The sequence below is a fragment of the Paenibacillus sp. FSL L8-0340 genome (assembly GCF_038593145.1).
GTDB lineage: Bacteria > Bacillota > Bacilli > Paenibacillales > Paenibacillaceae > Paenibacillus_AQ.
Window position 1 is genome coordinate 5,295,866 of sequence record NZ_CP151967.1, and the last position, 57,671, is coordinate 5,353,536.

The 57,671-nt window shown below is 47.1% G+C and carries 53 protein-coding genes and 2 pseudogenes (2 of these 55 running past the window's edge); 21 read left to right on the forward strand and 34 right to left on the reverse strand.

The window, feature by feature from the left end; all coding sequences use genetic code 11:
* Together NST07_RS24235 and NST07_RS24240 are read left to right on the forward strand one after the other, a co-directional pair.
* Nucleotides 1–1,012, forward strand: partial view of an ATP-binding protein gene (locus NST07_RS24235; protein WP_342480298.1) — the 3' end only. The gene continues 1,313 nt to the left of window position 1, outside the view; the window shows 1,012 of its 2,325 coding nt (coding positions 1,314–2,325); its start codon lies beyond the left edge, outside the window; it ends in the stop codon at nucleotides 1,010–1,012.
* The gene (locus NST07_RS24240) at nucleotides 1,005–1,631 is read left to right on the forward strand and encodes a response regulator transcription factor (protein ID WP_341094939.1); all 627 of its coding nucleotides are present in this window, start codon (nucleotides 1,005–1,007) and stop codon (nucleotides 1,629–1,631) included. The genes NST07_RS24235 and NST07_RS24240 overlap by 8 nt, the downstream gene beginning before the upstream one ends.
* Nucleotides 1,632–1,786: 155 nt before the next feature.
* Here the strand turns inward: NST07_RS24240 and NST07_RS24245 are convergent, their stop codons facing one another.
* From NST07_RS24245 to NST07_RS24265, 5 genes are all read right to left on the reverse strand, one after another.
* Complete coding sequence (locus NST07_RS24245) at nucleotides 1,787–3,835, reverse strand: methyl-accepting chemotaxis protein (protein ID WP_341094941.1); 2,049 nt, start codon at nucleotides 3,833–3,835, stop codon at nucleotides 1,787–1,789.
* Between the two features lie 279 nt (nucleotides 3,836–4,114).
* Nucleotides 4,115–6,529, reverse strand: a complete 2,415-nt coding sequence (locus NST07_RS24250) for a TIM-barrel domain-containing protein (protein ID WP_341094942.1) — start codon at nucleotides 6,527–6,529, stop codon at nucleotides 4,115–4,117.
* A gap of 35 nt (nucleotides 6,530–6,564) precedes the next feature.
* Complete coding sequence (locus tag NST07_RS24255; RefSeq protein WP_341094944.1) at nucleotides 6,565–7,488, reverse strand: carbohydrate ABC transporter permease; 924 nt, start codon at nucleotides 7,486–7,488, stop codon at nucleotides 6,565–6,567.
* Between the two features lie 17 nt (nucleotides 7,489–7,505).
* Nucleotides 7,506–8,429, reverse strand: a complete 924-nt coding sequence (locus NST07_RS24260) for an ABC transporter permease subunit (protein ID WP_341094945.1) — start codon at nucleotides 8,427–8,429, stop codon at nucleotides 7,506–7,508.
* A gap of 240 nt (nucleotides 8,430–8,669) precedes the next feature.
* Nucleotides 8,670–10,277, reverse strand: a complete 1,608-nt coding sequence (locus tag NST07_RS24265) for an extracellular solute-binding protein (RefSeq protein ID WP_341379263.1) — start codon at nucleotides 10,275–10,277, stop codon at nucleotides 8,670–8,672.
* A gap of 316 nt (nucleotides 10,278–10,593) precedes the next feature.
* Between NST07_RS24265 and NST07_RS24270 the strand changes: the two genes are divergently transcribed.
* Nucleotides 10,594–12,345: a histidine kinase gene (locus NST07_RS24270; RefSeq protein WP_342480299.1), complete on the forward strand. Its 1,752-nt coding sequence runs from the start codon at nucleotides 10,594–10,596 to the stop codon at nucleotides 12,343–12,345.
* Nucleotides 12,342–13,952, forward strand: a complete 1,611-nt coding sequence (locus NST07_RS24275) for a helix-turn-helix domain-containing protein (RefSeq protein WP_341094948.1) — start codon at nucleotides 12,342–12,344, stop codon at nucleotides 13,950–13,952. Before NST07_RS24270 ends, NST07_RS24275 begins: the two co-directional genes overlap by 4 nt.
* A gap of 184 nt (nucleotides 13,953–14,136) precedes the next feature.
* Here the strand turns inward: NST07_RS24275 and fabZ are convergent, their stop codons facing one another.
* The 3 genes from fabZ to NST07_RS24290 all read right to left on the reverse strand — a co-directional run bounded on the left by fabZ (nucleotide 14,137) and on the right by NST07_RS24290 (nucleotide 17,819).
* Complete coding sequence (fabZ, locus tag NST07_RS24280; protein WP_341094949.1) at nucleotides 14,137–14,565, reverse strand: 3-hydroxyacyl-ACP dehydratase FabZ; 429 nt, start codon at nucleotides 14,563–14,565, stop codon at nucleotides 14,137–14,139.
* A gap of 260 nt (nucleotides 14,566–14,825) precedes the next feature.
* On the reverse strand, nucleotides 14,826–15,968 hold the full coding sequence (locus NST07_RS24285; protein ID WP_341379265.1) for a glycoside hydrolase family 88 protein: 1,143 nt from the start codon (nucleotides 15,966–15,968) through the stop codon (nucleotides 14,826–14,828).
* A gap of 15 nt (nucleotides 15,969–15,983) precedes the next feature.
* Entirely contained in the window at nucleotides 15,984–17,819 is a 1,836-nt protein-coding gene (locus NST07_RS24290; RefSeq protein WP_341094952.1) for a heparinase II/III family protein, read from the reverse strand.
* Nucleotides 17,820–17,981: 162 nt separating this feature from the next.
* Between NST07_RS24290 and NST07_RS24295 the strand changes: the two genes are divergently transcribed.
* The gene (locus NST07_RS24295) at nucleotides 17,982–18,818 is read left to right on the forward strand and encodes an AraC family transcriptional regulator (protein WP_341094953.1); all 837 of its coding nucleotides are present in this window, start codon (nucleotides 17,982–17,984) and stop codon (nucleotides 18,816–18,818) included.
* A 432-nt stretch (nucleotides 18,819–19,250) separates the two neighbouring features.
* Here the strand turns inward: NST07_RS24295 and NST07_RS24300 are convergent, their stop codons facing one another.
* Complete coding sequence (locus tag NST07_RS24300) at nucleotides 19,251–19,682, reverse strand: hypothetical protein (RefSeq protein ID WP_341094957.1); 432 nt, start codon at nucleotides 19,680–19,682, stop codon at nucleotides 19,251–19,253.
* 298 nt (nucleotides 19,683–19,980) lie between these two features.
* Complete coding sequence (locus tag NST07_RS24305; protein WP_341094959.1) at nucleotides 19,981–20,292, reverse strand: hypothetical protein; 312 nt, start codon at nucleotides 20,290–20,292, stop codon at nucleotides 19,981–19,983.
* 345 nt (nucleotides 20,293–20,637) lie between these two features.
* Here NST07_RS24305 and NST07_RS24310 point away from each other — a divergent pair, with 345 nt between their 5' ends.
* The 5 genes from NST07_RS24310 (at nucleotide 20,638) to NST07_RS24330 (ending at nucleotide 23,316) form a co-directional block, all read left to right on the forward strand.
* Nucleotides 20,638–21,051, forward strand: coding sequence for a hypothetical protein (locus NST07_RS24310; RefSeq protein WP_341094960.1), 414 nt, complete (start codon nucleotides 20,638–20,640; stop codon nucleotides 21,049–21,051).
* Between the two features lie 112 nt (nucleotides 21,052–21,163).
* The gene (locus NST07_RS24315; protein WP_341380397.1) at nucleotides 21,164–21,346 is read left to right on the forward strand and encodes an SMI1/KNR4 family protein; all 183 of its coding nucleotides are present in this window, start codon (nucleotides 21,164–21,166) and stop codon (nucleotides 21,344–21,346) included.
* A 352-nt stretch (nucleotides 21,347–21,698) separates the two neighbouring features.
* Nucleotides 21,699–22,175 carry an SMI1/KNR4 family protein gene (locus NST07_RS24320; protein ID WP_342480300.1) on the forward strand — a complete coding sequence of 159 codons (477 nt, stop codon included), beginning with the start codon at nucleotides 21,699–21,701 and terminating at the stop codon, nucleotides 22,173–22,175.
* Between the two features lie 60 nt (nucleotides 22,176–22,235).
* Nucleotides 22,236–22,838 (forward strand): pentapeptide repeat-containing protein, encoded by a 603-nt coding sequence (locus NST07_RS24325; RefSeq protein ID WP_341379268.1) that lies wholly within the window; start codon nucleotides 22,236–22,238, stop codon nucleotides 22,836–22,838.
* Between the two features lie 91 nt (nucleotides 22,839–22,929).
* Nucleotides 22,930–23,316 (forward strand): immunity 22 family protein, encoded by a 387-nt coding sequence (locus NST07_RS24330; RefSeq protein ID WP_342480301.1) that lies wholly within the window; start codon nucleotides 22,930–22,932, stop codon nucleotides 23,314–23,316.
* A gap of 81 nt (nucleotides 23,317–23,397) precedes the next feature.
* Here NST07_RS24330 and NST07_RS24335 read toward each other — a convergent pair whose 3' ends face one another.
* From NST07_RS24335 to NST07_RS24360, 6 genes and pseudogenes are all read right to left on the reverse strand, one after another.
* Complete coding sequence (locus NST07_RS24335) at nucleotides 23,398–24,030, reverse strand: suppressor of fused domain protein (RefSeq protein WP_342480302.1); 633 nt, start codon at nucleotides 24,028–24,030, stop codon at nucleotides 23,398–23,400.
* Nucleotides 24,031–24,058: 28 nt separating this feature from the next.
* Complete coding sequence (locus NST07_RS24340) at nucleotides 24,059–24,550, reverse strand: hypothetical protein (protein ID WP_342480303.1); 492 nt, start codon at nucleotides 24,548–24,550, stop codon at nucleotides 24,059–24,061.
* Nucleotides 24,547–24,774 (reverse strand): annotated as a pseudogene (locus NST07_RS24345) (hypothetical protein); the annotation flags it as partial. The pseudogene NST07_RS24345 and the gene NST07_RS24340, both read right to left, overlap by 4 nt.
* A gap of 98 nt (nucleotides 24,775–24,872) precedes the next feature.
* Nucleotides 24,873–26,162 carry an arsenic transporter gene (locus NST07_RS24350; RefSeq protein WP_341094969.1) on the reverse strand — a complete coding sequence of 430 codons (1,290 nt, stop codon included), beginning with the start codon at nucleotides 26,160–26,162 and terminating at the stop codon, nucleotides 24,873–24,875.
* 32 nt (nucleotides 26,163–26,194) lie between these two features.
* Nucleotides 26,195–26,521: a metalloregulator ArsR/SmtB family transcription factor gene (locus NST07_RS24355; RefSeq protein ID WP_341379273.1), complete on the reverse strand. Its 327-nt coding sequence runs from the start codon at nucleotides 26,519–26,521 to the stop codon at nucleotides 26,195–26,197.
* A 288-nt stretch (nucleotides 26,522–26,809) separates the two neighbouring features.
* Nucleotides 26,810–27,100: a MazG nucleotide pyrophosphohydrolase domain-containing protein gene (locus tag NST07_RS24360; protein ID WP_341379274.1), complete on the reverse strand. Its 291-nt coding sequence runs from the start codon at nucleotides 27,098–27,100 to the stop codon at nucleotides 26,810–26,812.
* Between the two features lie 203 nt (nucleotides 27,101–27,303).
* Between NST07_RS24360 and NST07_RS24365 the strand changes: the two genes are divergently transcribed.
* The 3 genes from NST07_RS24365 to NST07_RS24375 all read left to right on the forward strand — a co-directional run bounded on the left by NST07_RS24365 (nucleotide 27,304) and on the right by NST07_RS24375 (nucleotide 29,619).
* Nucleotides 27,304–27,510, forward strand: coding sequence for a hypothetical protein (locus NST07_RS24365; protein ID WP_341094973.1), 207 nt, complete (start codon nucleotides 27,304–27,306; stop codon nucleotides 27,508–27,510).
* Nucleotides 27,511–27,607: 97 nt separating this feature from the next.
* A complete protein-coding gene (locus NST07_RS24370) occupies nucleotides 27,608–28,723 on the forward strand; it encodes a C45 family peptidase (RefSeq protein ID WP_341379276.1) in 1,116 nt (371 codons plus the stop codon).
* Nucleotides 28,724–28,755: 32 nt separating this feature from the next.
* Nucleotides 28,756–29,619, forward strand: a complete 864-nt coding sequence (locus NST07_RS24375; protein ID WP_341094976.1) for a GyrI-like domain-containing protein — start codon at nucleotides 28,756–28,758, stop codon at nucleotides 29,617–29,619.
* Here NST07_RS24375 and NST07_RS24380 read toward each other — a convergent pair.
* The 5 genes from NST07_RS24380 to uxuA form a co-directional block, all read right to left on the reverse strand.
* Nucleotides 29,601–30,611 (reverse strand): serine hydrolase, encoded by a 1,011-nt coding sequence (locus NST07_RS24380; RefSeq protein ID WP_341094978.1) that lies wholly within the window; start codon nucleotides 30,609–30,611, stop codon nucleotides 29,601–29,603. The genes NST07_RS24375 and NST07_RS24380 overlap by 19 nt on opposite strands.
* Nucleotides 30,612–30,637: 26 nt before the next feature.
* Entirely contained in the window at nucleotides 30,638–31,462 is an 825-nt protein-coding gene (locus NST07_RS24385; protein ID WP_341097741.1) for a MerR family transcriptional regulator, read from the reverse strand.
* Nucleotides 31,463–31,753: 291 nt separating this feature from the next.
* A complete protein-coding gene (gene uxaC / locus NST07_RS24390) occupies nucleotides 31,754–33,157 on the reverse strand; it encodes a glucuronate isomerase (RefSeq protein WP_341094980.1) in 1,404 nt (467 codons plus the stop codon).
* A gap of 18 nt (nucleotides 33,158–33,175) precedes the next feature.
* On the reverse strand, nucleotides 33,176–34,783 hold the full coding sequence (locus NST07_RS24395; RefSeq protein ID WP_341379280.1) for a mannitol dehydrogenase family protein: 1,608 nt from the start codon (nucleotides 34,781–34,783) through the stop codon (nucleotides 33,176–33,178).
* Nucleotides 34,784–35,860: a mannonate dehydratase gene (gene uxuA, locus NST07_RS24400; protein ID WP_341094983.1), complete on the reverse strand. Its 1,077-nt coding sequence runs from the start codon at nucleotides 35,858–35,860 to the stop codon at nucleotides 34,784–34,786.
* Between the two features lie 222 nt (nucleotides 35,861–36,082).
* On the opposite strand from uxuA, the gene NST07_RS24405 reads away from it, so the two are divergent.
* The gene (locus NST07_RS24405; RefSeq protein WP_341094985.1) at nucleotides 36,083–36,733 is read left to right on the forward strand and encodes a GntR family transcriptional regulator; all 651 of its coding nucleotides are present in this window, start codon (nucleotides 36,083–36,085) and stop codon (nucleotides 36,731–36,733) included.
* 249 nt (nucleotides 36,734–36,982) lie between these two features.
* Here NST07_RS24405 and NST07_RS24410 read toward each other — a convergent pair whose 3' ends face one another.
* The 5 genes from NST07_RS24410 to NST07_RS24430 form a co-directional block, all read right to left on the reverse strand.
* On the reverse strand, nucleotides 36,983–37,396 hold the full coding sequence (locus NST07_RS24410; RefSeq protein WP_341094986.1) for a hypothetical protein: 414 nt from the start codon (nucleotides 37,394–37,396) through the stop codon (nucleotides 36,983–36,985).
* 54 nt (nucleotides 37,397–37,450) lie between these two features.
* Nucleotides 37,451–38,281: a sugar phosphate isomerase/epimerase family protein gene (locus tag NST07_RS24415; RefSeq protein ID WP_342480304.1), complete on the reverse strand. Its 831-nt coding sequence runs from the start codon at nucleotides 38,279–38,281 to the stop codon at nucleotides 37,451–37,453.
* 69 nt (nucleotides 38,282–38,350) lie between these two features.
* On the reverse strand, nucleotides 38,351–39,670 hold the full coding sequence (locus NST07_RS24420) for an anaerobic C4-dicarboxylate transporter (RefSeq protein WP_341094988.1): 1,320 nt from the start codon (nucleotides 39,668–39,670) through the stop codon (nucleotides 38,351–38,353).
* 130 nt (nucleotides 39,671–39,800) lie between these two features.
* Nucleotides 39,801–40,667, reverse strand: coding sequence for a fructoselysine 6-kinase (locus NST07_RS24425; RefSeq protein WP_341379282.1), 867 nt, complete (start codon nucleotides 40,665–40,667; stop codon nucleotides 39,801–39,803).
* A gap of 39 nt (nucleotides 40,668–40,706) precedes the next feature.
* Nucleotides 40,707–41,681 (reverse strand): SIS domain-containing protein, encoded by a 975-nt coding sequence (locus tag NST07_RS24430; protein ID WP_342480305.1) that lies wholly within the window; start codon nucleotides 41,679–41,681, stop codon nucleotides 40,707–40,709.
* 363 nt (nucleotides 41,682–42,044) lie between these two features.
* Between NST07_RS24430 and NST07_RS24435 the strand changes: the two genes are divergently transcribed.
* Entirely contained in the window at nucleotides 42,045–42,755 is a 711-nt protein-coding gene (locus tag NST07_RS24435) for a GntR family transcriptional regulator (protein ID WP_341094993.1), read from the forward strand.
* A gap of 180 nt (nucleotides 42,756–42,935) precedes the next feature.
* On the opposite strand, the gene NST07_RS24440 is transcribed toward NST07_RS24435, so the two are convergent.
* From NST07_RS24440 to NST07_RS24450, 3 genes are all read right to left on the reverse strand, one after another.
* Nucleotides 42,936–44,015, reverse strand: a complete 1,080-nt coding sequence (locus NST07_RS24440) for an LCP family protein (protein WP_341094994.1) — start codon at nucleotides 44,013–44,015, stop codon at nucleotides 42,936–42,938.
* Nucleotides 44,016–44,242: 227 nt separating this feature from the next.
* Complete coding sequence (locus tag NST07_RS24445; protein WP_341094995.1) at nucleotides 44,243–45,262, reverse strand: Gfo/Idh/MocA family oxidoreductase; 1,020 nt, start codon at nucleotides 45,260–45,262, stop codon at nucleotides 44,243–44,245.
* Between the two features lie 29 nt (nucleotides 45,263–45,291).
* Nucleotides 45,292–46,065, reverse strand: coding sequence for a sugar phosphate isomerase/epimerase (locus NST07_RS24450; protein ID WP_341094997.1), 774 nt, complete (start codon nucleotides 46,063–46,065; stop codon nucleotides 45,292–45,294).
* 139 nt (nucleotides 46,066–46,204) lie between these two features.
* Here NST07_RS24450 and NST07_RS24455 point away from each other — a divergent pair, with 139 nt between their 5' ends.
* Entirely contained in the window at nucleotides 46,205–46,990 is a 786-nt protein-coding gene (locus NST07_RS24455) for an AraC family transcriptional regulator (protein WP_341094999.1), read from the forward strand.
* Nucleotides 46,991–47,055: 65 nt separating this feature from the next.
* Here NST07_RS24455 and NST07_RS24460 read toward each other — a convergent pair whose 3' ends face one another.
* On the reverse strand, nucleotides 47,056–47,811 hold the full coding sequence (locus NST07_RS24460; protein ID WP_341095000.1) for a YheC/YheD family protein: 756 nt from the start codon (nucleotides 47,809–47,811) through the stop codon (nucleotides 47,056–47,058).
* A 208-nt stretch (nucleotides 47,812–48,019) separates the two neighbouring features.
* Between NST07_RS24460 and NST07_RS24465 the strand changes: the two genes are divergently transcribed.
* On the forward strand, nucleotides 48,020–48,835 hold the full coding sequence (locus tag NST07_RS24465) for a DUF6492 family protein (protein WP_341095002.1): 816 nt from the start codon (nucleotides 48,020–48,022) through the stop codon (nucleotides 48,833–48,835).
* 14 nt (nucleotides 48,836–48,849) lie between these two features.
* Nucleotides 48,850–50,178: a sugar phosphate nucleotidyltransferase gene (locus NST07_RS24470; RefSeq protein ID WP_341095004.1), complete on the forward strand. Its 1,329-nt coding sequence runs from the start codon at nucleotides 48,850–48,852 to the stop codon at nucleotides 50,176–50,178.
* A gap of 58 nt (nucleotides 50,179–50,236) precedes the next feature.
* Here NST07_RS24470 and NST07_RS24475 read toward each other — a convergent pair.
* Nucleotides 50,237–50,350 (reverse strand): annotated as a pseudogene (locus NST07_RS24475) (DNA alkylation repair protein); the annotation flags it as partial.
* 84 nt (nucleotides 50,351–50,434) lie between these two features.
* Between NST07_RS24475 and NST07_RS24480 the strand changes: the two are divergent.
* The 3 genes from NST07_RS24480 (at nucleotide 50,435) to NST07_RS24490 (ending at nucleotide 52,493) form a co-directional block, all read left to right on the forward strand.
* Nucleotides 50,435–50,974, forward strand: coding sequence for a PadR family transcriptional regulator (locus NST07_RS24480; RefSeq protein ID WP_340897144.1), 540 nt, complete (start codon nucleotides 50,435–50,437; stop codon nucleotides 50,972–50,974).
* Nucleotides 50,975–51,060: 86 nt separating this feature from the next.
* Nucleotides 51,061–51,759 (forward strand): ABC transporter ATP-binding protein, encoded by a 699-nt coding sequence (locus NST07_RS24485; RefSeq protein WP_341095006.1) that lies wholly within the window; start codon nucleotides 51,061–51,063, stop codon nucleotides 51,757–51,759.
* A 17-nt stretch (nucleotides 51,760–51,776) separates the two neighbouring features.
* Entirely contained in the window at nucleotides 51,777–52,493 is a 717-nt protein-coding gene (locus tag NST07_RS24490) for an ABC transporter permease (RefSeq protein ID WP_341095009.1), read from the forward strand.
* A gap of 64 nt (nucleotides 52,494–52,557) precedes the next feature.
* Here the strand turns inward: NST07_RS24490 and NST07_RS24495 are convergent, their stop codons facing one another.
* From NST07_RS24495 to NST07_RS24505, 3 genes are all read right to left on the reverse strand, one after another.
* A complete protein-coding gene (locus tag NST07_RS24495; protein ID WP_341379290.1) occupies nucleotides 52,558–54,015 on the reverse strand; it encodes a hypothetical protein in 1,458 nt (485 codons plus the stop codon).
* A gap of 176 nt (nucleotides 54,016–54,191) precedes the next feature.
* Complete coding sequence (locus NST07_RS24500) at nucleotides 54,192–56,153, reverse strand: serine hydrolase (protein WP_341095012.1); 1,962 nt, start codon at nucleotides 56,151–56,153, stop codon at nucleotides 54,192–54,194.
* A gap of 333 nt (nucleotides 56,154–56,486) precedes the next feature.
* Nucleotides 56,487–57,671: the 3' portion of a serine hydrolase gene (locus tag NST07_RS24505; RefSeq protein WP_342480306.1), read on the reverse strand. The gene runs 777 nt beyond the window's last position; 1,185 of the gene's 1,962 nt are visible here — the last part of the coding sequence; its start codon lies beyond the right edge, outside the window; it ends in the stop codon at nucleotides 56,487–56,489.

The following is a 57,671-nucleotide window of genomic DNA, read 5'->3' on the forward strand; positions in this document are numbered from 1 at the left end:
CAGCTCCCTGCCGCTAGTACATAACACAGGGATTTACGAGGAGAAAGGGACAAAGGGTCCGGCTCCGTTACGGGACACCCCCGACCTTGAATGGTCCGCCGGCGGCGAATACGCTGCCGTATTCGAGCTGGTGCATGAACTGGAGGAGCAGCGGCTGGGCTACCTGTGCCTTGGACCGAAGCGCAATCAGACCTTGTTCTCTGCCGAAGAACAGCGGATCATCCAGAAATTCCGCAGTGAAGCTGTTCAGATGCTTATGAACGCCCGCCATCTGCTCCGCTTGAGGCGCGAATATGAGGACAATCAAAAGCAGATTGACCATTATGAGCGCCAGGTGCATGATTTCCGCAGCTATAGCCAGAGCTTGCTGGAGGCCCGAGAAGCAGAGAAGGTCCGCATCTCTTATTTCCTGCATGATGACCTGCTGCAGAACCTGATCTTCTTGTCCCGGGATCTGGAGGAGCTGCATGATACCGGGAGATACCAGCAGGAGCGCAATGCGAAATGGCTCAAATGTCTGGCCGATTCTCAGCGCAGCATCCGGGCGCTCAGCGATCATTTATATCCGCATATTCTCGATAAAGGCGATCTGCAGGAAGCACTGCACTGGCTGCTGCAAGACATGAATCGCCTGGAGGAGCTTAACGTGACCCTGCAGTTTGAGGCTCCATTGCCGGACGCCTTCCCTGTCTTTATCAAGGCGAGTCTCTTCCGGGCAGCCCGTGAGCTGGTCGTCAACGTTTTCAAGCATGCGATGGCTTCCGAACTGAAGGTCCGTGTCTGGATAGACGGTGACAGCATCTATTGCAGCGTGTCCGACAACGGCGTAGGCTTCAACAGAAATATTGCTGTGACCGCTCCTCCAGACGGCCGCCCCCGCTTCGGGCTGCTGTCGATCCGGGAACAGATGGAGCATCTGGGCGGAACGGCTCTGATTGACTCCGTGCCGGAACAGGGAACCTCGGTCACACTCAAAATCCCTCTTTATAAGGAGCAGTCTTCTCATGAATGATAATATAACCCTGTATATTCTTGATGATCACCCCCTTGTGCTGGACGGGCTTAAGAGCCGTCTGGACGAGGAGCCCGGCCTTGAAGTTCTGCGGACCTTCACAGATCCGGTAGAATTCCTGGCAGAGACGGCGCTGCTGCGCCCGGATGTAGTGCTGATGGATATCTCGCTGCCGCAGATGGACGGCTTCCAGGTAGCCCGGCTGTTGAAAGAGAACTACGGTAATGCGCTGAAGATTATTCTCTTATCCGGCTATACCTACGAAGAATTCTACTACAAAGCGTACCGAATCGGCGTTCATGCCTACCTCTCCAAACAAAGCTCATACAGCATCATTATCAACGCGATCAAACAAAGTGTGCTGGGCAATATTCTGGTCCCTGAGCATCTTCGGGCTTCCGCTTCTCCAGACGCGCTAACAGCAACCGAACGAAAAGTACTGCGCTGGCTGGCGAAGGAGAAAACCAACAAGGAAATTGCCACGGAGCTGGCCTTAAGCCAGCGGACTGTTGAATACCATCTGGCCGCAATCAATCAGAAGCTGGGGGTGAAGACAAGAATCGGGGCTGTGGTGAAGGGGTTTGAGTGTGGTTTATTAACTTTTGGGGATGAGGATTGAGGAAAAAGGAATACAGGCCTTCAGTGGATATCCTACAAAAAAAGGTTATCCTTATCCCCAGTGGGCTATGGATAACCTTCATGTATATTTACTGCTTTGTCAGCTTGCGGGTTGCTGTTTGTCTCTGGTTCTCGGGTTCTTCCATTGCTTCAAGTTTATTTAATCTTGAATTGCTCAAGCAAGTTTTGCAGTTCCTGAACCATGGAACTCAATGATTTAGCGGAGTGTGAAACCTCTTCCATGGAAGCCTGCTGTTGTTCACTGGCTGCGGCAACATTTTGGGTGGCATCTGATGCTTCTCCTGAAATACGGGCAAGTTCTTCCATAGTAGCGCTAATTTCCTGGGAGCCGGCAGACATTTGCTCAGAGACTGCAGATACCTCCTGAATTTGGTTAACCATTTGTTGAATTTCCACTACAATTCCGTTAAAGGCTTCCCCCGCGTGTTCCACGAGCACAGTGCTGGAATTGACCGCTTTCGTTCCGACTTCAACCGATTGTACCGCCGCTCGGGTCTCCCCTTGTATTTCTTCAATAATCTCCCGGACCTTCCCGGCAGAATCTTTGGTTTGTTCGGATAACTTACGAATTTCCGCAGCAACTACAGCAAATCCCTTACCATGCTCACCAGCGCGTGCTGCTTCAATCCCGGCATTCAGGGACAGCAGATTGGTTTGTGTACTTATTCCGCTAATCACATTGATTATATTGCCTATATCACTGGAACGTTCTCTGAGCTGCTCCATATGCGAAGCCGTGACCGAGACCGAACGATTGGCTTCGTTCATATCATGAACTGCCTGCTGAATGATCTTATTCCCTTGCGCCGCCTGCTGTGAGGTGTTTTGTGAAGCATCATGCAAAATGGATGAAGACTCAGAAATCCGTTGGATGCCGATGGCCAGCTCCTCAAGCGACCTGGCGCTTTCTTGTGTTCCCACAAGCTGCGTCTCGGCACCAGCAGCCACTTCTTGAATGGTGTTGGCTATATCCTCAGCCACTATAGTTGTCTGGTCTGCACTCGCCGTCAACTCTTCAGCTGTAGAGGCAACATGCAAGGAATGTTCGGTGACTTTACCCATCATTTTATTCAGAAGGTCACTTGTATAATTTAAATTCTCTGCCATCCTGCCAAATTCATCCTTCGTTTTCACCTCAATGGAATAGGTGAAGTCCCCTTGAGCCAGGTGCTCGGCCATTGCATTAACACGTGAAGTATGCGCTGTCAAGTTGCGGGCGTAGAGTAGAATAACCACTACAATCAGAGCCATACCAATGATTAGAAAGATCAAAGTTTGCAGCAACAGTGCATTCAACTTTTCTTTAAGTTCTTGATCCGGCAAGGCTACAGCGACGATCCAGTCTGTCTGCTCCAGCTTTGAGAAATACACATGGATGAGTCCTTCTGAGGAAGTGTAGGTTGCAGCGCCCTTTCCATCTTTCAAAATAGTTTTCGCTAAAGTGGACACGACGGGGTCCTGCTCCTCCTGAAGTTTTACCTTCATGATTTTATCCGTCTCGGGTCCTGCTAAATAAGTACCGTCTTTATCAAGCATAAACGCCCATCCGCTATCACCTACATTTGTCTCTGAGATGATATTTTGCACAGTATCCAAATTGATGTCTCCGGTAGCTACTGCAATGAAACGTTCTTGATCATCATACACAGGAACTGATGCGGTAACCATGGTTGACTTGGTTTTTTCATCATAGAATGGGGCTGTATATTGTATCTCTTTTTGATTGGCTGCAATTTTATACCATGCTTGCGCTGGATAATTGTAGCTGGGATCACTATAGTCATGTGTAACGGTAATTTGATTCTGATCGCGAAAGGCATAGGAAGAAACAAACTTTGTATCATCCTCATATACATTAGGTTCAAAATAAATGCCTACGCCGAAGGTATCTTTGTTGATATCCAGTGAGTTTTTGAGAGCCGCATCATAATCCTCCAGGCTCAGCTTACTGTAATGACCTTGAATAGATTTCGCTATCGTTTCCGGCACTCTACCGTGAGAGGTTATCCGGTTCTGAATGCTTTGATTGGTATTTGCCAGTTGCTCCTTCATGCTGTTCTCCGTCTGTTCAAGCAATAAACCATGGGATTTAAAGATAACAGCAGAAGATACTCCAATAACAATTACAAGTAAAAGCGGCATAATGAGAAGTAGTGTTTTTGCTTTGATGCTTCTAAGTTGCATTTCTAACAGCCTCATTTCCTGAATAAAATTAACAATATATCGTATATATCGGCATTATTCGACATTTTTTTCAGTGGTATTTGTTTACATTTTCCAGATATTAGAGGTATAAGATTCATCATTGAGCAACAAATTACTGCCTAGTGTAAGCAATTCTGAGCTTGCGACACAACAAACAAGCCCGACTTCCCGGGCTTGTTTGTTGTGTATGATAGCAGTCGTGTCCTATTCTCTGCACTGAAAACCGGCTTCATCTTTGCGGTAGACGGCGGCCGATCTCTATCTGGCAGTCAATATTTCGCATAACGCTCCATAGAGCGAATGCTCCAGATCCATCGAAGCAAGGGAAGCAAGGGCCGCTGCCGGACCTGAAGCTTCCTTCACCACACGGTAAATTTGTTCTTTCAATTGGAACAGGATCTGCGCATGGTTCAGCAGCTCAAATGCCTCCTCCTCCACCCGGTTTACGGAAATCCGGGCACTGGCGAACATCACTTCAAGTAATGAAGCTACCGGCAGCTCAGGGATGATAACCGTTAGCGTATGCGAAACTTCATCATATCCGGTTTCGGCGGCAATATCCCCGCCATCTGCCATCACCGTTACCCGGCTGTCGGCGAAGCCGATAAAGGACAGCTTCCAGGTCCGCCGCTCCGGCACAACTGCTGTATTTCCGCTGGCAGGGTGAATCTTAAAGGCTGCAGCCTCTCCCCAGCTCAGGAGCATTTCTGTGCTGCACCATTGCTCATCGCTGTCCTCTACAGCATCTCCGTTATCCTCCCACAGCTGAAAACAGCCGTTGCATCCGGCAAATACCATGATCTCCAGATGCTGCGGATTGGCCACCGATGAGGTATATTCCGTCAGGTCCGCCATAGGAAGAATGGCTCCGGCCTTGGCCAGCACCGGAATGCTCTCCAGGTTCCGGTAGAGCGACAGCTTTCTTCCGCCGTCATATACTCTTCCGCTGAAGTAATCCACCCAGATCCCTTCCGGCAGCCAAGCCTTGAATTCGGCAACGCCTGTCTGCTTGTCTACCGGTTGTGTGATCGGACAGGCTATCAGCTCCGTGCCAAAATAATATTGGTTCGGGACCTCATACGCCTCAAGGCGCTCCGCATGATGGTAATACATGGGGCGGATCAGCGGAAGACCTTCGCGGCTGGCATAGCGGTTCATCGTGTATAAATATGGAAGCAGACGGTGCCGCAGGCGCAGCGACTGCTTCATCACATTCTCCGCGACCTTGTTGAACCGCCAAGGCTCCTTGCTGTTGAACCGGCTCGCTGAGCTGTGCAGACGCAGAATAGGTGAGAATACACCGAACTGCACCCAGCGCATCACCAGCTCATCGTCCAGATAACCCAGCATATGACCGCCGATATCATGGCTCCACCAGCCATAACCTGCATTCGACGCGTTGGCCGTAAAGTAAGGCTGGAAATCCAGTGACTCCCAGGTGACAATGGTGTCCCCGGAGAATCCGACAGGATAACGGTGGCTTCCAAGTCCGGCATAGCGGGAGAAGGTCAACCGCCTGTTCCCCCGGCGTCCGCTGTCCAGGAAGTGGTAGTGGTTCAGCATCCACAGGGGATCAAGGCCCGGAACCTTGGTTACCCCGCCCTGCTGCCAGTCAATCCACCAGAAATCCACTCCCTCTTCTTCAAGCGGATGATGCAGATACTTGAAGTAGGCCTGCAGAAATTCCGGATCGGTGATATCAAATTCCACCGCATCGCCTTGTTCCGGATTCATGCCCAGCTCCGCCGCAATCGCCAGGTACGGACCTTCGAAGGCCCGCACACCATCCGCCGGATGGACATTAAGTGTTACGCGCAGCCCTGTGTCATGCAGCCAAGTCAGAAAACCCTTCGGGTCCGGGAACAGCTCCCTGTTCCAGGTGTAGCCTGTCCAGCCGCTGCCGTACTGCGGATCAATGTCGACCAGATGCCAATCCATATCCATAACTGCAACAGAGAATGGAATCTGCTCCAGTTCGAACCGCTCCATCAGCCCTTTATATTCATCTTCTGTATAGCGGTAATACCGGCTCCACCAGTTGCCGAGCGCATAACGCGGCAAAAGCGGTGTGGGACCGCACAATTGGTAGAAATCCTTAAGACAGTTCAAGTAATCGTGGCCGTAGCCGAAAAAATACAGGTCCTGGGCTTCTTGCCTCCGCGGCTCAACCTCACCACCTTCTTCCAACAGGAGCGAAGCACTATCATCCATGAGGGTGTAGCCGCTGCGTGACAATAGTCCGTGCTCCAGCGGAATGGCGCCGTCCGCCTGATCCAGTGTGCGTGCCGTACCACCCAAGTCCTGCGGCGTATCGCCGTAATTCCAGACGCTCATCAGGTGGCCCTGCCCGTTTCTTACCCGCACGCTGAGGCCATGGCGGGAGAAGGGCTGCTTGTCATAACTCAGATGCAGATACTCTGTAATGACTTCCAGCCTGTTCCCATGATCGATCAGCCGGAAGTCCGGAACGGCAAAGCTGCGGTTCAGCACAGTCTGGGTGGCCCGGTCTTCAAAACAGCCCGGCCCGCTGTATTCCATCCGGATCAGCTGTGGTGTCATTATCGTGAACCGGAAATGCCCGCCCTCAATTATCGCTTCAGGATGAGCATTTGGCTTGGAGTGGAGCTTGAAATGAGCAGGTATCTGCCGCTGCTTAAGAACTTTTTGTTCCATGGTCAACCTCTTTTCTGGTTATAGGCGAGAGAGGGCTATTCCTTCACGGCCCCGATCATAACCCCTTGATTAAAGTACTTCTGCACAAACGGATACACACACATAATTGGAACCGTGGCCACGATGATCACGGAATAGCGCATCATATTAGCCAAACGCAGTGCGATTTGGGCAGCTTCGCCAGTTCCCATGCCCGACTGCATCTGATTGGTGATCAGAATGTTGCGGAGAATCAGCTGCAGCGGATGCAGGTTCGGATTTTTCAAATAAATCAGCGCATTAAAATATGAATTCCAGTAGCCGACAGCAATCCATAATCCCAGTACCGCAATGATAGCTTTGGAGAGCGGCAGAACCACTTGGGCAAAATAACGCAGGTTCCCGCAGCCGTCGATCTGCGCTGCTTCCCACAAATCTCCGGGAATGCTGGTCTGGAAAAAGGTACGGGCAACAATAATGTTATAAACGCCCACTGAAAAAGGCAGCACCATGACCAGGAAGGTATCGTACATATGAAAATCGCGGATTGTCAGGAAGGTCGGAATCAGACCGCCGTTAAAAAACATCGTAAAGATGAAGAAGAGCGACAGAAACTTTCGTCCGGCAAGATCCTTCCGGGACAGTGCATAGGCTGCCGAGATATTGACCAACAGCCCAATGACTGTTCCCACCACCGTGTAGAGGATTGTATTCCGGTACCCGATCCAAATGTTTTCATGCCGCAGCAGCTCTTTGTAGCCGTCAAAGGTGAACCCTTTGGGGAACAGCCACACCTGTCCGCCCGCCACTGCAGAAGGATCACTGAACGAAGCGATAATGATAAAATACAGCGGGTACATCAGGATGATCAGAAAGACCGCCGCAATGGCATACATTACATATTCCATAACCGTGTCCGAGGAACGGTTGTTTTTTATTTTCCCCATGTTCTCCTTCACTACAGGTTCCAAGACTCCCATGTCTAAGTTCCTCCTTTCTACCACAAGCTGTTTTCGCTGAGTTTTTTGGAAATCTGATTGACGATAATGAGCAAGATAAAGTTAATGACCGTGTTGAACAGGTTGACCGCCGAGGAAAAGCTGTATTGGCTGCTGAGCAGACCAATTTTGTAGACATACGTTGAAAGAATTTCGCTTGAAGTGGCATTCAGATCGTTCTGCATGAGATAGACCTTTTCAAAGCCAACCCCCAACAGCCCTCCGACGCGCAGAATCAGCAGTGTAACCGCTGTTGGCATCAGCATCGGAATATCAATATAACGGACTTTATGCCAGCGGCTTGCTCCGTCCACGGTAGCCGCCTCGTACAGGCTGGGATCCACAGCAGACAGAGCAGCGATAAAGATAATACTGTCCCAGCCCACATGCTGCCACACATCTGACCAGACATAAACACTGCTGAACAGGCTGGAGGAGCCCATCAGATCTGGGGCTTCTTTGCCAAACAAACTATACAGATTACCGACAAGTCCGGTGCTTGGGGACAGCAAAATCATCATCAGCCCAACCATAACCACAGTTGAAATAAAATGCGGCATATAGGACACAGTCTGGAAAAAACGTCTAAACCGGTTTGGCCGCATCTGATTGACCATCAGTGCCAGCAGAATCGGGATTGGAAACGTAAGCAGGCTGTATAAGCTGATGATCACTGTATTCTTAATCGTCGATGAAAATTGATAGGAATTAAAAAACTTCTCGAAATACTTGAATCCCGCCCATGGACTGTCACTTATACCCATCGCCGGACTATAATCCTTAAAAGCAATGAGCACCCCATACATCGGTTTGTAGGCGAATAATAATGTAAGCACCACAGCGGGAAGCAGTAACAGGTACAGTCCCCAATTTCGTTTCATTTGTCCGAATGCCCGTGCCGGACTGGCTTGACCGGATTTCATGAAATCCCCCCTATAATTTTGTAAGCATCCGCTTCCTTATTCCGTTTATCTGTTTCTGTTTAATTGCTTTCAGTATATCGCCTCTGCTTCTGCGCCTACTGGACATATAGGGTGCGTTAACCGGACTTTTATGGCTCGCTTCTGCCGGTGAATATCCTCCAGCGCTTGTTTGCTGAGCCATGAATACAATGCGCCCCGCGCTAGTGAGCTGCGCAGGGCGGATTCGTGGAGTCAGAAGAGTTATTTTACGCTCATATAACGTTCGTAAGCTTCAGTACGGATCTTGATCAGCTTCTCAAGTCCCATGTCGTTCAGCTTCTTCACATATGCATCCCAGCCATCATCAATTCCGCCCTTGCTGATAAATTGGGCCCGCATGGTGTTCACGTAGGTATCGATATCAGTGGTCAAGGTAGGCAGCTCCTGGAATTCTTCCGCAGTGTACATTACGTTAGGGAAAGGCGTTGTTACATATTCGCTGCCCAGCTTATCAAGCTGCAGCTTCAAGCCGTCGCCGCTTTCGGAGCTCAGCACGATATCCTTTTCAAAAGACGGGCTTACATATTTCGGCCCGAAATCACGCAGCGACTGATCCCAGTACCAGGCATCCGCGCTGGTTCCGGCTGGCGGGTCCATGAGTGTATAGGTGCCATCATCGTTCTTCTGGATCACAGTGCCGATAGCTCCCCAGAAATTCTGAATGCTTGCTTCATTGGTGTAGAACTGGTCTGCCCAACGGGCAGCGATTTCCGGTGTTTTGCAGGAAGTGGTGATCAGCAGCTCATTGCGGGCCAAATTCATCCCGATTGGATTACCAATTGTGTAGCGTTTGCCCTCCGGTCCGGCAATCGGCGGAATGGTTTCATACTGATCTCCCCATTTGCCAAATACGGCATCGGGAGTCCATTGGTACGAGAAGCCTACAACCGGAGCATCCGGGTTCTGGAATTTGGCCGATCTCATGGTGTCGTCTTGTGTAAACAGCTCTTTATCCAGCAAGCCTTCGTTATAGAGTTTATTTTCCCACTTGAGGCCTTCCTTGTACTCTTCTGAAATAGGATAGTATTCTGCCTTACCGTCCTTGACCAGCATGTTGTTGTTATTCAAATCGGCGATTCCGAAAGGACTGATGAGATCATTGCTCACTTCAATATAAGGAATTTCATCCGCCTTGCCATTTCCATTCGGATCCTGCTCCTTGAACGCTTTCATCACATTGTACAAATCATCAAGGGTATCCGGCACTTCGAGGCCCAGTTTGTCGAGCCAGGTTTTGTTGATTATAGGCTGGCGCGAGCTTTTTGGACGCGAGGGCAGTCTTGTGGCCAGAGAGTAGATTTTCCCGTCTGGGAAGGTGCTGATTTTCTTCATCTCCGGCGTTTCTTCCATTGCCGCTTTCAGGTTAGGCATATACTGATCAATATAATCATCCAGCGGACGGAAGTAGCTTAAGTTGTTGACGATGTCGGAATCGGAGAAGGTCTGATCCCCCAGTACCACATCCGGAAGTGTGCCGCTTGCCAGCATAATGGACTTTTGCTCGGCCCAGTCGTTGGATGACATCACCTGCCAGTCAATCTTTACATTGGTGTTCTTCTCCAAATCCTTAAGCCACTGGTTCTGGGTAAAAGTGTCGCCCATGCTGCCCCAGCGGACGGTCAGAACCTTCAGGGTCACCGGCTCGCTTACAATCGGCAGACCCTCTTTATTGAACCCGCCCGTCTCGGTTGCCGCGCTATTATTCTCCTTGTTGTTACCGCCGCAGCCGGCAAGTCCCATGACCATTACAGCTGCCAGAAGACCGGTTATCCATTTCTTTGCCGATGATTTCTTGCTCTGTTCACCCATTTCATAATCCCCCATTTCGATATATACATCCTCTTTGCAGTTCTAATCATATCTGCTTGCTGCTCGGCATTCCGGACATTTTGAACCTCTTATTCGGACTTCTGCATCCGCTTACAAAATATTGAAGCTGCAAACTCATCCGCGCCCCTTTTTAATAACAGTTTCCAGACTTTTATTTGCGCTTTCCGGACTTTGCGCCGAAACGGCAGCATGTTCTTATGTTTTTTTAAACTAAAGGTTTTATAATGATTTTGTTACTCATAAAAACGCATTCATAGAAATGGCTGCGCAGGAAAGGATACTGGATTTGGGAACTATGGCCAATACAACGTCAGGTAAAGCAGCAACCAGACTGTACCCTGTTCGTCATTATGTGAAAGTTATGCTTCTGATTTCATTCTCCGTGCTTGTTCTGGATTTGGCAATCAGCATCGCTTCCATTTTTATCGTCAAACAGCAGTCCACAAGGTATTTGCAGGATACTGCTGACCTCTATATCAACCGGATCAATCATGATTTTGACTACATTAATCACTATATGGGCTGGACACTGGCCAATGATGAAACCCTCAATACGATGAACGCTTACCGGATCAACAGCATCGAGTTCTTAAAAGCAAATGAAAACCTGCATAAAAGGTTCACCGAGCTGCAGAAAAACTACGGACAGGAGTATAACTTCTTCTACTATTTAAAGAATCAGTCCTACTTTCTGAATTGCGCTCCGATCAGTGTGACCTATACCGACTACCGGGAGCTCAAGAAACAGATCATTTCCTTTATAGATGATAAAGAGTTGTATGAGAAGTTTTATTCCAAATGGACGCCTGTCCTCGTAAACGGCAAATATTATGTGATCAACATTGTCCCTTATTATAACCGCTATCTCATCGGTCTCATCTCGGCGGATCATCTGATCCGTCCGCTGCGCCAGATCAATCTGGGAGCCAACGGTTATGCATCCCTGGTGGATGAGCGCGGCATCAGCCTTACCAGCCCGGTCTCCAACAGCGGCAAAGTGCTTCAGAACAATAATGGCGTTTTCAATCGGCTTCAGCCCCGTACCACGATCAGCAGTGAGTTCACGAGTGCAACGTTCAGCGCCGAGATGGTCATTAAATTCGGAGCCTTTGAGAAAATCATGATCGCCCAGCTGCTCATTATGCTGCTGTTCTTCATAGTCACCTCAACGATATGTGTCGTTATGCTCTTTTTCAAGCGAAGGGTGCTTGGCCCGATCCAAAGCTTCTCCGAGAACCTGGCACGCATTAATGAAGACGGGCAGCCGGCAGATTTGAGGAGCAGCAAGCTTATTGAGCTGGAGCAGGCAAATGACCAGTTCAAAGACCTGGTGGAGCAGATCAAAACATTTAAAATTGCCATGTACGAGCAGGAACTGGAGAAACAGCAAATCCAGCTGGACTATATGAAGCAGCAGATTAAACCGCATTTTTTCCTTAACTGCCTGACCAGCATTTACAGCATGGCGCAGATCCAAATGTATCAGGAGATTGAGGATATGGCGATGTCAACCTCCAAGTATTTCCGCTATTTGTTCCAGAACGGCGAGGATTTTGTTCCGCTGGAGAATGAACTTGAGCATGTGCGGATGTACCTGGAAATTCAGCGTCAGCGTTACCGGGATGCCTTCATCTATCATATTGAACTGGCTGAACAGGCTGGCAGCGTGATGATTCCTCCGCTCGTGCTGCAAACCTTCATTGAGAACTCCATTAAATATGCGATTTCCAGAGATTCGGAAGTGCAGATTAAGCTTACCGTTGGACGTTGCATGGACGAGGAAGATACCCGGCTAACCGTTATCCAAATCTCTGACACCGGACCGGGTTTTCCGCCGGAGGTTCTGGAGAAACTTCATTCCGGATTGCCGCTGGATCAGACGAAAGGCACACATATCGGCATCATGAACACCCTTAAGCGCCTGGAATACCTTTATGCTAAAAAAGCGGCCGTCAGCTTCTCCAATTTGCCGGAAGGCGGCGCTGTTATCACCTTGACCCTGCCGGATCAGCAAGATCTATCATCAGGAATGGAGCGAAGCTTATGAACATATTACTTGTGGATGATGACTATTACGTAATTGCCGCCTTGCAGAAAAAGATAGATTGGAAGATGCTGAATATTGAAACCGTGTATACGGCCAATAACGTGGCGCAAGCGCGTGAAATTCTGGAGAAGCATGCGGTGCAAATTCTGATATCGGACATCGAAATGCCGCAAGGGAGCGGACTGGAGCTTCTGGCGTGGATTCGTGAACAGAATTACAGTATTCAAGCCATCCTGCTTACCAATTATGCTGATTTCAATTATGCGCAGAAGGCCATCGAATTGCAAAGCTTTGAGTATTTTCTCAAGCCGATCGAATTTGACAAGCTGATGCTAATCATTCAAAAAGCTGTCGTGCGGGCAGCGGAGCAGCAAAGTAACGAGCAGGCGATTCGGGGCGGTTACTTCTGGCAAAAGAATCAAGCGAAAAATCTTGAGCATTTCTGGCGCAAGCTGGTCAGCAGCAGTACCTCCTTCCCGCTTAAGCCGGGGGACATTGCCCATGCAATCGAAGAGCAGAACCTGTCCTATCAAATGAAAGATCTGCTGCAGCCCATATTGTTCAACGTATTTCCCCATAATGGAAGCATGGGCAAAGAAGAGAAAGGCCTGTTTGATTTTGCGCTGCTGAATGTGCTGTACGAACTGCTGAACCATCCGGGCTTCTCCATAGAAAGCATCCTGGAAGTTAAAGACTATAACTGGATCGCCATATTAAAATGGAACGAGACGCCGGAGGACGCCGGGGTGCTTAGGGCGTTCAGTGCCTCTTTTATCCAAAAAGCCAATCCCTACTTAAAATGCGATGTCTGCTGCAATATCGGCCTGCCTGGCACACTGAATAAGGCCGGGACAATTCTCAAACAACTGCTGAATATGGATGAAGAACTGACCAAATGCCGCAATCAGACCTTCTCCGTGGAAGAGCACTGCCGGCAAAATAAACCTGTCTACTTTCCGCCGGATCTGGCACATCTGGAGGAGCTGCTCAATCAGAACAAGCTTGCCGATTTTCTTGGGGAAACCGTCTCGCATCTGAACCATATGCTGAGCAACAAAGCTATCGACACCTCTGTCCTGGGCTTGTTCCGGCTGGATATTGTGCAGCTTGTGTATTCCTTTCTGAAGCTGAAGGGGATACAGGCGCATAAATTGTATACCGGCAAAACCAATGATCAGCTGCTGATGTATTCGCTGAGCTCCATTGAGGATATGGAGGAATATCTGAAGTATTTAGTCAATACCGCTATGGAATACCGTGACTTTGCCGCACAGCCCACTTCCATTGCCGAAGAGATCAAGGAGCATATCCATAAGCATTACGGGGATGATCTGACGCGCAATGACTTGGCGGAAATCGTCTATCTCAATCCGGATTATCTGGCCCGGCTGTTCAAGAGAGAGACTGGTGTCTCCCTCGGCAGCTATGTCATTCAAGTCCGGATCGCAGCCGCCAAGCATCTGCTGGAAACGACCCATATGTCCGTCTATACCATTGCCAATAAAACAGGCTATAACAACTACTCCTATTTCTCCAAGCTGTTCAAACAAGAGGTCGGCCTCTCACCCAACGAGTATAAAAAGGAACAGCAGGCCAGCACTACATAATTACAAAGCATAAAAGGCGAAGAGGGGATGTCTCCAAAAGCCATGAAATGGCTGCTTGGAGCGCCCCCTTTTTTAAAAGATAAGAATTTATATGCTTCACGCTATAATTTATCCTTCTATTTCTCGCTGAAACGGATACCGTCCTTTTGAGGACGGCGAAGCCGTTTCCACTTGTCACTCACAATTATTTGCTGCTAAAGGCAAACATGATCTCCGCCTGACAGACCAGTTCTCCGTCGACGGTGGCGGTTCCGTTGCCTTTGACAATCTGTCCCTTCACCCGGGTAACTTCGAATTCGAGCCGTAATTGGTCTCCCGGCTTTACTTGACGTTTGAAACGGCATTTGTCGATGCCCGTCAACAGTCCAATTCTATTGCTGTCTTCCTCAGAACTGGACATGGCAATGCCACTGGTCTGTGCCAAGGCCTCAACGATGAGCACCCCCGGCATAACCGGGTACTCGGGAAAATGTCCCGCGAAGAACGGCTCATTAACCGTCACATTTTTAATCGCTACCGCTCGTTTCCCCTCTTCAAGCTCGATGACTCTATCGACCAACAGAAATGGATATCGGTGCGGGATTAGCTCCTTGATTTTATTTATATTTAACATAGAACGACTCCTTCCGGTTCAAATCATTACCATTTTACCACATAATAAATGACCGATCCCGCATTAGCCAATATCATCGCCAGTGCAGCTCCCGCAACATGCCAATTCAGAACCATAATAACAGCGGATCAAAGATCAAGCTTAGAGCCGTACTGATGAATACTCCGTGAATCCCGTTTGTTGAAATAAAAAAGAGGAAGCAGCGAGTTAAACTCTCACTGTTTCCCATTTTTATAAAAGTTATAGGCTGAAGCCCAGTTCTACCAGATGAAAATATCTTTATCCAGCAATCTCAACACAGCTTCAATGAAGAAATAGTCTCCGTAAATAATCGGAATTTCTTTGATTTCACTGTGATATGCTCCCGTACCACCGCTGACAATCGAATCCTCCTCAGGATTCCAATTGCAGTATTTACGCTCGGTCGCCTGCAGGATCTTGATAGCGGAGCGGATATACAGCGGTTTCTCATATTCACTGACATGCCCGGCAATCTCAAGCAGACCGCAAGCCGCACATACCCCGGCAGTAGTGTCGTAACATACCGGTTCCGCCGGAGCGCGGAAATCCACGAGCGGGATGTAGCCGGTCTCTGCAACATTTGCGATAAAATAATGGGCTACCTGCTTTGCTGCATCGAGATATTCCGTTTTTCCAGTGTGTTTATAGCTGAGAGCCATCCCGTAGACCGCCCATGCCTGGCCTCTGCTCCACGAAGAACCGCTGTCAAAGCCCTGTCCTCCGGGATTATCAATAAACTCCCCGTTCTCGGGGTCCAACATGACAATATGATTCGAAGAACCGTCGCCACGGATTGTTGTCTTCAGCACAGTGTCCGCATGATGGACGGCAACCGCTTTAAATCTGGGATCATTAACTTCCTTGGAGGCCCAATAGAGCAGCGGAATATTCATCATGCAGTCAATAATAATCCAGCCTGTACACTCATTCCCGGAATGAGAATTCCAGGCACGGATAAATTGTCCCAGCGGATTGTAACGGCCAGCCAGCAGCGACGCGGCGTGCAATCCGCGGATTTTCGACTTTTCATTCCCGGTGATCCGGTAGTTCGCCACGGCGGAATGAAGCCACATGAAACCTACATCATGATGCAATCCCTCGAAGCCTTCCAGCGCCTCGTCCAGCCGGGCCTCCACGCCTTCCGCAGTGGTCCGGTAAAGCTCTTCTCCGGTGGCATGATACATTTGCCATAACATTCCCGGCCAGAAGCCGTTGGTCCACCAGTAAATGTTCTGCTTGCCCATATCTGTATATTTGCCGTTCTCGGCTTCGAATGGAATGTCTGTGCCGATTCTTTCACATTCCACAGCCATTTTCTTGCGGATATTTCCCCATATTTCCTCCAGCCATTGCCGGTCATCGGTTGTCAAATGATATTCCATCTTCTGATCCTCTCCCTATTCCAACTCAAAGCGCAGTGACAGCTTCATGTTCTGCTCCGTGCGGATGACCGCAAAATCAAGGGCATAAAAGGTTAGCAGGCGTCCACGATGAGCTTTATGCTGCAATTCCTGGATTTCCGGGGCCAGCAGCTTATTGTCAAAGACAATCCTTAACGCAGCTTGATCCGAAGAGAGGATGACTGCGTCTTCTTCAATCCGCGGCTTCAGCGGGGTAATAAATCTTTCCGTAACAGATTCCGGCAGAGAGGCAAACTGATAGCTGTCCTCCAGCATAAGTACAGGCTGACTTGTTTTGGTCCATGTGAACCGGCGTTTCAGCTGCAGCAAACTGTTATCCGCATAGACCTGGGCCAGGTCAAGCGAGAAGGTTTCCGTCTGCTCCCCGCTCTCCAGCTGAACATCGGCTGCCCGGTGCAACGCGCCCGGTGACTGAGCCATTCCGTTGATGATAGGAACAGAGTGGCCGAAACTTGCATTACACAGAATATTGTAGCGTTCCGGGCCGAAATATCCGCTGGTATATTGTCCAGACCCCATATCTGCTAACAATGTCGTCCCCTCGGCAAAAAGGATGAAATTGCCGACATCGTTATGATTATGCGGCTCATCGTTGTGCCCGCCCTTGGCGGCAAATACAAACCGCCGTCCCTGCGATTCATGCCGGGAAATTAGCCACTGCGCTTCCGGCAGGTAGTAGGAAGCCGGTCTCCAGGGCTGTCCCTCCGTTTCCCCATGCTGCCAGATCAGATTGCGCAACGACGAAGCCCAGCGGTAGCAATGATCCTCCATGTAAGCGGCCTCATAACTGCGCGAGGGTATATCAACCTCTTCAAACCGGGCGTGCAGATAATGGGACAAGCCCATAAACACGCCTGCTACTGTCCGGGTATCGGAGAAGCTCACGGTATGGCACCCATCTAGAAATGCTTTTTGCTGAAACATGGCAATTTGCCGGATTTTAGGTTCTGCCAGCAAATCGAGTGCTCCACCGGTCCGGGTCTTTAGCAGATCCGCAAAATAAACATAAAATCCGAATCCGTATTGCCAATAACCATACCCCTCCGTGCACGCGCCGTCCTCAGGGTAGCCTGACAGAAAGCTGTCCATCGCGGGAAGTACACGGGCCAGCACGACCGCCGTATCCTCGGCATTGTCCAGCATATACAAGGCTGCGGCTCCGACAGAACCTGCGCAGACGGCCGCCCAATTATGCTTGGATTCTTCCCAAAAGTAGCTGCGCTCGGTGAACGGAATCAGCACACGCTGAAGCACCTCAGAGATGACCCGTTTACGTACTAACTGCGGCAGATTATCCCCGTGCAGATGCAGTAATTCCGCGAGTGCAAAAGCGGTTTCAGCCGAGAATAGGTCTATAGCGGCTGCCGGAACTTCTTTGCCCGCTGCAACCGAACCTTCGGGAAGCACGGGATCACTCTCCGCCTCACTGCCAAGATGTGCCGGAACGCACCAGGTATACTCATCGCAGACTGCCCATAAGGTATCGCACAGCGCATCACGGAGCACAAGGTTATCCGGCTCCAGCCATGCCAGCAGCCCAAAGGTTCTCAGCCGGTTTCTCCTGTTGAAATAGGCCGTCTCATACTCCATCCGGGTGCCTCTTTCGAAATAAATTCGAAATAAAGTATAGGATAGCTCTGGAATCGCTGTCGCCAGCAGCGCTTCCCCCTCCGCCCGGATCTCTGCCAGCATGGGCTGCAATGCCGGCGAGCCGAGCACCTTTTGCCTCAGCATCTCCGGATAATCAGCCAGATACAGCTTGGACGATTCCGTACGCAGCAGCATTTGTCTTATTTCCTTGGTTTCGAGCATTATTAACCCTCCTGATCAGTCCATCCCTCATATCACCCAATCGAATACTTCTGTCGTATTGAGTTATTTCCCCTCCTAGTTTACCTTTATAGTAATGCAAGTTCTTTGCGATTAATGTTTGATTTCTTGCGAATATTGCTGTATATGGAGGCCGTTAACATTATGAAACATTCCCAATATTATGAGAAAATTGCCGCGCCCTTGTTGGCGGGAATCGGAAATTCACCCTTATCGCCTACAAAAGATTTTCACATTCATGACCATTATGAAATTTTCCTCTTTCTGAACGGAACAGTGAACGGCTTCGTGGACCAGTATTGCTATCCGCTGCAAAGAGGCTCTGTGCTGGTATTCAATAATCAAGAAATCCATAAAATCATCAATTTGTCACCGGGACCCTATGAGCGGGTAACCATCCATTTCAAAGCAGAGCTGGTGTACCCCTTCTGTACCGCGGAGACGAATCTCCTGGCCTGCTTCCAGAACCATCAACCGGGCAAGCAGAACATTTCCCAGATGGACGAACCCCAATTGAATGAATATATGCGGCTGGCTTCCCGGCTGATTGATGCGTTAAACCACCCGCAGTATGGCAGCGATGTGCTCGCCCTGACCTATCTTGTGCAGTTGCTGGTATTCATCAATGGTCTCTACAACAAGTCACATTCCCCGGTTCCCAGCATTATTTCCGCCTTGATTGAATCGGCAATCCATTATATCGACAACCATCTGCACACCAGCCTTTCGCTGGAGCAGGTTTCCAGTGAGCTGGCCGTTGATAAATACTATTTAAGCCACCTGTTCAAACAACAAACCGGCGGCACCCTTTACCGCTATGTACTGCTAAAAAAAATAGCTTTGGCCAAGCAGCTGCTGGCTGGAGGGAAATCAGTATCCGAGACCTGCTACCTGGCCGGTTTTAACGATTATGCCAATTTCATTCGCACCTTTAAGAATATCGCCGGAGTTTCTCCCGGAAAATATAGCAGAAGCACCTGAGAAATCGGCCTGTCTAGCTGAAGTCTGTTAAAATACAAATCTATTAACATTCCCATATAAACCTTTTGAGGAGGAACTATGATTGAAATGCGGAAAATTATTTTCGTTCCGCAGCATTAGACTAATGACTCTGGCTTGCGTCCTCATCCTCTCCCCTCTCACTCCCTCAGAAGCAGGCAGCAGCGGCAGGCACCTCAGTCAAAGGTTTTTATGTAAGCGGTTCTAAATTGTACAATGCGACCACTAGCCGTTACCCCGCACAAGAACGGCATCCTCATATCCGTGCATTCGGCCTTAAAATGTGACTTTCTATCCCCATTACTGAAGTAATCCTATAGCGGTGGCCCATTCGGCCTTTGCCTGTAAGACGGGCAGGGTCCGAAGGACTGCCGCTTTTCTATTGTAGTTCGACTGTAGGCTTGTAAAGACTTATTATTCCTGCCGAATTTCATCAGCGGCTGATTTCAAATAGGCTATTAGATCAGCCACCTTATTCGCGACAGCTAATTCCGCCTGCGAAAGTCCAATTATATTAATCGTGCATGCTTCTGTTAGAGATTCACATGTATTATCGATCACGGAAAGCACATTTTGACGCAGCTCAGAGCCTGCCGACTTCACGATCGGCTCTTGAACCAATTGATAGCCGCCCCGAACCGGATTGGCATAATGCCCCCCGCTATTACGCACAAGATCGCGTATTGCCCCTGTATACATGCCAGTAGTAAAATTCGCACTATTGGAAGAATGCCGTTCAACATAACTTCGCATTTCTTCAATGCCATGTATCGCACCATCTTGAAGCAATTGTTTAATATAATATCTGATTTCCTCAGCGTTTGAGCTAAATTGTTCTCCACTCATTCTGATCAACTCCTACTTTTATAAATTGCACAGTCCTATATTCGCTTTAAGTATACAAGTAAAAAAGTATGCATACAATCAAAAACTTCTGAACTTTAGAAGTTTTAATAAAAAAGACTAAACTACGTTCTCTACAAGTGGAAACGGCTTTGCCGTCCTCAAAAGGACGGTATCCGTTTCAGCGAGAAATAGAAGGATAATTTATAGCGTGAAACATATAAATTCTTATCTTTTAAAAAATAAACCTTGATTTCTCAAGGTTTTCACACGTAGGCCGGGGATAAAGTGATTTTAATTCTTAAAGCTTGTAGCGTTCGTAGTAGTCTTCTGCTTGAATCTCAAGTGTTGCATAATCGGTAATCCCATTTTTCTTGAAGAAGTTGTCATATGCTAACTCGTCTGTAAATCTGTTTTTTGTTTTGAATTTAAAATAGCTGAAAATTTCCTCACAAGATCCAGAAAGTTCTTCCCCATACTTGCGGTTCTTATTGTAGCTTTTGAGGCCTTCTATTATCTGTGTAGCCTCATTCCGGTTAAACGGCTTTCCTGTGAGATACATCTGAATCTTGGACACCGCTGTTGTGCCAGCCTGACTTCCATCGTATTTCATAATGAACTGCACCTCTCCTACCTTCGTATATTTTGCTTTCCTTCTAGCATTCAGAAGCTTCTTATCCTCATACTAACCCACAAAGAACTAACTGTCAAGAAGTTCAGAAGTTCTAACGTTTAAGTCTCAAACATTAATAGAATGATCATCCGAAGTACAAATACCCCAATCTATGGAGCTTTATGTAAATAAATATCCTCATTACACCGAAAAGGGCCACGACGAATGCTGTGGAAATTGATATATTTAAAGTTGGTAACGATGTAACAAGTGGTTAGCCAACAGGCAAGATAAAGCGTCTCACCTATCAGGTTTTTAATTCAAATATAAATGGAGGCCTCTAATATGTACAAAGAACTAGATAACCTTTTATCCGCTGATACATCAGTAGATTCGTGGTACGATGTTGGCTGTGTCATTGCAAGCGAGATGCTTTCGGAGTTTAATTCAAGTGATTGGGTTGAATTATCTAATCAAGTGCAAAATAAACCTATAGAGTGGCAGAGAAAATTAGCGTATTGTTTGGATAATGAATGCAATGTAAATGAATTCAACATTTTATTATCATTACTCAGTAAGAATGATGAGGAATTATTCGAAATATGTATTGACACACTAAGAAGTTTTACAAATCAAGAAATTAAGAAAATGATATTAGATAACCCAAGTATACTCCAACGAATAAATGACTCATTACACACTGCTAGCTTACCAGTAAAGAAAATGCTCCAAGATTTCCTTTCGAAAATCCATTTGTGATTTTGTGGATTAGATGTTAATTACGTAGTAGGCCTTGAGATAGCCACGTCCTAGGGGATTAGAACAAATGCAGTTGGCGAAATAAAACTGTATACCTGTTTTAGATGGTGAGCTGCCTGAAGGTTTTATATCAATCGCTAGTGATCCAGGAGGAAATGAGATTTGTATTGGAATTAGTGAGAACTACTTTGGAAAAATATATTTTTGGATGCATGATATGGAGTCAGATGAAGAAATGGAAAACATGATTTTTTTAAAAAACAGTTTCAACGATTTTTTTGATAACCTATATTAGGGATTGGTTCTAACCAACAAAGCCATAATGCGAGATAGCCGCCCGTACTATGGTGTTTTATCGCTTAGCCCAAGCAGACTTAACTCAAATAATATCAGTATAAGAAATCTTCCATTTTACTTGCAAGCATAATTACACTAGCAACTTCTCCCCCTATCTGAGAACTGCATGGAAATCGAAATGGCCCTTGTCCCTCTCGTAAGCTGAACCTGCCTGATCCCAAAACATATGATCCTGACGCCCATGTCCCCTCTTCCCCGAAACACATTTAACCCATGTAGTAATCAGGGAGAGTACTTGGGCTAGGCTTAAGAGACGAGCAAAAAGACTGGTGTTAGTTGAAAAAACATACATGAGCACATGGGCGGACGGTCCATTGAAAACGGAACAGGAGGAGATTGGTTTGGAAATGCAAAGCAATCAAGAAGTTTTAACAGAAGCTAGACTTCAAGTTTTTGAGCGAATCATTGGAGTGCAACTTCCTAACCATTATCGAGATTTTTTATTGAGATACAATGGGGGCTATCCTAAACCATACTACTTCATCATTTCTGAGGGGCAAGGTAAGGGTATGGTAAATATTTTCTATGGCATTGGAGGAATGTATGATAATTTAGACAAAAAAATAGATATTTTTGACGATATACTTAATGCAGGATTTTTACCAATTGCAGATGATTCTGGTGGAAATCAAATCTGCATAGGTCTTACTGAGAAGTGTTTCGGAAATATTTATTTTTGGACTCATGACGAAGACACTGAAGATATGGGCAACATGTATTTTATTTCTGAGAATTTCAAGGTTTTTTTAGAAAATTTATATGACTGATTTAGCCCGAAAACCTACAAATACCGAGAAATAGAACTGGTATCCTTAAGGAGTGGCAAAATGGAAGAAAACATTATAAATCAGTTTGTACTACATAAAAAGTGGGTTGAGTCCATAGGTAAAGAAGGCGAAGTGTTAAAATTAGATGAAGTGGATTTAAGAGATTTTGACTTAACCGATAAATTTGTTGATCAAGCATATTTAACTGAGTGCATTTTTGATGGTCTAAAATTGGAAAATATCGATTTTCATGCATCGCTGTTATGCTCATCAACTTTTAAAAATGCGTATTTGGATAAATGCGATTTTTATAAATCAGATCTTGGGTATACAGATTTCTCTAATTGCGTCATTAAAAACAGCAGATTTAGTAAAGGGGATTGTTGGGAAGCAATATTTAGAAATGCATATGTAGTGAATTGTAATTTGATTAATGTATTTTTCTACTTAACTGATTTTAGTAATGCAAGACTAGAAAATGTAGATATAAGTGTAGCCTCATTTGAAGAAACATTATTAAACGGAGTGACACTGAAAAATATTAAAGGTATAGAAGAAGCTCATTTTAGAAGCATTAATATTGGTACATTGGAGAACCCTATATTGTTGAAATCAGAACAAGCAAAGGAATGGGTGCTAGAAAAATGCGAAATAAGTGAATAAGTAAGTGCCGCTGTCAATGAACTTGTACGTTAGAAATTATTGATTCGTCTACTGATCTGCCTGATGGATCAAAACCTTAGAGGAGGCTAACATGGAAAAAGAAGGAGCCGTATCTCTGTGGGTAGGCAATGTTCAATCTTCCGAGGAATTGGATAGGCTGCTTACTGTGTCTTATACGGATGAAGGAGACTTTATTCCATCGATCTTTGCTAAACATTTTGGGATTCGTAGATATGATGATGCTGTAAGAGAAGCAGAATATTATGAAGAAGCTAGTAATAATCTGAATCAATTACTTGAAGGATTCTCTTATGATGATGAGATTGTTTTGAGATTTACTGCCTTAGTGCAGGAAGGTTTGACGGATAATTTTAATGCAGTAGTTTTACTATATAATTTTAAGTATACTGAGGAACTTCTTGAAGCAACCATTCAATCGAATTATCTCAGATTCTTGGGTGCGGTAGAGTATCAATAGTGGGGGCTACCCGGTGACGAATGAATTCATCCTCCCCCCGTTCCGCATGATGCCGCTCACCCCCGACGTAGTTCAATCAGCTTATTCACAAACATTGGCCCTCTGCAAATTAATAATGTCATTAATATGGAAATCATCAAACTTCTCCAACAACAGAGTAAAATTATTATTCCTCAGAAAGTTCATTTCCTCCAAAAAAATAGGAAAAGCAACTAGAAACTGAATTTCTTTATCGGGCGTTTTTAGTGTGAAAAAATCAGGGTTCTCGTTTATAGGTGGTAACAGCATAAATCCGACATATGGGTTTTTGTTGCTTAATAACTGTGGAGGATCACCATTTGGAATGCTGTCACCGTAACAAAACCAATTTTGATGATCAAATGTGAACTTCCCAAGTTTCCGTAACCAGCCGAAAGGCCAATACCATTCAAAATCTTGAATGTCAGTTTTTCGTACAGGCCAATCTGAGGGTAAATACATTATTAATTCTGTGTATTGCCACTCTTCATATCCTACCTCAACATTGGAAGAATAGTTGCTCATTCCAGAAGTAACTATGGTGTGATAGTTTCTATTGGTGTTTGCCTCAAATACTATTAAATCAATATTTATGCTTTGCATGAAACCTTCCATGTTTACAAAACTAGGTTCTCCAATATTCTCACGTAAATGATTTATTAGCTCACCCGATGCAAAGTCATCCTTTTTAACCATATGTACCTCCGGAGGTTTGAACCTAATATTAAAAAATTAAAACATTTCCTTCTGGCCACTTTCCTTTCCAGCCACATGGAAGATGACCTGCTTCATATACATCAAACATTTTGAAATAAAAACCAGGAGCAACGAGATCGCTGTAGGCATATTCCATCAACACGCAAAGAAGATCCCATTCCACACTCTCATATACACTATAATTGATGTTATTAGCAGAAACATAAGATTTGAGTTCGTTAAGTACACCTTTTTGGAGTACAGCTTTCGCTTCTAAAGTAATCGTATTCCATTCTCTATATTCATTTCTCCAACGTTCATGTAAGGTACCCGTTAGATTATTTCTTATTTCTAGTTTCAGATTGTCCCATTTCCCGTTTATCCCTTTCTGAGCTTTTGTCCAACTATCAACAATTATGATATTACCTTCAAAATAAGGCTCCCTTATCTCTTCACCACAATTCTCGAACCAGCGAACTTTTGCAACTCTTTCATCATAAAAATCTTTTATTGATTTCACAACTTCGCCTCTTTCTCTTTTCCCCAGTTTGTCTCACATTTTTTTTCGTATGTTATAAAACCCTCAGTCGAAAACCTTTTTTCAAGGACCCTGCTAGCCTCGTATTTACTGCAATCCTTTTCCATATAAATTTCATCTTGTAAAAATAATATGAATATAGAACTGGATGCATCATTATTCGCCAAATAGAAACCCAATAATTCGTTGTATTGAGTGCTAAAATATTTTGAGTTTAATTTTTTTCTTACATTCTCGATTGCACTGTTCGATTTGAATTCAGACCATGGGTCGCTCGATAGGCACAATGCAATATAGATTAGGTTTAAAATAGAGTCAATCTTAAATAGAGGCCCACTAAAGTAATAAACAATGTAGGAATCGTCAATATAATTCCGGTCTTAAAATACGTGCCCCAGGAGATTCTCACACCTTTGGCCGAGAGCACATGCAGCCACAGCAGCGTGGCCAGTGATCCGATCGGTGTAATCTTCGGCCCTAGATCTGAACCGATGACATTGGCATATATCAAAGCTTCCTTAATGATTCCGGAGGTATGAGTGGCGTCGATAGCCAGTGCGTCAATCATGACCGTAGGCAGGTTATTCATCACCGATGAAATGACCGCCGCTATAAAGCCCATCCCCATTGTGGCAGCGAATACCCCCTGATCCGCAACAACCTGAATCAAATCCGCTAGTATATCCATTAACCCGGCATTCCGCAATCCATACACAACTACATACATCCCGACAGAAAAGAACACGATCGCCCACGGTGCGCCCTTAACTACTTCCATCGTTGAAATAGCAGAGCTTCTTCTGGCCATGAGCAGGAAAAAGATCGCAATAATCCCGGCCACCACAGAAACCGGAATGTTCAAGAATTCACTGACGAAGTATCCAACGAGCAGAATCGCAAGCACAAGCCAGGACAGTTTGAACATTTTTGGGTCTTTGATCGCCTCTTGCGGATGTTTAAGCTCTGAGCTGTCGAAGTTACGCGGGATGCTTTTACGGAAGAAGAGGTACAGCACCAGGGTACTTGCTGCCAAAGAAAACAGTGTAGGTATCAGCATATGCCCTGCATAGTCCATGAAGCTGATTCCGAAGTAGTCTGCCGATACGATATTGACCAGATTGCTTACCACCAGCGGCAATGAGGTCGTATCCGCAATAAAGCCGCTGGCGATGATGAATGGAAAGACCTTTTTCTCATCAAAATTCAGCGCACGGACCATGGCCAGGACAATAGGCGTCAGAATAAGCGCCGCTCCGTCATTGGCAAAAAACGCGGCGACCACCGCACCCAGAAGAGTGACATAGATGAACATCCGGGTTCCGTTTCCCCGTGCAGCTCTCGCCATATGCAGGGCGGCCCATTCAAAGATCCCAACCTTATCAAGGATTAAGGAAATCAGAATAATCGCAACAAACGCCAGTGTAGCATTCCACACGATTAAAGTGACATCGAGAACATCGTTAAAGCTGACTACACCTGCCAGCAAAGCGAGAATCGCACCGCCGCAAGCCGACCAGCCGATCGACAGGTTCCTGGGCTGCCAAATAACAAAAACCAATGTAAGCAAAAATATAAGAATTGCAAGTATTACCAAGTCTGACCCTCCCGTTTATGTATGATCTCTATTTAGTCACAGCAGACAGCACCAGATACCTTGTTGAGTCCTGCCAGAATTTCTTTGGAATCCGGAGTATACTCAAGAATAGCCTGAATATGCGGCTTGTCATTGATATTCAGGGAATAATGAACCCATTGCCCTCTTTTCTGTTCCTTGACCAGCCCTTTGCTTTTCAGTTTGCGCAAGTGCTGACTGATCGCCGGCTGTGAAATATCAAAGAGTTCAACGAATTCACAGACACACCACTCCCGGTCTTTCAATAACGAAAGCATAGAGAGACGTGTTTTGTCACCCAGCAGCTTCAGATCATCCACTAGTTCATTTAGAACATCCATGCAGGTTTCTCCTTTCTAATATATAAGTCATTACTTATATTCTAAAACGCTATTTAGAATTAAGCAACCTCAGTCCGGACAGGACATCACAAATACTCCTCCGTAGCGCTTGAGGCTGCACAAGCGCTGCTGAGGAGTAAGATCATCTATTTGCAATTTAAGTTGATATACAGGTTATTACGCGACGGCACATGGAAGTTCGAATACAAAGCAGCTTCCCTGTCCACACGAATCCTTAAGCCATACTCTCCCGTTCATCAATTCGGCAACCGCCTACGAATTGAGTCTTTATTCCCAGTTTCTGTTGTCATTGATTTCCTTCTTCCGATTGAAGGCGTCCTCCAGATTAATGTCCAGTTTGTTAGCTAAATCAAAGATGTTCCACACCACATCATACATCTCATAACCAAGATTCTCTTTCTTCTCGGCATCGGGATGAAAGGATACGGACAGTACCTCTTGCGACAACTCACCAACCTCAGTCATCAAGTACAACATCCGCTGCTCAATGGTACTCCTGTCAAAACCTTTCATTTCACTGAATTCTCTCACATACTGTTGGAACTCCGCTGTGTTCATTCCCCTGCTCCTCACCTTTGTTCAAATAATAACCTTCAATTATTCCTCAAATATAATATATACCATTTATCCCGCAGAACAAAAGTTTGCAACAAGCAACAAGGACATGACAATGCTAGCGGCTGATAGGTGATTTTTGGCATTAGACAACCTAAAATAAGCATATTTAGTTACATAAACCCTGAAGAGACGGTGATCAATCCATGACCCATAACCAAGAATTCAAAGTCTATATCATAACCTCCGGCGATATCCTGCGCTTCTTTGTCATCGAAATTATCCTCGGGACTGTAACCTATTCTATAGCGTTGAAGCTTTTCCACAATGTACTCTTGGCAAGTGCCGGAGGATGGGCTGGTACGGAAGGAATCAAGCGGCTGAACACTTTACGGAAGTTCCTGTACCGCTAAGAGCAAGCTGAAACAATATCATGCAAAAAACCTAAAACAGCAGAAAATATCAAAATCAATTATTTCCTTTCTTGTAAAGTAAAACAGGAAAGGTAAGGTGACTATTTTGAAAAAAACCACAGCGTATTATAAAACCTTTGAAGGAGACAGTTATCAAATTGGCGTATGGCTTGGTAAATGGGCGTTGTCCAAACCGGAAATGCTCAAAGCTATGTTGCTCCCTCCAAAAGTGTACCCTCAAAAGAAATTACAGGAAATCACTGAACTACTGGATCAATATTGCAGCGGTATTAATGAAGAAATACAAGGATTCGCAGATACCGTTGGTATTGAACGCGGCCAAGCATTGTTTTATGCGATGACCTATTTAGAACGCGGATGCAGCTTGTTTGCGGCAATGCCTGCCAAAACTCAGGACGGACATACTATCCTTGCGAGAAATTATGAGTTCTCCGATGTGATGGAGGAGCTTTGCTTTGCCTATACTCAACCAGCTGGTAAATACAAGCATCTCGGCTCTATGATTAACCTGTTTGGCCGCGGTGATGGGATGAATGAATGTGGCCTTGCCGTTGCCCAAGCCTCCTGCGGAATGCCTGTAGGTAATTTTGAGGGCGGAAAGAAGGCGGAAGTAAGCGGACTGCAGTTCTGGGCTGTCATTCGCGGAATTTTGGAAAATTGCCAAAACGTTAAGGAAGCAATTAATTATTGCATGGAGGTTCCCATCGGGTATAATATGAATTTGATGCTTGCCGATAAAAGTGGTGAAATCGCCTTGTTTGAATGCATTGATGGACACAAAGCGAATAAGTTGCTGGATGGCCAAACAGAGGAAACTTTTTTAAGTGCTACCAATCACGCAGTACTCACTGAGCTAAAGTCCTTTGAGAAAGTGATCCTAGAAAATTCCATGATTAGAAACGACCTTATTGTCGACTTTAGCCACGCAAGGGAAAAATTCACGAAAACAGATATAAAACAATTGCTATCTTCGCCCTATCCAAATGGGTTATGCTGCCACTACTACGGAGACTTTTTCGGCACACTGCGTTCTATGATTTTTGATGTAACAGCAGGACAGGTGGAAATGACCTTTGGTTCCCCACAGCAGAATGATTGGCAGTTGTTTACTTTCGCTTTACAGAAGGATATGGAATTTTCCGTACAGCTTCCTTACGAACAGACACCAAAAAGCTTTTATAATATTTTATAATATGAGAAAGAGAGGCTGCTATGGACTATAGGGTGCAACTGGAAAAAGCATTGATATTTATTGAAAACAATCTAAATAACACTATCTCCGTTACCGACGTTGCTAAAGCAGCCTCCTATTCGTATTATCATTTCCATCGTTTTTTTCAAGCAATGATGGGAGAAACCGTAGGAAGTTATATACGCTCCAGAAGACTGACACAGGCCGCTAAGGAATTGCTGTATACTAATAAAAGAATTTTAGATATTGCGGTTTCTTTGCAGTTTGAATCCCATGAAGCTTTCAGCCGGGCCTTTAAATCCCAGTATCATTTGACACCGAATCAATACCGCAAAAACCGTGTAGAGACCATCCTTGGCAGCCGCAGGGAAATCACTAAACCTGAAATACAGCATCGGTGTAATTCTATTACGCTGCGGCCGCAAATTGTCGATGTTGAACCCAAACAGCTCGTTGGCATACGATTTCAAACTAGTGTTGCAAACAATCAAAGCGTTAGTAAGTGGGAATATTTCCAGTCCCGGGTTCATGAAATCCCTCATGCGCTTCCTGATTCCTGCCGTTATGGCATCTTTGAGTCTGCACAGGGCTGTACATTTACTTCGTTCAGTGAGCAGAGCCAAACAAGCGAATTTATCGGAATAGAAGTAAATGATACAAGCCTTGCTCCAGATAAAATGTGTTATAAAAAATTTCCCGGAGGAAAATACGCTCGATTCACACACACTGGAAAGACACACTCATTATTTCAAAGCTATCAGTATATCTGGGGAACTTGGCTGTCTGCAAGTGATGTAGAACTGGCTGCCAGGGATGATTTCGAATGCTATTCTGAACGGTTTCTAGGCACGGATAACCCCGAATCTCAGATTGATATTTATTTTCCGATTAAATAATGAATCAGTGTCCATCTATCCCGGGGATTCATCATGAATTCTGATGCGATGGCTACGACCAGATCTTTTTCTGGAATACAGCAAATGACATTGCCGCCATCTCCCATAGCTAAGTATGCGGAAACTCCATCCTCTTGGCGTAACCACCAAAGGTAGCCGTACTTATTAGGGTTCATTGCTGTGGATTCGCGGGTCCATGCACCCGAAACAACCTCATGTTCGTCCCAAATGCCACCGTTCAGATATAGGAGACCAAAACGTGCCATATCACGGGGATTTAGCGTAAGTCCCCATCCTCCTGTGGAGTTGCCGTTCGGATCTGTAACCCACCCCTTCACATTTTCCCCGAATAGATCCTCAAAGCCGAACGATTTCATTTCATAATCCGGAATTTCTTTCATCCCGACGGGTTTAAATAAACGTTCATTGGCAAACTCACGGGCACTTTTCCCTGTGCTGCGGGTGAGGATGGCGGAAAGCAGATGCGCTCCTGCGGTGGAATACTTAAAGGTTCCAATACTACCTTGTTGGCCGAGCAGATCCAAAGTGTATTTTACCCAGTCAGACTGCATGCACAGCTTGTCGAGCGGTTCTTGCCAGTCCTCAAATGAATAGGGAGCCGTCATCGTGAGAAGATGGCGTATGCTGACTTCTTGTTTCTGCTTATCAGCACCTTGAGCATATTCAGGGAAAAAATCGAGCACCTTCTGGTCTACATTGCGAATATATCCTGCATCTATGGCAATACCAACGAGGGCAGATATGACACTTTTCGTTACAGAGGCAACATGGTGCGTATCCTCCGGGCCATAGCCATTATAATAGCTTTCATAAGCCATGTATCCGTTTCTCACAACAACAATACCGTTTATATTGCTGTACTCCGATTTAATGATTGGATCAAGCGCTGTAAGCTTCTCAGAATCCTTCCTCAAGGTTGCCGGGTCTGGGGCTTGCAGCCATTCTGAAGTGGGCCAGTAGTTTCTTTGCATGATAGACACCTCTCTACAAGACGTTTTTAAATTTTCTTTACAGGAAAATATATCTCGGTAACGTGATCCTCAGGACCAGTGCCTTGATAAGGGTCGGTTACATAAATTTCATAGGGTGATTTCACCATTACATAGCCCTCATTCTCTATCCATTCCCTCAGCTTGGCATAGACCGAAGTCAATTCTGAATACGCTCCCTTTAAAACAGACTTTGCACAAAGGCCTCCAGGCAGATTACGCGTTCCGTTTACCGTTTCTTTTACCGGGATGGCAAACTCGATATCATTACCGGCCGGATTGTATTCAGCGCTGTGATAAATTGTCATGGGTGTACCCAGCGAGGTAAGTTTTTCAATCGCAAGCTTCTCATATAACCTGCTAAAATACTTTCCGTATCCAAAAGCATAGTCATCCCTGCTCATCATCTGACGCATATAAAGCATATTCATTGGCCGGGTTTCAACAAGCTGCACTTCGATATCGTCCATATAGGACATAATCGGCAGGCCCTTCTCTACATTTAGAAGATCATTGCTAATTTGTTGCAGGGTTTGTTCAAAAGCTTTCAGCTTGTCCTGTATTTCTCGTTTCTTACGATCCAGGGCAGAACGAAGCTTCTCATCGGATTGATCTTCTTCCCAGTCCAGAAGAGCTTTGATTTCTTCCAGAGAAAAATGATAGGATTTCAAACGGTTGATAAAGAGCATCTTTTTAAGCTGCCTGATAGAGTAATACCTATAGCCATTTTCCGGATTAATCCCATCAGGTTTAATTAATCCCATTTCATCATAATATCGGAGCGTTTTTGTAGATACTTCGCATATCTTCGAGAAGTCTCCAATCGACAGCAAGCCGTTCCCTCCATTCCTTGTATTTGTATCCACTATGCACCTTCCCCTAAGGGCAAAGTCAACTACAAAAATAGTAAAGGTGCAGAGACCGGAATTAACGGCTTCTGCACCTTGTCAGTTTGAAATATTGCTTGTACCAGAGGTACATGCCGGGGCTGTCTCCCTGAATCCGCAGGAATTTGCACATCATGTGAAATGCAACCTTTTGGCTACTGGGAAATTGTCTCCCTTCCCAGTCCTACCGTGAGTCCAGCCGCTGAAAGTCCTTCGACAGTAAAATTATTATCCTGTTCAGCTTAATTGAAAATAGCGGTTGGCATTATGGTAGCAAATATCCTGAACGATGCCTCCAAGGAATGCAAGATCCCGCGGGGCCTCCCCGCTGGTCACCCAGCCGCCGATATGGTTGCACAGAATCCGGCGGAAATACTCATGACGTGTATAGGACAGGAAAGACCTCGAGTCTGTCAACATCCCTACAAAGCAGCTGAGCAGCCCCAGATTGGATAAGGAAGTGATTTGCTTGATCATTCCGTCCTTCTGGTCGTTGTACCACCAGCCGGAGCCGAATTGAATCTTCCCTTTGACTCCTTCGCCTTGGAAAGACCCCGCCATCGCAGCCAGCACATCATTCTGCACTGCATTCAAATTGTAGAGAATGGTCCGGGGAAGCTCGCCGGTCCGGTCCAGCCCGTCGAGCAGCTTGTATAAGTTGTCCGCGTAGCTGCCGTCACCGATGATGTCGAAGCCCGTGTCCGGACCAAGCTCCCGGAACATGCGTGTATTCGGATTGCGGATCGCACCGATATGCAGCTGCATCGCCCAGTCGTGGGCGGCATATTTGCGGCCCATGGCTAAGAACAACGCTGTTGCGTACTGATCGCATTCCAGTCTGCTCAAGGTCTCGCCGCTCAGCCGCTTGCTGAAGATCGTCTCCAGTACAGATGGCGGCGCCTCAGCAAAAGGAAGGTTTGAGAAGCCATGGTCAGAGATCATACAGCCCTGCTGGTCAAAGTATTCAATTCGCTCCAGCAGCGCGCATTCCATCAGTTCATAGGAAGTGATGGCATACCCTACGGTCTGCTCCAGGTTTGCTACATAACCCGGAAAGGACTCCGCTTCAATCAGCAGTGCCTTATCCGGTCGGAAGGTCGGCGTCACCCCGGTCTTGAACTCTTTGTCTCCGGCAATCTGCTTATGATACCGCAGATCATCCACCGGATCATCCGTCGTGCAGATCCATTTCACCCTGGAACGGGTAATCAGCCCCCGGGCCGTGAAGCCATCCTGGGCAATCAAGGTGTTGCAGTGGTCATAGATCTTCCGCCAGTTGTCCTGACTCAGCTGCTCCTCTACGCCAAAGTAAGCCTTCAGCTCCAGCGCCGACCAATGGTACAGCGGGTTGCCGACAGTATAGGGAAGCACCTCGCTCCACTTGGCAAACTTTTCTTCATCAGAGGCATTGCCGGTAATATATCTCTCTTCGATCCCGAATGTTCTCAATGCACGCCATTTATAGTGGTCTCCACCCAGCCAGACCTCGGCAATATTCTTGAAGCGTTTATTGCCGGCAATGGCTTTCGGGTCCAGATGGCAGTGATAGTCGATAATAGGCAGAGCTTCCGCATACTCATGATAGAGTATCCGGGCCTCCTCTGACTGCAACAGAAAATCCTCATGAATAAAAGGCTTCATCCTTATGCTCCTTAACCCTTATTTCAGGTATTTCTCCAATGTGCTCCGCACAGCTCCCGGGCCGGCCAGCATTTCAAGGAACATACCCTCAATCTTCTCCCCAAGGCCGATGTCATACAGCCGGACACCAAAGAGCTGCTCGTCTTCAAGAATTGGCCGCACATTTGCCGCTTTGGCTCCGAGTAAAATTCCCTGCAAATGTCCTTGCAGCGTCTCGAGCAGCGGGTCCGGACTCAATGTGAAAGGATTGCCTTCATCATCTACTCCAAGCAGATAGCGGCACCAGACGGCAATCGCCAGCGGGATGGCTGTGAGCTGCGCCGGATTAAGATCCTCCCGGCGGATATATGATTTAATGGTTTCTCCAAACCGTATGCCTACCTTCTGCGAGGTGTCGGTCGCGATCCGCTGCGGGGTATCAGGGATAAACGGATTGGCGAAACGTTCAGTCAATACTTCGTCCAGGAACTGCTTTGGACTGAGAATCCCCGGATCTACTACGACCGGCAATCCCTCTTTGTAGCCGATGATTTCCACGAATTTACGCAGCGTATCGTCCTTCATCTCATCGGCGATCAGGGTGTAGCCAAGCAGACAGCCGGATACGGCAAGCGCAGTATGCAGCGGGTTGAGGCAGGTTGTTACCTTCATCGTCTCCACGTTGTTGACTGTATCGCGGTCGGTAAAGATAATCCCTGCTTCCTCCAGCGCCGGACGGCCATTCGTGAACTTGTCTTCAATCACCAGATATTCGCTGATCTCCGCGTTTACGAATGGGGCTGTATAGGTATTCTTGGAAGTGACGATGACCTCCATATCGCCGATTCCCTGTTCCAGCAGCGCCGCCTGGACCGTTTCGGACGGGCGCGGCGTAATTTTGTCGATCATGGACAGCGGGAAGGCGATTAACCGCTCGTCCTCCAGATAAGTCACAAATCCTTCTTCGACAAGTCCCTTGCCGGCCCACTCTTTGGCAATGGTCACGACACCGTTCTTCAGCTTATCGCCATTGTGGGAGCAGTTGTCCATGCTGACAAAGGTCATCGGATATTGGCCCTTCAGGTAGCGGCGGTAGGCCAGGGAAGCCACAATGCTCATCGCATGCACCGGCTGGTCCGGCCCGCCTGCGATATCCTTTTCCACGATGCCGAGATACTGTCCGTTCGGGCCTGTCAGTGAGTATCCCTTCTCCGTAATGGTGAAGCTGGCCATCTGCAGGCTGGGATTCTCGAATACCTCAGTCAGACGGCGGTAATCCGCTTCACGGTTCTTGTCGGCTGCGATTCCCTCAACAATGCTGCTGACGATCTTTTTCTGGAAATCACCGTGTGCGTTCATCAGCACGAGCAGTGTCAGATTGTCGTACGGCTTGTAGACCTTATCGATCATCTCAAAATCGAACGTTTCCGCCGCGATGATCCCGGTGTCCGCCTTGCCGCTGTCCAGCAGCTTCTGGTGGGCGTTCGCCACGAATCCGCGGAAGATGTTGCCTGCACCGAAATGAATCCATTCCGGTTTCACCTGTGTATTCTTCGCCACTTGATCAAAGTCAAAGCGCGGAAGCTCTACACCCGCAGCCTTCCAGGCTGCTTCATCAGAGATACTGCTTCGGTTTAAACGCAGCATTTAGTTCGCCCCCTTGGCATTGTCAAGACTGTCCCATACGCCAAGGAGATACATGATGCCCATGGCTCTGTCATATAGGCCGTAACCCGGACGGCAGTTTTTCTCTTCGCCCCATAGATGCCGCCCATGGTCCGGACGCACATAACCGGTATATCCATTCTCGTGATAGGCTTTGACGACTTCAGCCACATCCACACTGCCATCACGCCCGCGGTGCGACACCTCTATAAAGTCACCGTTCTCAAACACCTTCACGTTGCGGATATGGGCAAAATGAATACGGTCATGGAACTCGCGGATCATCGCCGGCAGGTCGTTCGCCGGATTCGTACCCAGTGATCCTGTGCAGAAGGTGAGACCGTTGTATGGACTGTCCACCAAATCCAGGAACCTGCGGATCATTTCCCGGTTGCGGATAATGCGCGGCAGGCCAAAGATCGGCCAGGCCGGATCGTCGGGATGGATCGCCATCTTGATGTCCACTTCCTCGCATACCGGAATAATGCGTTCCAGGAAGTATTTGAGGTTCTCGAACAGTTTATCTTCCGTCACATCTGCATAGGCTGCGAACAGCTCATCAAGTTTTGCCAGCCGCTCCGGCTCCCAGCCCGGCATTGTGAATTGTCCGGCGCCTTTCAGAATCCGGTCCACCATCTCACGCGGATTATCGGTAATGGCAGCCTTTTCATAAAAGAGGGCATTGGAGCCGTCCGGCAATTTCTTGTACAGCTCCGTACGGGTCCAGTCGAATACAGGCATGAAATTATAGCAGATGACTTTTACGCCCACTTTGGACAATTTACGGATCGTGTCGATATAAATATCGATATATTTATCACGGGACGGCAGGCCGATTTTGATATCATCATGAACGTTGACACTCTCCACCACAGCAGTGCTGAAGCCCTTGGCGGTGATTTGATCCGCCACTTCCTGGATCCGTTCCATTTCCCATACTTCACCGGCTACTTTATCGTGCAAAGACCAGACGATACCCATAACCCCCGGAATCTGCCGGATATGGTCAAGCGTAATGTTGTCATTGCCTTCACCATACCATCTCCACGTCATGTTCATTGATAGAACCTCCTATAATTGTCATCGTCGTAAGTCGATCTTGTATACAAGATTTTCTTGATCATAGAACAAGAACACCCCGTTGTCAATACAATAAACTGCTTAGTTTTCACAAGCGTAAACGCTAAATTCGCCTCTTCATTTTGATAAACATTTTTATTACTGTCAAACATCATGTATACTAGTCATATTCGTCAATACATATGGAAAGCAGGAAGATAAATGTCGATCAAAGTTGAAATTATGAATACACTGAAGCACGAAATCCTCACCTTGGCCTTGAAGCCAGGCACGATTCTGAGCGAAACCGCACTTTCCGAACGCTTTCAGATTTCGCGGACACCGCTGCGTGATGTGCTGAAACAGCTGGCCCTGGAATCCTATACCGATATCTATCCGAAAAAAGGGAATATCGTATCCTATATTGATCTTGAATCTGTTGAACAAATCACGTATCTGCGCAGCACACTGGAAAAAGAGATCCTTAAGGATCTGTCTTCACAGCTTTTGCTGACCGGCGTGCACGAGCTTAAGGGAATCCTGGAGACACAGAAGGAGGCCATCGGGCACAGCGACATCGATTCCTTCCTCAACCTGGATGACGCGTTTCACCGGGCCTTGTACCGGCTTGCGGGGCGTGAGTTTTTGTGGAATCTGATTCAGCAGTCCAATGTGCACTACCTCCGGTACCGTAGGCTGCACATGCTGAAGACCGAAAAGCTGGAGGGAATCTGGAAAGAGCATCAATCTCTGCTGGAGCTTATGGTGCATAAGGAAACCGGAAAGATCGGTCCGCTGATCCACCACCATCTTCGTGAAGACATTCATTCGCTGGATTTTCAGGAGAATTTCTCGGACTATCTCAAAAAATAGGCGGCCAAGCGGAGGGGGGCATATCACTCTCCTCCATCCGTTGAGCGGTTCGCTGTGTGCCTTCCCCCCTCTATCACTGCTTGCTGTGCATAGAATCGTGCTTTGCCGCTGGATAACAAAAAATACAGGGCTACTGGCGAAAGGTTCTTTCCTTTCCAGCAGTAGCCCTGCAAACAATATTCATTCCAAATTAAACATTTTTCGTGAGCTTGGGCATTGGAGCCTCCGCCAGATCAGCCGTCTTCGCGCTTACAGCTGCAGTATTTTACGCGCTCTTTCCTTTACACTAGCCAGCTCGGATTCGGACATTTCGCAATATTTGCTGTTTGCTTCCGTTGTATTGGCATGCTGTACATACGCAAGCTTGGTGTCTTTTTGGACAATCGTATAGAACCAGGTGTCTTTCGAAACATTGTAGACCTTACCGATTTCCATCTCGATCAGATCAATATCGAACTGGTCCTCCTTCCGGTCCGCCACCAGGAGTATGGCTTTTCCGTTCACCAGAATGAACTGTTCGTCCGTCTCGAGGTGGACCTCCAGACGGTGAATGCCGTCGATGTCGTTATCCGGTTTCCAGTTCTTGATGCACACAAGCCATTCATCGTTTTTATAGACACATTGGATACCTGTCCCGTCATAAGCATAAATGTCAGCTTTCATCTTGCATCCCTCTTTCGCAGCTATTGCAGCTGATTATAGTTTCATTTCTTTCGTTCATCCCAAGCGTTTCTCAAACCAAGCCAGCGAATCCCGCATCGCTTTCTCCGGGTCCAGCACATATCTCCGATCCAGCAGCTCAAGACCAAGATATCCCTTGTAGCCGCTTTCGTTTAGCGCCTGCAGCGCTTCTTCCAGCGGCAGATTACCTTCGCCGGGAACCAGATGCCCCCCGGGGCTGCCGTCTACAAAATGCACGTACGTCAGGTTATCCCCAAGTTCTCTGATAAAATCATGAATCGAATCTTTTCCTGTAACCGCCATGACATCCGTGTCCGCCAGCCCTTTTAAATTCGAACTTCCCACCTCATTAATCATTCTGGAGATGTGCTCGGCGCTGTTAAACACATGGGTAGAGTAAGAGGTAAACGCTTCCACGGGTAAGTAAACTCCCTCTTTTTCCGCCGTCCTGCAAATCTCGCCAAGCGATTCCCTGCACCATTTCCACGTTTCCGTCTCATCCACATCCAGATAGGCCAGTCCCGTAGTCACCAGCATCTGGCTACACTCCAGAAAAGAAGCCATTTCAATGTGCCGGCAGAAGAATTCCACGCTTTTCTTGCGGTACTCCGGGTCGGGGTGACTGATACTGATCGGATAGACGCTCTGTTCCGGAGTAAGGCAAATGACCTTTAACCCTCGTTCTTTCATTTTCCGCTTCAGGTTCTGTACATCCTGTGGAGAGTAATAATCCAGGTGAAAGTGGGGGCCCGACGCCCACAGTTCAATGTGTTCGATACCGATCCGGGTAACCGAATCCAGAAAATAATCCAAGGAATATCGTTTGTAATGAAAGTTAGCTGCAGCGACTTGCTTGAGCTGTATCATAGGAACCCGATTCCTCCTTTGTTATACCTGGCAGAATCCATACTTGTACATCTATGATTCTTAACACACCTAGATTAGAGTGTTTCCCAGTAATGTGGCGGTGACTACAGATACGACAATGTTGATCATCCCTGGCAGCATGAAGCTATGATTCAGCACGTATTTGCCGATTTTGGTGGTTCCCGCTGTATCAAACGATATGGCCGCGAGGCATTGGGCGGACACCGGCAAAAAGAAGTTGGCATTCACAGCCATCCACGCACCAACGATGATGTGGGCCGGCAGATCAAGGGCAATGGCAATCGGGATCATGATTAACGTTGTAGCACCCTGACTCGTTGTTAAAGCGGCAACGATAAACATGATCACAGCAAGCATCCAGGGCTGACTGTTTACAATCGTAGCCACATGCTCTTGGATAAACGCCGTTTGCCCCCCGATAAAGGTACTGCTCATCCAGGCTAATCCGAAAGCGCAAACCATGGCAAGCGCCCCTGCCCGGAAGATGGTACCGTTAAGAATCGATTCAATCGCCGGACGGCAGATGATAATAATCAGCGAAGCACAGACCAGCATAATAATTTCAATGGTGTGGGCCATCGATAACACAGTCGTCACGCCGTCTACGGTCCATGATGGCCGTAACTCGGTGAACAGCCCCAGAATGACAATGGACAGAACGGCGAGCAGGAAGATCACCACCGAAGCTTTCGCACCCTTCGGTGACACCTTTTTCTCCGTTTGTTCTTCCGGGTCGCTTTCAACCAAACCCTCGGCGAGTCTGCGCAGATACTCCGGATCTTCTGCGAGTTCTTTCCCTTTACGCAACGTGAGCAGCGCACTAGTAATGACCCCCAGCAGGGTAGCTGGAATCGCGATGGACAAAATTGTACCCAGACTTACGCCAAGCGGAGCCATAAGTCCAAGCATAGCTGCGGTCGCCGCCGACACCGGCGAACAAGTAATCGCTTGCTGGGAAGCAATGATGCTGTTTGAAATAGGCCGCTCCGGCCGGATTCCGCTGTCGATGGATAGCTTGTTGATAATAGGCAGCAGACTGTACACAACATGCCCCGTTCCCGACAGGAAGGTGAAGAGCCAGCAAATAACCGGAGCGACAATCGTTACATTCTTCGGAGATTTATGCAGCATTTTTTCCGCGACCTTGACGAGAAAATTCAATCCGCTCGAAGACTGGAGGGCGGAGGCAGCCAGGACAACTGCCAGAATGATTAGCATAACATCAACGGGAGGTGACGCAGGCTGGACGTGAAAAATGAATACGAATATCGCAACGCCGACTCCGCCAAGCAGGCCCATGAATACGTCGCCGACCCTGGCGCCAAAGAAAATGAGTAAAAAGATGATCAAGAGTTCAAACCAAAACATAAAAAGTCCCCTTTTTTGTTTATACTGGCTTCACCGATCCACTGGACCTTCGTTAAGGCTCATCCGACTTTTCTGAATACGCTTACATTATTGATAGTAAAGAGAGGAGGCCCCTCCCCTCATATACTGTTTATACCAATGGGGTGCCGAATCCGAAAGCACCGTTGATCCGGCATATTTGAGCTGCGAACTCCGCTCCCTTACCCATACTGGTCTTGATTTTACGGAGCATTTCACTCTCCTGGTCAAATTCGATCCTGCCCTCTGAACTCCGGATCATCTCCACGAGAAAAGCAGTGATATAAGAATCTCCCGCTCCCATCGTGTCCACCGCTTCCGTTGAATCCGCCGGTTGATAAATCCATTGATCACCGAAAAGGGTGTACGATCCGTTTTCACCTACTGTCCCAACCACAATTTTCGATCCGAGCCGCTGTGCCTTCCGCATCTCTCTCTCCCGCTCTTCTGCCGTCAAATGGCTGCATGAAAGAAAGGATATATCCACATACCGGCAGACCTGTTCCAGATAGTCGTCGTTCCAGCGAACCGAGAAGTCATACGAAATAGGAATGCCGGTTTCCCGAAGAACTGTCAGATCCTGTTCAATGTAACTGTTCAAGCTCGTATGGATCACGGCAAATTGTTTGATGTAATTCAGATCAGTTTCGGTAAATTTCCATGCGTTTTCCTTGGCGATCCCGCCCTTATTCGATCCCAGAAACAGGCGTTCACCGTCTTCAAGGGTAACGCGCGCATAGCCGTTCTCACCCTCATATTCGCGGCAATGGCTGCGGTCAATGGTCAGCTCGTCCAACACCTGCCCGATATACCGGGCGACTTCATCGCTGCCGAATTTGCCTAAATAAGCGGACTCCATTTTGCACATGGTAGCGTATACACTGAAGTTCAAGGCGTTTCCACCAGGGTACATGATGCCCTGGTGGATGTACTTATCTACTACATTGTCGCCAATTCCGATTACTTTATATTGTTTCATATGAATATCCCCTCTGAAGGCTGCTGAAATGAGTACGGATTAATATTCAACCTTCCACATGTATCTGCGTGTGGTAAGCGGATGTTTTCTTTCCACCGCCAAAGCTTGATTATAGATGGGGTACACGTTGTTAAACAAGGAGTGATTGAAATAGTCAACGACCGAGCTATCGATGGTGGACAGTCCAAGATCCTTCGCGTCCAGCACTTCCACCCGCTTAGCGTACCGGTTAAGGAAATCCAGCGCTCTCTCGTCAAGTGCCCGGGTACTACCTTCCGATACCTGAAGGACGAACGGAATTTCGGCGTCCGTAATCTCAAACGGTCCATGGAAGTATTCACCGGAATGGATGCTCGCGGAGTTGATCCACTGCATTTCCATAAAGATACAGATGCTTTCCATATATGCCGCACCATACCCCGCTCCACTGGCCATCGTATAGATGACGGAATCGTCTTTGTGGTTTTTGGCAAACGTCAGGGCTCGATTCTTTACATGCTTGGTTGCCTGTTTTACAATCCGGTCGATTCTTGAAACGCCATCGAGGAATTTCTCGTAATTCGGGTACCCTTCCGTCTGTTTCAGAATTTCCACTGCGGTCATAAGCGCTTGGATCGTTTTTTCACCAGCGATATCTTTATTCTCTCCAAAGCTATACTTGACCACGTAATCCGCAAATTCCGTAATAGGAGAATCTTCGATCCAGGTGAGTGCGATAACCGGCACGCCCGCTTTTTTACCCAGTTCCGCAGCTTTTACCGTTTCCGGCGTGTTGCCTTTATGGGAGGCTACGACCAGGACCGCATTTGCACCGAATGCCTTAGGCGTGTTATGCACGAACTCATTACTGTTGTATAGGCCTACTTTAATGTCCTTAGCTTCCTTCTCAAGAAATGTCTTTGCTGGGTAGAACGCTCCGTAAGAACCGCCGCAAGCAACATAATAGACCTGCTTGATGCCGCCGCCCTCTTTTTTATCCGCTATAATCTGCTCGATAATTTGTTTCATATCCATTCTCCCTCTCCCTTGTATGATACATATTATGATTTTCCATTCCACGCCGGCTTTTGTATGGGAATGTTATGGACAAATAATAGCACAAAGCAATACATGATACAAGAGAGGGCTTTCATTTTTTATAAAATTTCTTATTTGAGCTCATTACAAGGTGTTTACAGTAACATTAGGAGAGCAGAGTAATGTAAACTGTTAACAAATTGTCTATATTGTTATACTATAGAAGTATGTGGTCAATACAATGCAATACATTTCGTTGGACAGATGTCCGATAATCCGGACGTAATATGGATAGACCTCATCTATTCCTTGCCACAGAGCCCGTTTTATAATCGATTTTTGAACCTGGAGGTATAACAAATGCTTGACCCTTCCGAATCATCTCCACTGTACAAACAGCTGCAGGAGAATATATTGGATTCTATCCAAAACGGCACACTGAAACCGGGGGACAAACTCCCTACAGAGCTGGAATTAAGCGAAACGAATCAGGTAAGCCGTGTCACAGTACGGGCCGCTCTGGATTCACTCACCTCGGGTGGTTATCTGGTGCGGATTCCGGGTAAAGGCACGTTCATTACTAAAGACAAGATTCAAAAAAATGTCGCCGAAACGATCGGGTTCAGCGATACGTGCAAGCTGCAGAACAAAACACCCGGCGCGAAAGTCATCAAGTGCGTAATTGAAGAAGCCACCTTATCGGATCAAGAGCATCTGGGGCTGAACCCGGGGGACAAAGTCATCAACATTGAACGCATCCGTTATGCCGACAACGTTCCAATCTCCGTGGAGTATTCGCGGTTCCCCTCCTCCTATTCTTTTTTGCTGCAGGAAGATTTGAACGATAAATCGCTTTATGAAATTTTGAAGAGCAAATACAAAGTCTCCTTCGGGCATTCAAGAAAATATATCGTAATGGAGTACGCCTCCTTTGATGTGGCTACCTATTTGAATATTGAGGAAGGTTATCCGCTGCTTAGTATCACAAGCACAGTCTCCAGTCCGGACGGACAAAAAATCCATCGCTCCAAGCAGCTCATATTGGGGGACAAATTTGAGTTGATTGTCTGACTTGCCGGGATGATATCCATCCGCTGGATGTTCAGGGGAATTTCCGGAGGATCTGAAAAAGTAGTCCGCGTAACAGAGAAGGGCTGCCTCTCTCGCAAAACCTTTGCGATTGAGACAACCCTTCATTCGTTTCCTGTATGAAATAAAAACATAGAACAATTCTATGTAAAGTTGACTTGCCTAATCCGTAATTCCAAAATCATGAAGCAGCTGCTGCTTGTCGAGCGCAGGCAGACCCAGCGGTTCGCGAAATTTCTGCAGCTTCACCAGCAGATCCTCTTCTTTGGCATAGACATAAGGGCTCTTCCAGACCGAATCCAGTGTAATGAGCTCACTGGATGAAGGCTTCATGGATTTATAATTCAGAATCCAGTCACGGAGCTGAACTTTGTCGATATCGGTGCGGATATTCTCCCCCAGGATGTCGATGATATCCCCCAGCTGAGCAATCCCGTTCACGGAATCCAGCTTACCCAGAATCAGGTTCAGGACCTCCTGCTGCCGCTCGTTGCGGGATATATCTGAGGATTCTGCCGTTCCCCGGTTCGATTTGCGGTAACGGACGAAATCCAGCACTTCCTTGCCGCTTAAATGCTGCATCCCTTTAGTCAGATTAATGTTTGTTCCGTCCGCATTATCTACATAACGCATATTCATCGGCACATTGATATCCAGTCCGCCAAGCTCATCCACTATGCTGCTGAACGCCTCAAAATTAACCAGAATCATATGGTCAATGTCGATCTGCAGAATACTGCTGTAGAACTCCTTGGTCTTGCTTAAGTCCTCACCTTTGTTATGGGAGTAATAATAAGCGTAATAATAATTAGCCTTATGCGCGCCGATCTCACTGCTCGTGATCTTCATGTCACGGGGGATGGACAGGATGGACAGCTTTTTGCTCACAGGCTCATAGACCACCGGCATCAGCACATCCGTATTCAGCGTCCCTCCGCTGCCGCTCCGGTTGTCCACACCGGCGAGCAAGAACGTGAGCGGTTTATTCTCATCCACGGCATCCGCAGCATCAGCCTCGGCCGAAGCTCCAGGCATAGGCGATGTTGGACTTGCCGTTTCACTCGGAGTCGTTCCCGATGCCGAAATCCGGTCAAGTGCCCGTTCAGCCTTATAATACAAAGTTCCTGCATAAACAGCTCCAGCGATCAGACACGTACCCAGCACAACGGTCACGCTAAGCAGCGTTTTCCGGTTACGTGATTTGCTGCGCTGCGCTTTCCTTCTCTTGCTTCGCTCTTGCATTCCCTTCCTCCTGTTTACTCGCATTAGTATAAGGAATTATAGCATAGACCGGTGTTAATGCTCAAAAAATGGCAGAGAATAAGCTGACCGCTTGAGGCCTTTCACAAAATACTCTTTACAGGCAAGTTGCTGATTAAATAGCCTAGCGGCCAGACAAAAACCGCAGCCAAGCCGGCTGCGGTTTCCATCATTTGTAACCTGAACTATTTGCTTATGTGTGAAAATAATTACAGCTTGACCATTTGCCCCGTGTTCTGGGATTCGAATGCAGCCAAAATGACTTTCAGAGATTTCAGTCCTTCTTCCCCAGAGATCGCCGGAGGTGTATCCGTTACGATGGACTTCACGAAATCATCAATGACACCACTCGGCACCTGTTTTTCATTGGTCGCCATAGCACCCACTTTGTAGGTCTCGACCGTACCATTCGTAAGCTCCACGATCACTTCGTCGCCCGCTACAGTCCCAATCTTCATCACACCATGCTCGCACCATAATACGGTACTGTTGTCTCCGCCTCTGTATTGTGTCCAGCTGGCAACCAGTGTTCCAATGGCGCCGCTCTTCATCCGCAGGATGCAGGCTGCGTTATCATCGACTTCCGTGCCTTCTTTATGCAGAGTGCCGATAAAACTGGCTATTTCGGATACTTCGTCGTTCAGCAAATAACGGATAAAATCGGATTTGTGTACGCCCAGGTCGCCCATCGCACCCATGATTGCTTCTTCTTTGCGGAAAAACCAGCTGTTTGCACCGTCTACACTCCAGCCCTCCGGTCCCGGGTGCCCAAAGGACGTGCGGAATGTAAGCACTCTGCCCAGTTTGCCGGAGTCGAGAATTTCTTTAGCCTTCACATGAGGCGGCATCAGCCGCTGATTATGTCCAACCATCAGGTACACTCCGTTTTTACGGGCAGCTTCGATCATCTGCTCACCTTCTTCAGCGGAACATGCCATGGGTTTTTCCACCAGAACATGTTTGCCGGCATTGGCCGCCGCAATAGCCATTGAAGCATGCAGATAGTTCGGCGTACATACGCTGACCGCATCCACTTCTTCATTAGCCAGTAATTCCTCATAGCTGGCATAACCTTTGCCGCCATAGGTTTCGGCCATTTTCTCGGCGCGCTCCATGATAGGATCTGCAAAAGCAACCAGTTCTACGTGTTCACTCGCTGCATACTCTGGGATATGTCTGCGCCCGGCGATGGCGCCGCAGCCGAATACAGCAACTTTGATTTTTTTCATATTAAGTAGCTCCTTTAAGCAATAGATTATTATTGGTTTAAATAGTTTTGTTTAAGCCAGTTATAGCTGTTCGATATACTTTCAAGCGGCGGGTTCTGACAGACATCCTGCTCCACGATCAGCCATTGCACCCCCGCTTTCGCTGAGGCCTCAATAACCGCAGGCAGATTAACGGAACCCTGTCCCAATTCAAGCGTTATCATCTGACCCTGCTCGTCTGTGCTGAAATCCTTCAGATGGAGAAGCGGCAGACGTCCGGCATATTTGTGGATATACTCGATCGGATGCTGTCCAGCGAATTGAACCCAGCACACATCCATTTCCACTTGAACCGCAGCCGGTGTGGTTTGCATAAACATGCCATCAAATGCGTTATGTTCTCCGGCCTGTCCTATAAATTCAAAATCATGGTTGTGATAACCAAAAATCAATCCCTGCTTACTGACTTCAGTTCCTATTTCCTGCAGCTCGGAGAACAATTTGCTCCACTCCTCACTGCTTTGAGGACGATCCTCGGGCATTAGAAAAGGACAGATCATATACGCTGCACCGATAGCTTTGAGGTAATCAATCTCTTTTTGCAGATCCTTACGCATGGCTTCCAGCGAAACATGACTGCTGAATCCTTGGAGACCCAGCTCATCAAGCAGCGACTTCATTTGTTCAGCGGGAATATCTCCATACCCGGCAAATTCAACGCCTTGATAACCAAGCTCCGCCACCTTCCGGAGTGTTCCTTCGAAATCCAAAGCGGTTAGATCACGGAGCGTGTACAGCTGTAACCCGATATTGATCTTGTTCATGATAACAAACACCTCTGTCTACTTAAAATTTTATTGTTCTCTCTGGTATCATTCTAGTGGAATACAGACTAAAATGAACATATACAATATCGACAGAACATGAACTATTTGCTCTGAATTCGTTGGGAGGGTCATATTCATGGACACGTCTCTGCTCATCTGCGATCACTCATATCACTATAAGCCGTTTAACCACAATCTGAAGGGCGGATTACAGAATTACCTGTTCCGGCTGCAAACCGAAGGCTCCTGTGAAGTGACCTCACACGGCCAAGAGTACACTCTGAGCGGCGGTGATCTGCTGCTGCTCCGGCCAGGCGACGATTACCAGCTGACGGTGAAGGAACCGGAACATAAGGGACGCCTGTCCAGCGGAGATTATTATCTGTTCTGCGAAGGCCCCTGGATTGACGCCTGGTGGAAACGGAGGAACCGTCCGGTGGCTAACCGGATTGGCCTGGATGACAAGCTGATTGGCTTATGGCGCAACCTTCTGCTGGAGAAACGGCGCGGTTCGCTTGAAGAGGATGCCGAGCTGAAGGATGTGCTGCTGCGCAGCCTCTGCCTGTATATTGACAGAGCGATTACCGAAAATGTACAGGCGGACCGGAAGGGTACGGCAACCCTGAAGCTCAAGCGGTTTATTGAAGAGCATGCCACGGTCACCTTTAAGCTTGAGGAAGCTGCCAGCTATGCCGGTCTTAGCCTGTCGCGGGCAGTAAGGCTGTTTAAGGAGCATTACGGCAAAACCATGATTCAATATGCGATTGAGATCCGGCTCAAAGCTGCTGTAGAGCAGATCAAATACAGTGAATTGACGCTGGAGCATATTGCCGAAACTTGCGGTTTCGCCAGCTACTCTTATTTTCACCGCGTGTTCCGGGCTCACTTCGGCGTCTCTCCGTTAGAATACCGCTTGAAATGACACCAAAGAGGCTCAGTTGTCACTGAGCCTCTGCTAACGACAGCGATACTCCTCATGCGAAAGCTTTATTTCCCCATATAAAAACGCCGGTATCTCATTACTTTTTTATACATGGATTTATCCTTAAGCTGATTAAAGATATAGGGATCGGGATTCATGTTCACTTCAATAATCCATGGCGTCAGCGACCGGTCCAAACCGACATCTACGCCAATTTGCCGAATCCGGGGGTAGGTTTTCTGCATATGAGCCGCCATGCGGGTACCCAGTCTATTTAATTCCTCTGTCAGCTGCGCAAGCCTGCGCTCCGAAAGATGGGTCGAGAGCAATTTCTCAATCGCCATGGGTTTGCCGCCGCTGTGGTAATTCGTCACTATTTTGCCCGGATGCCCGAGCCGTCCGATAATCCCGGTAGCTTCCCATACGCCCTTGGGGCTTAACTGTACCATCACCCGGATATCAAAGCGCCGCCGGTTATGCTTCAGCAGGTGAATCCCTTTTTGAATCAAATAACTCCTGCCGCCAGTCTTCTTCGCCAGACTTTTGTGAAAGGCCGCAAAGCTGTCGAAATGACGGACGGTTTCTTCATACTGGTAAGTAAAGCCCTGCCGTTCCCCCCGCTCCGCGCGAATGACCCCGTTGCCATAGGTTCCCCGTTCCGGCTTGACATAGATCATTCCATAGCTGTGGATCATCTGCTCCAGATTACGTTTGCTGAACTTCCGGGTGTCCGGAATAAAGGGCCTGATCGAAGCGTTGCGCAGCAGCAATTTGGTCTTGAGCCATTTGCTCTGCGGTAAGTTAGCATGTTTTGCCTTCACTCATGCACTCTCCTGTCTGAGAAGGGATGAATCCCCTCCCTGATTTACATAGTCACTGCATCCTATGCAGAAGAGGCCCCCGCTGAATTAAGCATCTATCCCGTATAGGTTAGATTATCTTTACGGTGATCTATGCCCGGTCATGAAGTGAATTCTCGGCATACATTAGTGCAGACGCTCATGTCAATTTGTGCACGGAGATGAACCTATGTCAGCAACCTCAGCAGGCTTAAGTGTTAGCGGTCCCGCGATAGATGTCCTTATTCCGGCGATTGAAAAGGACCTGGCGACCCTCCCTCATGTGATCGACAGTCTTCGCCGTTATGTCAGCCACCCCATCAGCAATATCTATATTGTCTCACCGGACAGCAGCAAGATCAGAAATCTGTGCTCACGCAAAAACTGTATCTTTGTCAATGAAACCACCGTTCTGCCGTTTACTAAAAAAGACATCCGTTATTCCTCCTCCCGCTGGAACCGTTCCGGCTGGCTGTATCAGCAGCTGCTTAAAATGAACGGTGATCATATCTGCCGGGAAAGTCATTTTCTGGTCATTGATGCCGATACGGTGCTGATTCGTTCCCACCGGTTCCGTACCGGAGGAAAGAGTATCTTTTATTGCCGCAACTGGAGCCAGCCGGAATATTTCCGCACCTACCGGAAGCTGCTGGGAACTGCCGCCCCTTCACCCAAATCCTTTGTCACCCATTACATGCTGTTTGAGAAAGCAAAACTGGCCGGACTAAAAAGAAAAATCGAAGCCCGGCACGGGATGTCATGGCATGCCGCCATTATCCGAAGTATCGACAAGAAGAAACAGTTCGGCTTTTCCGAATTTGAAACCTATGCCAATTATGTCTACAGCGGAAACAGCGCCGCTGTGATATTGAAAAATGCCAACAATAAGTCGCTGAAGACCTCAGCCGCTTCTCTGGGAAAAGCGCAGATTCGGAAGTATGCCCGTACGTACCGTTCGCTTTCCTTCCATCAGCGTAAAGGATATTCCACTCCCCCCAAGCATTAAGGAGGCAGACAGCCGTGCATACCATTCTTTTATGCGGCGGTTCCGGACAGCGGCTGTGGCCGCTGTCCGGACGGATCCGTTCCAAAATGTTTCTAGAGCTGCTTCCTGCACCGGGCGGAGGCACAGAGTCCATGCTTGGACGGGTATGCCGCCAGCTCAATCAATGTGGACTGGGTGAATCGGCGTTGTTCGTGACGCATAAGGATCAAAAGGCTCTGACCCGGCGGTATACCGGAAACGGATACCCGGTAATTGGGGAGCCTTATAAGCGCGGTACTTTCACTGCCGCCGCGCTTGGGGCACTCTACTTGCACTCCACCGGAAAAGCTAAACCCGAAGATACCCTCTGCGTGGCTCCGGCAGATATGTTTGCGGATGACGCGTTCTTCCGTTTATTTCATCAGTTCACGGATACATTGGCTGCCTCACAGGCAGACCTTGTTCTGCTTGGGACAAGGCCCACCCATCCCTCGGACCAGTACGGCTACATTGTCCCGGGAAAGGGGACGATTTCAGCCTATTCGCCCGTCCTTTCTTTTGAAGAAAAGCCGGTCATCTCCAGAGCCCGGGAGCTGGTACGGGAACATGCGTTATGGAACTGTGGAGTTTTTGCTTTTTCTCTGCGCTTTATGCTGTCGCATCTGGAACAAATGGGGCTGCCTATTGACCTCGCCGCATTTACAGACTTGTACCCCGGATTTCCAGTCCGCAGCTTTGACAAGGAAGTAGCTGAGCGCAGCAGCAAAGCCGTCGTGCTGCCGCATGAAGGCGAGTGGCGTGATCTGGGAAGCTGGGAAACACTGACTGCCCAGCTGAATCATCCCGTGATTGGTGCAGGGGGAATTTGGGGAGAGTCGGGTCATACCCACATTGTCAATGAATTGAACATTCCGCTGCATGTGATCGGCGTACCCGGCATAGTTGCCGTAGGAAGTCCCGAGGGCATTCTGATTGCCGGCAAAGCAGAAGCAAATGCCATTAAAGAAATCCTCCAAGACGTTTCCGCTGCACCGAGGTATGGGGAAACTGAATGGGGGAGCTTTACCGTGCTGGACGAGGCAACCAGCGGTTCGGGGCTTGTGCTTACAATTAAATTGTCCCTGCTGCCGGATCATGCCCTGCCTGAAATGCCCTGTCTTCATTCCAGCAAGAGCTGGATGATAGTGTCCGGTCATGGAGAAGTCGTTCTGAACGGATCGGTTGCTGCGGCCCGCACAGGTGAGATATTTACAATGGTTCGGGGAGATCGGCATGGAATCAGGGCTTTCACCGCCATGAAACTGATTGAGATACGGACTCTCGAAGAAGAGAATGATGATGACGATAGAATCTACGACTCGTAATCAGGGATGAAAGGGTTAGAAAGCGCTGACGCATTTTGAGGAGATCATCCGTTTCGATGAAATCATCCAATGAATTCTTTTCAAAGTATGCTATCGTTGCCTCGGGCAGTTTGATATAGCACATTGAAACTGCCCAGGCGACGGCCATTTTCACATAATACCCGCCATGCTTGTATAACCGGATTACATATCAGCTTGACAGAGTCCAATAGTCATTATACAATATTCAACGTTGAGTAATGGAGGTGGAAAGCGGTTGACACGATTACTTGTACTTGGAATGCTGAATGTTCAGCCTATGTCTGGTTATGATGTGCAGCAGGGGCTGCAGATGACAGATGCGGAACGCTGGGGTGGGGTGCTGATCGGTTCTATTTATCATGCACTGAAAAAAATGGAGCTGGAGGGTTATGTTGCGGTCACAAGCATTGAACAGACCGGGCATCGCCAAAAGGCGATTTACACCATTACTGAATCCGGAAAACAGTATCTGCAGGAGCTGATCAGCGATGCGCTAAAAGCTTCTTCTGTGCTATACCCTTCGAAGATGTATTCCGGTTTATCCTTTTATGAAAAACTGCCGCCGGAGGAATGCCGAAGAGCATTAGAACAGCAGCGCAGCACTCTACAGGATGAATACGACGCTGTGAAGCAAGGTTTTGAAGCCAAAGATGCAGCCATGCAGCATAACATCCCTCCAATGGTCATGTTGATCATGGATAATATGTTCGCTATTATCCGGCAGCAGCAGGATTTTGTTGAAAAGGCGCTGGCGCTTTTGGATACACAGGAATAAACACTCTCCCTCATAACTGAGGGAGAAAAAAATGCCCCTATACTCAACGATGAATAAACAATGTGAAGTAAAGGAGAGTGGAAAGGATGAACCTCATTGAAGCCAAAGGTATCCATAAGCAATTCCATAACCGTGAGGTAGTAAAGGGAATTGACCTGGAAATCAGGCAAGGAGAAGTTCTTGCTCTGATTGGCACAAACGGAGCCGGAAAATCAACCACCTTGGCGATGCTGTTGGGGATTTTGCAGCCGGATTCCGGCGAAATCACACGCTGGAGGGATGATTACCGTGCGCATATAGGTGTGCAGCTCCAATCGACTCCATTTTTTGAAGGATACACAGCTGAAGAGAATCTTGCACTTTTTGCGGCACTTTATCATGTGAAGCTAAGCAAGGCACAAATACGAAACAAGCTGGAGGAATGCAACTTAGCAGATGCAGGAAAAACACCAGCCGCCCGTTTGTCCGGCGGACAGCAAAAGCGGCTTGCCATTGCAGTCACTGCGATACACAATCCCGATTTAATTGTTCTTGATGAACCAGCGGCAGGGCTTGATCCCCGGGCACGTCAAGAGATTAGAAGAATGATTGAGCGGCTTGCCGGGAACAAAGTGACTGTGCTGTTCTCCTCTCATGATATGGAGGAAGTATCCCGTATCGCTGACCGCTTGATTTTGATGGATAACGGACAAATTGTTGCTGAGGGACAACCGGAAGACTTGTTGCAGCAATATCATGCTGAAAAACTGGAAGATCTATATCTTCAGTTGACCGATCATGCTTAGATTAGGAGGCAAATACAATGAATACAATATTCAGACTTACGCTTAAATCTGCAACCCGTGATCCATTTTTATTATTTTGGTCGATTGTGTTACCGATAGGCGGAACCATTGGCTTAGGAATGTTTATAAAATCTCCGGATTACCCTGAACGCATACTAACCGGCATGATGGCCGTCAGCATTTTGTTCTATTCATTTATGACCACATCCTTCGCGGTCCTGACACAGCGCCGAAGAGGTGTATACAACCTGCTGCGTGTAACCCCTATGTCTCTCTGGAAATATATATGCAGTATTTCAGGGGCATGGACACTGACTTCTCTTGTGTGTGCAATCCTCGTATTGATATCAGGTATTTTTGTTTTTGAGCTTAATATTGCAGTACGTTCGATTGTTGCATTGATTCCGGTAATAATCATCGCCACGATTAGCTATGTTTTTCTTAGCTTTTTTGCTGCCAGCCTGAGCCGGACGGAGAACAATGTGAGTATCCTGACGAATATGATTACCATTCCGCTATTGCTTTGCAGCAGCGCATTCTATTCCTTAGATGGTGCCCCAGGGTGGGTTCAGACGCTTAACCGGATTAACCCTTTTCAATGGTTTATCAACGGATTGCGCAATTCTCTGGCCATGGAGTGGTCCGGTTACTTTATAAGTGTGGGCCTGTTGGCATTGATGGGGGTTGCCACCTTTTTATTGGCATTAAGAACATTCAGATATGCTGATATATAAGTATCCCGCAGATTGAAACAGCGGCAGTCCTGGACACGAAAAACACGCCCAAAATGCCGCTGTTTTATTGCTTTTCGTTTGCGTCTTTTACCAAGAAACCCAGAAGACCTTTGGCATAAGGTTCTGGTTGACCTAATACTTCTACTGGTGTACGGTCAATTACGGTTGTCATTTTAATAAATGACCCTATCTGCTCATCCATAAAATCAATGTCCAGCTTGTCTAAATATCCGTTGGGTCCTGTTGCACATAAATAGTCAGGCGCTGGAACAAGTGAGATATTCGGTATCCCGGCGTCAAATAACGGTTGCCCTTCGCCGAAATATATATTGTTTATCGGTTTCAACGTTATACTTCTCACTTTCGTTCTTCCCTTAAGCGAATCCAAATAAATTGTATTCATCATCTCATTTGCTGTATACACAAGTTCAGTTTCAAGATTTCCGGTGTCGCTGTATCGGCTATTCTCCTGATTATCTTTCCATTCCCTGCATCCCAAGTGCTCCAGTGTAAGACCTGCCACCGCCTTCTGATGGCCTCCTTCTCCGTCCCAAAGTTCAGGATGATCATGCAGCCAGCGTGTAGTGGCTTGACCCTGTATACCGAATTGCGGAATTTGAAAGTGGCCTGTAACGAACACAAACACTAAATCCCTTTGACGCTGTTCCAATGGAAGCTTTGAGAAATACTCTGCCATCGCCAGCAGGCCAACCCCTCCGTTTTCCTCACAGGCATTCGGTCCGTCTGTATGGGTATTGATCAGGATATTTTCGCTTCTATTCGTTCCCGGAAGAATGGCATAAAGCGTATCGCTATCTGCATTTTCCTTGATTTCAGCATGCAGTACTAAACGTGCTTTAGCATGCCGGAGGGCTAGCTGCTTCAATTGATCTCCCGTGTTCCCGTCTACCCATAGAGCCGGACAATCTTTAAGTGCAGTTGTGAATGGAAGGTATTGCCCCCTAACGTTTTCTGCGGATATCTTTTTCCAGACACATACCAAGCCTAACACTCCAGCTTGTTTTGCCTCTACTAAATCCGGACCTTTCATTAACGAACTAACAACAGAATTTCTTAGTCCGAAAGGAAGCTTTGCGCTTTTAGGAAACGAGGTTCTTTTTCTAAGTGCTACCGAAGAGGGAAGTTTAGAAACGGTTACTTCCACAATCGCGATTTTTCCAGCCGCCTGTTTGAAATTTCCGGGTCCTGAACCACAATAGATCAGTTCACCCACAACGCCATCCTCTGTGGTTGTTCCTGAATAGGGATAGTAGGACGCAACGGGATATTCCTCTATGCCGCCTTGTTCCACCTGCACAAACAGATTCCATTGCTTCGCTTCCCATTTTGTGAATAAATGCTTGTCCCGGTTGACTTTCAGTCCCATGTCCGTTAATTCCTGTTCGAAAAAATCAATCAGCTTTCTATGTGCCTTATTTCCAGTAAATCGCGGGCCCCCTCTATTCAGCTCTTCTTGCCAATACCATAGCTTATCTTTGTCAGGAAGGATGTTGCTATTCATAGTACATAGCTCCTTTTTGCTGTAGCTCAACTTAATACTTTTCTTCATCACTGATTCCAGTATAAAGGTTGAAGTATACTGCAAGGTCAAGCTCCTCCTAAAATTAAAGACCCGCAGAGGGAGGGGTCATCCATCCCTTCTGCGGGTCTTTTTTGTATTTAAGCATCGCTTTTACATTAGAACAAATTTTTAAAAAGCAATCCCATCAGCACAGCAGATTCTTGATTTAACAGTGAATCCTTCGGCCGATAATGTACTGTTCCATTTGTTACTGTAACATCAGGACCATAGAGATGAAGGCCCACTACGAATTGCACACCTTCAGATGCCCATGGGCTGACATCCTCGCTTAGCTCAGCCTTTACAGGTTCAACCATTAAATTTTGCTTCACCAGCCTCCATACTATAGTACCTGCCTGCTCCCGGGTCACAGGCTCATCCGGGCGGAAGCTTCCATCCGAAAATCCCGATACGGCTCCGCTTTCAACTGCAGTCTGAATAACTGCCTCATACCGATGGCCCTTAGTATCGCTAAATTGACTAGGCCTTGTAGAAAGCGGGAAATCTGTAAACTTGAACAACTGGGCAATAAATTTGCCCCTTGTCATGGGTTCTTCCGGCTTAAATGTATCCTGGTCCTGCTGAATCACACCCAATTGAACGAGCGAATAAATATATTTTGCGTAAGGATGGTTCTCTGGAACATCAGAATATTTCGCAGGCTCAGGAAGCTTCTCAGACCAACTCCCCGCTTTGTTGTAGGAGAAATATTCCATGTTCCCGTCTTTATCCGCATGGAAGCCGGCAGGTAATCCCTCCTCATCATAGAACAGCAGATCCTTAGACTGGCGTAAGACATGCTCTCCCAAAGGATCTGACACCAGCAGAGTTCCGTCACCAGCCTTAATATCGTAGGTCCAGCCAGGCATACTCAAATCCCGATATAACCCTTCGAATGGATGCAGTTGCTCTTTCGTAGGCTTCGGCGTTTTAATCACAGGACTTATCCCTTTATCAGGGAAATAGCGGTTCATAAACTGCTCAAAGAAGGGGGCCCGAAGGTTGCCTTTATCAGTGTTAAATGCAATGAATATTCCCGTATTCTCTTCAGGCAGCAACCATAAATTGCTATGAAATCCGGGTAAATCGCCCCCCTTCTCGACGACAGTGTATCCATTGTAAGACGACGGATAAATAGTCTCCAGGCCATAACCGCTCCCCGGAATATCAGGATGAATAGTCACACTCTTCTTCTCCATCTCCAAGACTGAATCTTTCAATAAGATGTGTTTAGAACCCTGTTGTCCATAGTTAAGCATTGCCTGAAGGAATTTCGCCATGTCACTGCCTGTTGAGAACATGCCTCCTTCCGGACCGCTATCGGGGATATTGGGAATCTGTGCTTGAGGTTTCAGTGTAATGTCATAAGGGGTAGCTATGGCCTTCTTTACCTCACTGTTGAACAGCACATTACTGTTATCCATACCTAAGGGTTCGAACAAGCCCTTTTTCATATATTCTTCAAAGGTTGAGCCACTCGTCTGTTCGATAATGTAGCCCAGCAGAGAAAATCCATAATTGTTATATCTGTAGGCTTCACCAGGTTTACGGGTAACAGTAGGCACTGTTGCTTTTACATAATCCTCCAAGCTGTAGGCTTTACCAGGCTCAGGGGAGCCCCCTAAATCAAAACCCGAAGTATGAGTCATCAAATGCTTAAGAGTAAGCGGGGACCCTGTTTTATTAGGAATTTGCAAATGAGGCAAATAGCCCTGAATATCCTTATTCAAATCAACCTTGCCTGCCTCAGCCAACTGCATGATCCCCACAGAGGTAAGCAGCTTGGAGACGGAAGCCAGACGAAATACGGTCTTATCTGCATCGAAAGGTTTCTTGGCGGCAACATCAGCGTAACCGTAACCTTGGTTAAGCAATACCTTGCCATCTTTAACCACAACAACTGCAGCTCCTACAAGCTGTTCTTGAATTTCTTTCTGTTTAAAAAACTGATTGGTGAATTCCTTTACATCTGCCTGTTCCAGCTTTACATCTGAGCGCTGAACGGGTTCAGCTTTCGCCAGTGCTGTTGAAGGCAGTATAAGCAAGGTGGCAAGGGCCAGCCCGAGGATTTTTTTCATCATAAATCTCCTAATCATAGAATTGGTTAGCATGCCATAAATAAAAGGGTCTGTATAGTTTGTCCGTAGGTTTCAACTATGATGTCATCTGGTAACTCCCTCCTTTGTCTGCATCGGTATCCTATACCCTTTCTAGTTTACGCAATCAATTCTTAACAATCTTTATTTGATTCTTAACTGTTTCTTAAAAACTCAGCCCAAATCATTTTATGGTAGTATTTAGGATGTAGGAGGGGGTGCTCCAGTTGTGATCCTCCTAAAATTAAAGACCCGCAGAGGGAGGGGGTATCCATCCCTCTGCGGGTCTAACTTGTATTTCGGCCTGCTTGTATATTACAACAGATTCTGAATAAGCAATCCCAACAACACAGCCGATTCTTGATTTAACAGCATATCCTTCGGCCGATAATGTACTGTTCCATTTGTTACTGTAACATCAGGGCCATAGAGATGAAGGCCCACTACGAATTGTACCCCTTCAGATGCCCATGGGCTGACATCTTCACTTAACTCAGCCTTTACAGGTTCAACAATTATACTTAACTTCACCAGCCTCAATATCATAGCTGCTGACTGCTCCCGGGTCACAGGCTCATCCGGGCGGAAGCTTCCATCCGAAAATCCCGATACAACTCCGCCTTCAGCTGCAGTCTGAATGAAGGCCTCATACGGATGACCCTTAGTATCGCTAAACTGGCTAGGTGTTGAAGAAAGCGGGAAATCTGTAAACTTGAATAACTGGGCAATAAATTTGCCCCTTGTCATGGGTTCTTCAGGCTTAAATGTATCCTGGTCCTGCTGAATCACACCCAATTGAACGAGCTTATAAATGTATTTTGCGTAAGGATGATCCTCTGGAACATCAGAATATTTCGCAGGCTCAGGAAGCTTCTGAGACCAACTTCCCACCTTGTTGTAGGAGAAGTATTCCATGTTCCCGTCTTTATCCGCTTGGAAGCCAGCAGGCACTCCCTCCTCATCATAGAACAGCAGATCCTTCGACTGGCGTAAGACATGCTCTCCCCGAGGATCAGACACCAGCAGAGTTCCGTCACCAGCCTTAATATCGTAGGTCCAGCCAGGCATACGCAAATCCTGATACACCCCTTCGAATGGATGCAGTTGCTCTTGCGTAGGCTTCGGCGTTTTGATCACAGGACTTATCCCTTTATCAGGGAAATAGCGGTTCATAAACTGCTCAAAAAATGGGGCTCGAAGGTTGCCTTTATCACTGTTAAACACAACGAATATTCCCGTATTCTCTTCAGGCAGCAACCATAAATTGCTATGAAATCCGGGTAAATCGCCACCCTTCTCAACGACAGTGTATCCATTGTAAGACGACGGATAAATAGTCTCCAGGCCATAACCGCTCCCCGGAATATCAGGATGAATAGTCACACTGTTCTTCTCCATCTCCAAGACTGAGTCTTTCGTTAAGATGCGCTTAGAACCCTGTTGTCCATAGTTAACCATCGCCTGAAGGAATTTCGCCATGTCACTGCCTGTTGAGAACAT

Excerpts from the sequence above, each read along its gene's own strand:
- NST07_RS24325 (WP_341379268.1), top strand. The coding sequence starts at position 22,236 with ATGGAAGAAAACATTATAAATCAGTTTGTACTACATAAAAAGTGGGTT.
- NST07_RS24485 (WP_341095006.1), top strand. The coding sequence starts at position 51,061 with ATGAACCTCATTGAAGCCAAAGGTATCCATAAGCAATTCCATAACCGT.
- NST07_RS24415 (WP_342480304.1), bottom strand. The coding sequence starts at position 38,281 with ATGATACAGCTCAAGCAAGTCGCTGCAGCTAACTTTCATTACAAACGA.
- NST07_RS24500 (WP_341095012.1), bottom strand. The coding sequence starts at position 56,153 with ATGAAAAAAATCCTCGGGCTGGCCCTTGCCACCTTGCTTATACTGCCT.
- NST07_RS24365 (WP_341094973.1), top strand. The coding sequence starts at position 27,304 with ATGACCCATAACCAAGAATTCAAAGTCTATATCATAACCTCCGGCGAT.
- NST07_RS24335 (WP_342480302.1), bottom strand. The coding sequence starts at position 24,030 with ATGGTTAAAAAGGATGACTTTGCATCGGGTGAGCTAATAAATCATTTA.
- NST07_RS24265 (WP_341379263.1), bottom strand. The coding sequence starts at position 10,277 with ATGGGTGAACAGAGCAAGAAATCATCGGCAAAGAAATGGATAACCGGT.
- NST07_RS24305 (WP_341094959.1), bottom strand. The coding sequence starts at position 20,292 with ATGAAATACGATGGAAGTCAGGCTGGCACAACAGCGGTGTCCAAGATT.
- NST07_RS24420 (WP_341094988.1), bottom strand. The coding sequence starts at position 39,670 with ATGTTTTGGTTTGAACTCTTGATCATCTTTTTACTCATTTTCTTTGGC.
- NST07_RS24450 (WP_341094997.1), bottom strand. The coding sequence starts at position 46,065 with ATGAACAAGATCAATATCGGGTTACAGCTGTACACGCTCCGTGATCTA.
- NST07_RS24490 (WP_341095009.1), top strand. The coding sequence starts at position 51,777 with ATGAATACAATATTCAGACTTACGCTTAAATCTGCAACCCGTGATCCA.
- NST07_RS24430 (WP_342480305.1), bottom strand. The coding sequence starts at position 41,681 with ATGGATATGAAACAAATTATCGAGCAGATTATAGCGGATAAAAAAGAG.
- NST07_RS24440 (WP_341094994.1), bottom strand. The coding sequence starts at position 44,015 with ATGCAAGAGCGAAGCAAGAGAAGGAAAGCGCAGCGCAGCAAATCACGT.
- NST07_RS24455 (WP_341094999.1), top strand. The coding sequence starts at position 46,205 with ATGGACACGTCTCTGCTCATCTGCGATCACTCATATCACTATAAGCCG.
- NST07_RS24240 (WP_341094939.1), top strand. The coding sequence starts at position 1,005 with ATGAATGATAATATAACCCTGTATATTCTTGATGATCACCCCCTTGTG.
- NST07_RS24330 (WP_342480301.1), top strand. The coding sequence starts at position 22,930 with ATGGAAAAAGAAGGAGCCGTATCTCTGTGGGTAGGCAATGTTCAATCT.
- NST07_RS24285 (WP_341379265.1), bottom strand. The coding sequence starts at position 15,968 with ATGGAATATCATTTGACAACCGATGACCGGCAATGGCTGGAGGAAATA.
- NST07_RS24355 (WP_341379273.1), bottom strand. The coding sequence starts at position 26,521 with ATGGATGTTCTAAATGAACTAGTGGATGATCTGAAGCTGCTGGGTGAC.
- uxaC (WP_341094980.1), bottom strand. The coding sequence starts at position 33,157 with ATGAAGCCTTTTATTCATGAGGATTTTCTGTTGCAGTCAGAGGAGGCC.
- NST07_RS24380 (WP_341094978.1), bottom strand. The coding sequence starts at position 30,611 with ATGCAAAGAAACTACTGGCCCACTTCAGAATGGCTGCAAGCCCCAGAC.
- NST07_RS24310 (WP_341094960.1), top strand. The coding sequence starts at position 20,638 with ATGTACAAAGAACTAGATAACCTTTTATCCGCTGATACATCAGTAGAT.
- NST07_RS24395 (WP_341379280.1), bottom strand. The coding sequence starts at position 34,783 with ATGCTGCGTTTAAACCGAAGCAGTATCTCTGATGAAGCAGCCTGGAAG.
- NST07_RS24260 (WP_341094945.1), bottom strand. The coding sequence starts at position 8,429 with ATGAAATCCGGTCAAGCCAGTCCGGCACGGGCATTCGGACAAATGAAA.
- uxuA (WP_341094983.1), bottom strand. The coding sequence starts at position 35,860 with ATGAACATGACGTGGAGATGGTATGGTGAAGGCAATGACAACATTACG.
- NST07_RS24295 (WP_341094953.1), top strand. The coding sequence starts at position 17,982 with ATGAAACATTCCCAATATTATGAGAAAATTGCCGCGCCCTTGTTGGCG.
- NST07_RS24300 (WP_341094957.1), bottom strand. The coding sequence starts at position 19,682 with ATGAGTGGAGAACAATTTAGCTCAAACGCTGAGGAAATCAGATATTAT.
- NST07_RS24425 (WP_341379282.1), bottom strand. The coding sequence starts at position 40,667 with ATGAAACAATATAAAGTAATCGGAATTGGCGACAATGTAGTAGATAAG.
- NST07_RS24290 (WP_341094952.1), bottom strand. The coding sequence starts at position 17,819 with ATGCTCGAAACCAAGGAAATAAGACAAATGCTGCTGCGTACGGAATCG.
- NST07_RS24405 (WP_341094985.1), top strand. The coding sequence starts at position 36,083 with ATGTCGATCAAAGTTGAAATTATGAATACACTGAAGCACGAAATCCTC.
- NST07_RS24255 (WP_341094944.1), bottom strand. The coding sequence starts at position 7,488 with ATGGGAGTCTTGGAACCTGTAGTGAAGGAGAACATGGGGAAAATAAAA.
- NST07_RS24495 (WP_341379290.1), bottom strand. The coding sequence starts at position 54,015 with ATGAATAGCAACATCCTTCCTGACAAAGATAAGCTATGGTATTGGCAA.
- NST07_RS24320 (WP_342480300.1), top strand. The coding sequence starts at position 21,699 with ATGAGCACATGGGCGGACGGTCCATTGAAAACGGAACAGGAGGAGATT.
- NST07_RS24250 (WP_341094942.1), bottom strand. The coding sequence starts at position 6,529 with ATGGAACAAAAAGTTCTTAAGCAGCGGCAGATACCTGCTCATTTCAAG.
- NST07_RS24270 (WP_342480299.1), top strand. The coding sequence starts at position 10,594 with ATGGCCAATACAACGTCAGGTAAAGCAGCAACCAGACTGTACCCTGTT.
- NST07_RS24445 (WP_341094995.1), bottom strand. The coding sequence starts at position 45,262 with ATGAAAAAAATCAAAGTTGCTGTATTCGGCTGCGGCGCCATCGCCGGG.
- NST07_RS24465 (WP_341095002.1), top strand. The coding sequence starts at position 48,020 with ATGTCAGCAACCTCAGCAGGCTTAAGTGTTAGCGGTCCCGCGATAGAT.
- NST07_RS24275 (WP_341094948.1), top strand. The coding sequence starts at position 12,342 with ATGAACATATTACTTGTGGATGATGACTATTACGTAATTGCCGCCTTG.
- NST07_RS24360 (WP_341379274.1), bottom strand. The coding sequence starts at position 27,100 with ATGAACACAGCGGAGTTCCAACAGTATGTGAGAGAATTCAGTGAAATG.
- fabZ (WP_341094949.1), bottom strand. The coding sequence starts at position 14,565 with ATGTTAAATATAAATAAAATCAAGGAGCTAATCCCGCACCGATATCCA.
- NST07_RS24435 (WP_341094993.1), top strand. The coding sequence starts at position 42,045 with ATGCTTGACCCTTCCGAATCATCTCCACTGTACAAACAGCTGCAGGAG.
- NST07_RS24410 (WP_341094986.1), bottom strand. The coding sequence starts at position 37,396 with ATGAAAGCTGACATTTATGCTTATGACGGGACAGGTATCCAATGTGTC.
- NST07_RS24245 (WP_341094941.1), bottom strand. The coding sequence starts at position 3,835 with ATGCAACTTAGAAGCATCAAAGCAAAAACACTACTTCTCATTATGCCG.